Below are 57,671 nucleotides of genomic sequence, written 5' to 3'. Positions count from 1 at the left end.
GGGGCTGCAGGGAAAAACCGACCTTTGTACTTTGGCCGAACCGCCAATCGATCGGCGCGGACGATCCGGTGTTGGCAATGATGATATGGTTGACCAGATCGGCCGGGACCTTCGGGATGGAGTGTTGTTCGAAATAGGACGGGGCGCCGCATATGACCCGCCGGACACTGCCGACCTTGATGGCGGTGTAACCGGAATCCGGCAGGTTGCCGATGCGCAGGGCGACGTCGATCCCTTCTTCCAACAGATTGACCACACGGTCGAGCAGAAGGACACGGCCGGTGACTGCGGGATGCTGCGTCAGGAACGAGGTCAGCAACGGCATGATATAGATCTGGCCGAAAAGGACCGGCGCGGTCACCGTCAAAAGGCCGGAGGGCGTGGCATGCAAGCCGCCGGCCGACGCCTCCGCCTCGCTGATATCCGCCAGAATACGCCGGCAGTCCTCGATATAGCGGCTGCCGGGCGCGGTCGGCTTCACCGAGCGCGTAGAGCGCAGAAAAAGGCGGGCGCCGGTCAGTTCTTCAAGGGACGCGATCGCCCGGGTCACGGCCGGCGGGCTCATGTTCAGTTCGCGGGCGGCGCGGGCGAAATTTCCGCTGTCAGCGACTTTCACCAGAACCCGCATGGCTTGGAGACGGTCCATCGGCACTCCTTTGGATTATTCCATCAGATGAAATTATGTCTTGTCTCTTATCATGGTTCAGTTCGGCAATGGAAAGAAAGATAGTCGCCACGGATAACACGCAACCTTTGGAGACCTCTGCCATGAAGCTCTATTACCACCCTCTTTCCGGCCACGCGCACCGCGCCGGGCTTTTCCTGTCGCTGCTGGGTGTCGAAGCAGAATTGGTCGAGGTGAACCTTGCAGCCGGTGCACACAAGGCACCGGATTTCCTCAAGCTCAATCCGTTCGGCCAAGTGCCGGTGCTGGATGACGATGGCACGATTATCAACGACTCCAATGCCATCCTTGTTTATCTGGCCAAGAAGCAGGGCGCGACAAACTGGCTTCCGGAAGATGCGAAGGGGGCTGCTGCCGTGCAGCGCTGGCTTTCCGTCGCCGCAGGCGAGATCGCTTACGGTCCCTGTGCCGCCCGGCTGGTCACGGTTTTCGGTGCAGCGTTCAACACAAGCGAAGTCATCGCCCGGGCTCACGTCATTCTGGGACGCATCGAAAAAGAACTCGATGGGCGCCAATGGATCGCAGCCGATCATCCGACCATCGCCGACGTCGCGCTCTACAGCTATATCGCTCGTGCACCGGAAGGGAATGTCGACCGTTCAGCCTATTCCAACGTGACCGGCTGGCTGCGCCGCATGGAAGCCCTGCCCGGCTTCGTCGCCTTCCAGAAAACCGAGATTGGCATTCCCGACGCCGCCTGAACCATCCGGAGAGTGGCCGTCAGGCTGCTCTCCACTCCCGTGAAAGGACCCATGTCATGTCAACCGCCGGTACTGCAGCAGCAAACACGTCCCCTTGGCATGCCGGGGAAATCGCGCTTCAGCGCAAGGTCGGCGTTGCCGAGCGGATGGACGAGATTGGCCGACGCGTACTCCGCGATCACTTGATCGACCAGCATCGCGCCTTCTATCCGCAACTTCCGTTCATCGTGCTCGGCTCGGTGGATGCCGAGGGCAACGCATGGGCGACACTGCGTGCCGCAAAGCCCGGCTTTCTCGCCAGCCCCGATCCTTACACGCTGAGCGTCGCCCTGGAACGCGAGGCGGCCGATCCTGCCGATGCCGGCATGGAGGATGGCCAGCCGATCGGTATGCTCGGCATCGAACTGCACACGCGCCGACGCAACCGCCTGAACGGAACGATCATGCGGAAGGACCTCGGCTCTTTCAACGTTCGCGTGGGCCAGTCCTATGGCAACTGTCCGCAATATATCCAGTTGCGCGACTTCGACTTTGTTCGCAATCCGTCTATCCAGACGGATATGGCGCCGGTCCATGCTGATTATCTCGATGACCGCGCGCGGCAGATGATCGCTGCCGCCGACACGGCCTTCGTTGCGTCATACGTCGATCGCGAGAACGGCGAACGGCAGGTCGATGCGTCCCATCGCGGTGGCAAGCCCGGTTTCATCCGTGTGGACGAGAGCGGCGTTCTGACCATTCCCGATTTCGCCGGCAATCTCTTCTTCAACACGCTGGGCAACATTCTCGCCAACGGCAAGGCCGGGCTGGTCTTTGCCGATTTTGAAACGGGCGAACTGCTGCAGCTTTCGGGCGACGCGGAAGTCGTGCTGGATTCGCCGGAGATTGCCACCTTCCAGGGTGCCGAACGGCTCTGGCGCTTTACGCCACGGCACATCGTGCGCCGTCCAGAAGCGCTTGCGCTGCGCTGGGTGTCGCGTCGCGATGGACAATCGCCCAATTCGCTGATGACCGGCAGCTGGGATGATGCGGCAGCCCGGCTGAAGGCGCAGGAAACGGCCGCCGCCTGGAGGCCTTTTCGCATTTCGCGGATCGTCCAGGAAAGTGCCTCTATCCGCTCGTTCCATCTGGAACCGGCCGACGGTCTCGGCCTGCTTCCGCACGCTGCCGGTCAACACCTGCCGATCCGGGTGATGCCGGAGGGCAGCGACACTCCGGTGATGCGTACCTATACGCTTTCGACTGCCCCCTCGGATGGAGTCTACCGCATCAGCGTCAAGCGGGAGGGACTTGTGTCCCGGCACCTGCATGACACCCTGAAGAAGGGCGATCTGATCGAAGCACGCAAGCCGGCCGGGCTTTTCACCATCGATCCGACCGAGGCCCGGCCGGCCGTCCTGCTTGCCGCCGGGATCGGCGTCACGCCGATCCTCGCAATGCTGCGCCATATCGTCTACGAAGGCCTGAGAAAGCGGCGGATGCGCCCGACCTGGCTGATCCTGTCGGCGCGCACGAAGGACGATCGTGCCTTCGATCGGGAAATTGCCGATCTGGTCTCCGCCGCCGGCGGCATGGTTCGGCTGGTCCGTGTGCTCAGCGATACGATCGGTGCGGAGGCTGGTGAGGACTATGATGTCCAGGGCCGGATCGAGACCGCGCTGCTGAGCAAGGTCCTTCCCTTCAACGACTACGATTTCTACCTCTGCGGCCTGCCTGCCTTCATGCAGTCGCTCTATGACGGCCTGCGTGACCTCAATATTTCCGACAAGCGCATCCATGCCGAAGCCTTCGGTCCGGCCTCCATAACCCGCAGGCCGGATGAAGCCACGGCCGTTGCACCTTTGGCCAGCCCTTCGGTAAGTCCCGTTGCGGTCCAGTTCGTGCAATCGGCCAAGGAAGCCCGATGGAACCCGGGTTCCGGCAGCCTGCTGGAACTGGCGGAAGCGCGCGGGCTCGCACCCGAGTTCAGTTGCCGCCAGGGGACGTGCGGAATCTGCCGTACCAAGGTGGTTTCGGGTTCGGTGACCTATTCCAAGCGGCCGGAAGCGCCCGTTGCCGAAGGCGAAGCGTTGATTTGCTGCGCCGTCCCGGCGGAGGGCGGCGGCAATCTTCAACTGGATATCTGACGCGCTCCTGGTCTACGCCAGGTCCGCACTGTCCGTTTCGAAGTGATCGAGGATAAGCTTGATGTTGCGTCTGTGCGATTTGAAATAGACGTCGAAGAGGTCTCCCAGCAGGGGGATTGCGCCTATCGCAGAGTCCAGACCGAGATTATAGAGCATCTGGATCAGCTTCTGCCGTGGCACGCCCAGCCGGCGGGCCTCGTTGACGATGACGAGGCCGATCAGGGCGCCGCTGGCATCTCCGACGACCGGCACCAGACCGAGAAGCGAGTCTGCGCCGAGCCGGATGTTCGTTCCGGGCACCCGTAGCGCCGTATCCAGAAGCCGGGACGCCGTCTGCAGCCGACGCAGCCTTCTGAGCCGCTCTTCTCGTCCAAGCGGCCCGGATTCCATCTTCATTCCGGATGCGCGCGCGTCGCTGATCATTCAGTGTTCCCTTTCGATCCGGTTGTTGCACCTCGAACAACTGCTCTTCGATGTAAGAAGTTCCTGATGGTTCAACGAGAGGCGCCCGGCAAAAATTCGTATGGCTTCGTTGATCTCTGCGATGAAACGCGGCAAGACCGTTTCCATCGATGCGCCGGGGACATGATTTGGAAACCACGCTCTATCAGCCGATCAAGGCCTTTCTCGAAGCGGCCGGATATGCCGTCAAGGGCGAGATTGCCGGCTGCGACCTTGTCGGCCTAAGTCCGGACGAGCCTCCGGTCGTGGTGATCTGCGAGCTGAAACTCAGCTTCAATCTTGAACTCATCCTGCAGGCGGTTGACCGGGCAACCGCGAGCGACGAGGTCTGGATCGCCGCCCGGGTATCCGCAAAGGGCAAGGGACGCGAAAGCGACCGCCGTTACCGCGATCTCTGCCGGCGGCTCGGTTTCGGCATGTTGTCGGTTTCCGACAATGGTATGGTCGATGTCCTCGTCAGCCCGGTCGCGCTGATGCCACGCAAGAATGCCCGCAAGCGGTCGCGCCTTGTCAACGAGCACAAGCGCCGCAAGGGCGACCCGACCGCAGGCGGAAGCACGCGCTCGCCGATCATGACCGCCTATCGACAGCAGGCACTGGCCTGTGCTGCAGCCCTCCAGGCCGGACCACTGCGGCCCCGCGATCTGAAGGCCATAACCCCAAAGGCGGCGACGATCCTGCGCGGCAATGTCTATGGCTGGTTCGAGAATCTGGAGCGCGGCATCTATGGTCTGACGGCAACCGGGTTCGAGGCGCTTGTGCGATGGCCGGTCGCGACGCCGGAAAATGACAAGCTGGCAGTCACGGAAATGGTCATCGAACCCGTTAGCATTGTCAGTGAAAAGCCTAAATCTCGGCGCTCGAAATCCGGCGTAGCAGGCGGATGATGGCCTGATCGAGGACTGCATCGACTGGGAGCGCCTGGGACGACAGCTTGACGATGACCGTCCGGGTTGCCGGATCGATCCAGATCCATTGTCCGTGGATGCCGATCGCGGCCAGTTCCCCATGCCCGGTCTCGTACCAGTAATTGCGGTAGCTGCCGTTTTCGAACAGAGCCGACTGGTCGCCTGTCTTCCAGGCATTGCGATTGCCGCCAGTCCAGAGATCGGCGATCCAGGATTGCGGGATGAGGCCTGCCCCTTCCCTGCGCACCAATTCTCCGGTGAGAGCCAGATCTTGCGCCGTCACCGACATGCCACCGGCAGCGCGGGCATTGCCGATTCGATCGACGGTGATCATGGCGTCGGATTTCGCGCCCATCGGCTTCCACAGATGTTCGCTGAAGAGGCTTGCGAGCCTGCCGCCGCCCGCTTGTTCCAACACCATTCCGGCGAGATCAGTGTTCGGCGAGCGATAGGCATGTTTTTCGCCATGCGCGCCCGTTCCTTTCCCTATACCGCAGACGAAGGTTTTCAGATCGGGTGCAGGATTATCCGGTTTCGGCGGGTTCCAACCGGTTGCCCGGCGGTAACGATCGAATGCGCCTGACGTGTCGAGATAGTCCTCGATGAAATCGACGCTGATCTCCATGTCGAACAATTGCTGCACGGTTGCATCCGCGTAAGCAGACCCGGCTACCTCCGGAACGTAATTGCCGACCAGTTTGTCGAATGAAAGCAACCTCTTGCCGGAGAGAGTGCCGGCCAGCAAAGCCGTCAAGGATTTCGAGATGGAGAAGATGATATGCTGGCGGGCCGGATCGGAATGTTCGGCCGTCCATTCGGCGACGATCGCTCCGTCGCGCATCACGACCAGTTCGTCGGTTTCGCTCGCGGTCAGAAAGTCTTCGAGCGGCATCGTGTTGCCATCGATGCCATCAACCTTCAGAGCGGCTAGAGAACCGAGCGACAGAGCCGGCTGTTCAGTCTGCGGGTTTGCGCGGATGACAGCCGACGGGACAATCTCGCTGACATTTTGAAATGCCCAGCGCGAGTAAGGGGCAAGACGCCAGTTGGCAAGCGTCACGTCGGCACGGGTGAAATTCGTCATGTTCATTCTCCTCCGTCCGCCGTCGCCAGCACGCCGTAAAGCTCAGGCCGGCGGTCGCGGAACATGCCCCAGGCAGCGCGATTGTCGGCGAGAAGCTGCCGGTCGAACGTGGCGAGAAGAACCGCTTCGCCCTCGCGCGGCGCGTCTGCCAGCAGCAATCCATCCGGGCCGGCAATGAAGGACGAGCCGTAATAGGATTGTGACTGACCGCCGATCTCCTCCGAGCCGATGCGGTTGGCGGCGGCGACTGGCATCATGTTGGCGGCAGCATGGCCGCGCATGGTCATGCGCCAGTGTTCCATCGTATCGAGGTCCGGCCGCTTGGGTTCTGAACCGATGGCCGTCGGGTAGAGGATTATTTCAGCACCCATCAATGCCATGGCGCGCGCCGCTTCTGGAAACCATTGATCCCAGCAGATGCCGACACCGATTGTTCCGAAACGCGTCCGCCAGACCTTGAAGCCGGTATCGCCGGGGCGGAAATAGAATTTCTCGCTGTAACCCGGCCCATCCGGAATGTGCGACTTGCGATAGGTTCCGAGGATGGCACCGGTGTCGTCGATCATCGCCATGCTGTTGTAGAATGCCTGGTTCTTCTTCTCGAAGAAGGAGACCGGCAGTACGATGCCAAGTTCGCGCGCGAGCGCCTGCATCGGGGCGATGACGGGGTGATCGGCAAGCGCATGGGCGCGCGAAAAATGGACCGGGTCCTGCGTCTGGCAGAAATACAGGCCCTCGAACAGTTCCTGCACAAGCACGATATTGGCGCCTTGGGCTGCCGCCTGACGGATCAGCCGTGAAGCGGTCGCGAGATTTTGGGCAAGATCATCCGTGCAGGCGAACTGGACGACGCCGAGTGTTACGGTCGAGGGTTCGGTCACGATCAGGCGCCCTCGAAGCCGGTAAGCACGCTGACGGCATTTACCCCGATTTCGGCGACGGCATAACCGCCTTCCATGACGAAGAGCGTCGGCAGGTTCAACTGCGCGATGCGCTCGCCGATCTTTGGGAAGTCTTCGGTCTTCAGCTTGAACTTGCTGATCGGATCCTTCTCGAACGTATCGACGCCGAGCGAGACGACGACGACATCGGGATTGTAGGCGACCAACTTGCCGCAGGCATCCTCCAGCGACTGGCACCAGCGCTCCCAGTCGGTGCCGAAGCTCATGGGATAATTGAGGTTGTAGCCGGTACCCTCGCCTGCCCCGCGCTCGTTGGCGTGACCCAGGAAGTATGGATATTCCTGCATTGGGTCGGCATGCAGGTTAATGACCTGCACGTCGGCGCGGGAATAGAAGATTTCCTGAGTGCCGTTGCCGTGGTGATAATCGACATCGAGGATCGACACCCGCTTGGCGCCATTATCGCGCAGCCACTGGGCAGCGACGGCAGCATTGTTGATATAGCAGTAACCGCCCATGAAGCCGGCGCCGGCATGATGACCCGGCGGACGGCAGAGCGCGAAGGCGGCATGCTCGCCGCCCTGCACGAGGGCGGCAGCGGTCAGCGCCACATCATGCGAGGATTTGATCGCATCCCAGGAGCCTTCGACAATGCCGCAGCCGGCGTCGAAGGAATAGTAGCCGAGCAAGCCGTCGATGAATTCCGGCGGCACGTCACCGCGCAGGCCGCGTGTCGGCCAAGTGAAAGGTAGAGCCGTCCCCGTTCGCCCCTCGGCCGTCCAGCGCGACCAGATGGTCGGAAGGAAATCGAGGTAGTCCTGCCGGTGGACGCGTGCGGCCGTGCTCAGATCATATTCGTCCGGTGCGAGGATCGGTCCGAGGCCCACCGTCTTGATCCGCCCGGAGACATATTCCGCACGGGAGGTGAGTTCATAGCCTGGGACGATGGCACCGGCGACGAGTTCAAGCTGGTTGGCGTGGCCCATATGGCGGGGCGAAAAGACTGTTTTCATGGCGATCATATCCATCGGAAATGAAATCGCACCCCGCCGGCGAGCGGGGTGCGAAAGGAAGCGGCTTATTTCTGCAGTTCGGTCCAGATCTTAGTGTAGAGTTCCTGGACGTCAGGCGGGCAGGTCTGCGAGGGTACGCCCTTCGAGGCAAATTCGGCCGGGATCTTGATTTCCGGCGCATCCTTCATGTCTGCCGGCATGAAGGCTTCCGAGCCTGCAATGCCGTTCGCATAACGATGGAAAGCCGAATTCGCGCCGGCGTTTTCCGGATCCATCATGAAGTTCTGGAACAGCTTGGCGTTCTCGACATTCTTGGCGTCCTTGAGAACGGCGAGATTGTCGCTCCAGTTGACGAAGCCTTCCTTCGGATAGCCATACTTGATCGCCGGATTGGCAAGCCGCTGGCGGAAGGCCGAGCCGTTCCAGTCACTGGAAGCCGCGAAGTCGCCCGAGCCCATCTTCTCGATCGTGCCGTATTCCATCGCCACCCAGTTTGGCTTGGCGTTGACCAGCGTATCGCGAACCTTCTTGAGGATCGTCAGGTCGCCCGTGCATTTCGTTCCGCCGTTGTAAAGCACGGCGGCGTCGATGACGTCGGTCATTTCCGGAACGACATTGACTTTGCCCTTCAGTTCGTCCGGTGTATCGAAGATGATGCCCCAGGTGTTGATGTCGCCCTTGTAGACGTCAGTGTTCACGACCGTTCCGACCGTGCCCATCGCCCACGGTACCGTGTATTTCCGGCCCGGATCGAAATCGGGATTGGCCCATTCCGGCGCGACATTCTTGAAGTTTTCCATCTTGTCCGGGTCGGTCTGCAGAAGCAGGCCTTCGGAAATCCAGATCGGGATATAGTTCTGCGACGGTACGACCATGTCGAAGCCGGAGCCGCCCTGGCGGGCCTTGGCAAGCGCGGTGTCGTTCGAGTCATAGTCGGTGATCGTCACCTTGACCTTGTACTTCTCCTCGAACTTCTTGATCATGTCGGGGCTGGTGTAGTTGCCCCAGTTGTAGATGTTGAGTTCGCCTTCGGCGCGGGCCAGTCCGGTCGATGCGAGAAGTGCTGCCGTCACGGCCAAAGCCGCTGTCATGCGTTTCATTGTGCTGTTCCCTTCTTGTTAGACGCGTTTTCTATTGACGATGAAGAAGACGGTGACGACGCCTATCGACAGCAGCAAAAAAAGTGTCGAGATCGCGTTCATTTCTGGCGTGATGGCGCGGCGGAGCTGGCCGAGCATGTAAGTCGGCAAGGTATCCTGACCCGCCGACTTCACGAATTCGGTGATGACGACATCATCAAGCGAAATCACGAAAGCCAGCATGAAGCCGGCGAGGATGCCGGGCCAGAGCAATGGCAGCGTGACGTAACGGAATGCCTTCCAGGGCGTCGCGTAGAGGTCGGCGGCGGCCTTTTCCAGCGTCAGGTCCATGTTTTCCAGACGCGCCCGGATCGGCAGATAGGCAAAAGGAATGCAGAAAGCCGTATGCGCCGCGATCAGGTAACCGAGGCCGGAATAGCCGGTCCAGGTCTTGATGCGGGCAAAGAAGATCAACAGCGCAACGGCGGTGACGATTTCCGGGATCATCAGCGGCTGGTTAATGAAAGCATATTTCAGCGTCAGCCCGCGATAGGGCTCAGTGCGGGTAGTCGCCAGCGCCGCCATGGTCGCGGCGACCGTTGAGATGATTGCCGCTGTCATCGCGATCTGCAGCGAACGCAGCGAGGCATCGATGACATGCTGGTTCTCGAAAGCCTTCTGAAACCAGCGCAGCGAAACGCCCTCGAACGAGGCAAGCGACTGCCCGGCATTGAAGGAGTAGAAGACCAGAACGCCGATCGGCAGGTAGAGCGCGAAGAAACAGATCATCGCGATTGCCGTGAAGCCGCGCTGACGCCGGATGGAGAATGTCCTAGCCATGACGGCTCCCTTGCGATCCGGCATTGCGGACATAAACGAGCAAGGCGGCCATGACGATCAGCATCAGGGTAATCGACAGCGCCGAGCCAAGCGGCCAGTTTCGCCCCTGTCCGAACTGCAGTTCGATCAAATTTCCCAGCATCATGTTCTTGCCGCCGCCCAGAATACTCGGCGTCACATAGGCGCCGAGCGCCGGAATGAAGACGAGAATGGAACCTGCAATGATGCCGGGCTTGACCAGCGGAATGATGATCTTGCGCAGCACCTTGAACGGGGTGGCGTAGAGATCGTAACCGGCTTCGATCAGCCGGAAATCCAGCTTTTCCATGCTGGCGTAGAGCGGCAAAACCATCAGCGGCAGGTAGACATAGACCATGCCGGTCAGGATCGCCCCGTCGGTGAACAGCATCTGGATCGGCCGCGCGATCAGGCCGGCATCCATCAGCAGGCCGTTGATCAGCCCCTCGTTGCGGATCACTTCGAGGATGGCAAAGGTACGGATCAGGAGGTTGGTCCAGAACGGAATGGTGATCAGGAACAACCAGAGTTCACGCGTCCGCTCCGGCCGCGTCGCGATGAAGTAGGCGGTCGGGAAACCGACGATCAAAGTCAGCAGTGTCGTGACCAGTGACAGCGTCACGGATCTCAGGAAGATTGAGATATGCGCGTCGGCCAGCGACAGCGTATCGTCGAAAATATCCCGTTCCAGTGCGACGCTGACCCATCCGTCGAGGGACGGCAGCCATTGGACGTCGCCATAGGGGCCGGGTGTCAGGAAGGAATAGATCAGTACGATCAGCAGCGGCCCGGTAGCGGCGAGAAGGATGATCAGAAGTGCGGGAAGTGAAAGTAGCCAACGTTTCCGGATATCCCGGTTCTTTTCCGCCTCGATCAAGCCCGCCGCATCTCTCATGTCAGTTCCTCAGGACCCGGGCGGCGTTGGCTTCGATGGCGATGCCGACCCTGTCACCCTCCGCGAACCGCGCACCTTGCAGCGGCTTGTTCTGCTCGCGCAGTGTGAACACCGTTTCGTTGTCCGAGAGGCGCACGTGGTAATGGGTGTCTGTGCCGAAATAGACGACGTTTTCCAACGTGCCGCTCATCTGGCAGACGCCGGGCTGGTCGGGAGGGCAGAGGCTCGCATGCTCTGGCCGCAGAACCACTGTCACCTCGCCATCGGCGTTGAAATCCTTCGGCATAGTGGCGGAGATGACGCCTGCCATTGCCGTTTCCACCGAAGCGATGCCGTTGTCGACCGAGGCGATCCGCCCTTTTAGGAAGTTGGTCTCGCCGATGAAATCGGCGACGAAGCGATCGGCCGGCGCATCGTAAATTTCGCGCGGATTGCCGACCTGCAGGATCTTGCCCGACGACATGACGGCGATGCGATCAGACATCGTCAGCGCCTCTTCCTGGTCATGGGTGACGAAGATGAAGGTAATACCGGTCTCGGCCTGCAGTCGCTTCAGTTCGATCTGCATGTCTTTGCGCAGCTTGTAGTCCAGCGCAGACAGTGGTTCGTCGAGCAGCAGCACCTTCGGCTGCGGCGCCAACGCCCGGGCGAGCGCCACGCGCTGTTGTTGGCCGCCGGAAATCTGGCTGGTGCGACGGCCGGCGAGCGCCTCCATCCGCACCAGTTTCAGCATGGCGGCGACGCGATCCCTGACCTCCTGTTTCGGGCGGCCGAGCATGTTCAGTCCGAAGCCGATATTTTCGGCGACTGTCATGTGCGGAAACAGGGCGTAGCTCTGGAAGACCGTATTGACCGGCCGCTTAAACGGCGGCATGGCGGCGATGTTTTCTCCGCTCAGCATGATGTCGCCGGAGGTTGGAAATTCGAATCCGGCGATCAGCCGGAGAAGCGTGGTCTTGCCGCATCCGGATGGCCCGAGCAGCGTGAAGAATTCATTCTGGCGGATGGAAACGGACGTATTATCGACGGCGGCGAAGGCAAATTCGCCGAAACCGAATACTTTGGAAACATTACGTATTTCGACCGCGCTCAATTCCGCCATATGCGGCATACCCGACCCTGATGAAGCTGCTGTTCCCGCCTTTTTGGCTTTGCGCTAGGTGATCACAGCACCTGAGTGTTTACAATACGATTCTGTTTTTTAGGCAAAAATATTTATCAGGAGGAAAAACTTATCCGTCCTCCGCAGATCGTGGTCACCGCCCTGAGCGTGCTCAGAGCGTCGGCGGGAATGGATTCGATATCCCCGCTTAGGATGACGATATCTGCGAGATAGCCGGTCCTGATCCGCCCCTTCCGGTCTTCCTTGAACTCGGCAAACGCGCCTTCGACGCAATAGGCGTAGAGTGCCTCGCCCACGGAGAAGGATTGATCGGGATCACTCTCTGCCCAGCGCTTGCGTGTGACTGCGGCCTCGATGCCGACAAGCGGATCGATCGGCGAGACCGGCCAGTCGGAGGCAAAGCAGATGTGCGCGCCTGCGTTCTTCAGCGTGCGCCAGGCGTAACTCACCGGCCAGCGGTCGCGGCCGATGCGCGAGACGGTCGGCTCCAGTGGCACACCGGCGCAGCCCGGCGGATGCGGCGGCTGCATCGAGGCGATGACGCCGAGCTCGGCAAAACGCGCGATATCGTTGGGATGGACGACTTCGATATGCTCGATCCGGTGGCGACTATCGCGGACGCCATTGACCTCCCGCGCCGCCTGATAGCCGTCGAGCACAGCGCGGACGGCGCCGTCGCCAATGGCGTGGACGGCGATCTGCAGGCCGCGCCGGTCCGCCTCGAGAGCCACAGTTCGAAAGCTTTCCGGCGTGAACAGCCCCTCGCCGCAGTCTCCCGGTTTGTCTGCGTAAGGCTCGACCATGACGGCCGTCCAACTGTCGAGGACGCCGTCGTAGAATACCTTGACGACGCCGGAGGACAGCCAGTCGCTATCGTAGCGGCGGGCAAGATCGGAGGCCTTTTCTAGCATGTCGATCGACATGAAGTTCTTGAAATGGAAGGGGATGACCACACGGCACGGCAGGCATCCATCCTCCTTCTCGATCGCTGCCAGCAATTGCAACTGATAGAGGTTGCCATCCATGTTCTGGATGGTCGTGATGCCGTGGGAGGCGCAATAGGCAAGACCGCGCCGCATCACTGCGATATCCTGCGCCCATTCGGCCTCGGTCGGGTATGGATCGGGCTCGCCACCGGTGGCCAGTCCCAGCCGGTAGCGATCGAAGCCGCCGGCAGCTTGCAACGGCGTGAAGGCTTCCATCTCCCGAAGTTCGCCAGTCGCCAGACCGTCGTCACCCATGACCACTTCATTACCGGGGCCGAGTTCGGCACCCTGCAGCATGCCGACCAGTTCCAGGGCGGCAGTATTGGCCCAGGCGGTGTGGTGATCCGGCGCGAAGAGAACCAGCGGTTGATGCGGAAGGATCGCATCGAGATGATGGCGGGTCAGGCGGCCGTCATCGCCAAGGATTGTGTAATCTGCCCCCTGCGCGAACAGCACTCTGTCGCCAGGGCGGTCAGCAGCGTAGGCCGTCACGGCATCGGTGAGCGCCGCAAGCCCGCTGACCCCGGCGAGTTGAAGATGAACCAGTTCGGCAGCTCCGGAAAACAGATGCATATGGTTTTCGGAAAAGCCGGGAAGCACAGTGCCGCCGGCCGCATCGATCACCCGCGTGTCTTGCCCGGAGAATTGCTGGAGTTCCGCGCTGTCGCCCACCGCGATAATTCGGCCGCCGGCGAGCGCCACGGCTTCCGCAGTCGGATTGGTCTCGTCCAGCGTGAGGACACGGGCGTTGGTGATGATGATATCGGCCGTCTGCGTCATGCGATTATCCATTTATTGCCGGATTGGTGGCGTTCGAGAGGTCAACGTTCAGGCATTTTCGTATTCGAAGCGAAGGCTTGGCTACCAGCCATCGGATAGCACCCGCTCCAGCATGTCGGCGAAGAAATCGGCACTCTCCTGCGACAGGCAGAGCGGCGGCTTGATCTTCAGGACATTCAGGTAGTCGCCGGTTGGCTGCATGATGACCCCGAGTTCAAGCAGACGATCGCAAATGGCGGCGGTTTCCTCGGTCGCCGGTGCGAGCGTCTCGCGGTTGCGTACAAATTCCAGGCCAAGATACAGGCCCATGCCATGCACGGCGCCGACGATCGGAAACCGCTGTCCAAGCGCTTCCAGCCGTCGCTTGAGGTGATCGCCGACGGTGCGGGCATTTTCCTGAAGCCGCTCGTCACGCATGATGTCGAGCACGGTCATGCCGACCACTGAGCTGACGGGACTGCCGCCGGCGGAAGAGAAGAAATAGCCTTCCTTCTCCAGTGCATCGGCGATCGCCCTTGTGGTTATGACAGCGCCGAGCGGATGGCCGTTGCCCATGCCCTTCGCGATTGAGATGATATCGGGAACCACGCCCTGCTGCTCGAAGCCCCAGAAATGGTGGCCGAGACGGCCGTAACCGACCTGCACTTCATCGGCGATGCAGACGCCGCCCCGGGCGCGCACCATCGCGTAGATTTCCTGGAGATAGCCGAGGGGCAACGGGATGCCGCCGGCATTGCCATAGACGCATTCGCAGATGAAGCCGGCGAGCCCCTGCCCCTCCAGCTTTTCCAGAGTCGGCTGGACGGCGGCGACATAATCCGCGGTCGAGCCGTCGCCGCGGAACGGACCGCGATAGGTGTTGGGCGCCATGACCGGATGCACCCAGTCCGGCCGCGTCGTCAAGGCTTGTGGGTTGTCGGCAATCGATGTCGATACAGCATCACTGGCAACCGTCCAGCCATGATAACCCTCAAGCAGGCTGAGAATGTTGCGTGCGCCGGTCGCCGCCCATGCGAGGCGGAGTGCAAGATCATTGGCCTCCGAGCCGCTGTTGACCAGAAACACCGTATCGAGCCCTTGCGGTGCAAGGTTTGCCAGCCGCTCGGAAAAGGCCGCGACCGAGGCATAGTGAAAGCGGGAATTGGTGTTCAGCCGCTGCCATTGCCGGTGGACGGCATCGGCAAGGCGTGGGTGGCCATGGCCGAGGATCGTGACGTTGTTGACCATATCGAGATAGCTGCGCCCCTCGACATCTACCATGTGCTCGCGCCAGCCGCGCTCGATCTGCGGCGGGGTCTGATAGTAATTCTTCTGCGGTCGGGCGAAATGCCTCTGGCGGCGGGCGAGAAGGTCTGAGCTTTCGAAGCGTGGCGCGTCGCAATCGAAGCCAAGGATCGTGGCGGGCGATGGGCACAAATGCGTCCAGGCTTCGGCATGATCCGGGCGAACGAACAGAGGTGGCGTAATATCTGCGTCACGGCAGAGCTGGACGCGTAAAATGCCATCTCCATTGGCCGCGCCGATAACGTTGCCAATGACGGCTCCACTCTCGACGGCGATGTCTTCCGTTGAAATTTCGACGCCGGTCAGATGCAGGGCGATGCCCTCCCCGAGAAGGACAAGGCCGGCCTTCGTTCGTTTCACCGTTCCAGCGAAAGGCGCTGCGACGATCATGTCTGCCTGCAGGCGAAGTTCGATATGAAGTGCGAATGTTTCCGCCGGTGTAGGTGATCGCAGGATGGTGCGGGTTAACCGGTGCTCGCCGTAGCGCGTTAGCGCAATGGTCTCGCCAGCGGTTGCCTGTCGCAAGATTTGATCTTCCCCTTCCGGTGACGGTAAGGGCTCGCCATCGAACACAGCGCTCTGGCTATCGAGATTGACGAGAACCACGCGGGATGGATCGAGATTCGGCAAAAGAAAACCGCCAATCGGAACGGTCTGGTGCGAAAGCTCCCGGCCCGTCGCCTGAAGGATGGCGGTTTCCATGAGGGCAAAAGGCACGGATGTGGCTACATCGAAAATGAGCCACTCATGGTCGATATTGTCACGCACATAGCTATTGTCCGGGTCGAGCGCGATTTGCTGTTCGCTGCTTGCCACCAGCACTGCCGCTCGCGCCACGATGAGTGGCCAAAGCGCCTGCAACTCCGCTGTTTCCATCGGGAAAACGGCATCGAAGGCGCAGATCGCAGGCAGGATGACGAACGGATCGCCATCGGCGTGATGCAACAATGAAGCGCACGTGACGGCAAGATCCGCCACCAGCCATCCATGCAGGATATCGCCGAAATCGATGACACCATCGGGGATCAGCCGCCCGCTTTCGTCCGGTCGTGCGACGACGTTATCGTCGGTGATATCGTGGTGAATTGCCTGTAGTCTGAGTGAGGGCTTCAGCGGTTCGATGCGTTTGAGCGCAGCCCCGATTGCCTGCGCGATCCTATCGTTTCTGCCTTCATCCTTCACCGCCGACAACAGGTGCAGGACGACGGGGGCCGCATGCCGGAGGTCCCATTGTATGGCACGGGCCAGTCCAGGATGAGTGAAATCGGAAAGCGCGCGGGCAAGCTGTCCGCCGATCGTACCGAGGGCGGTCACCGTTGGGGTCGACAGATGCCTTTGCCGCGTCAGGAGTTCTCCGTCAATGTAGTCAAGCAGGCGGATCTGGTAATCCTGTCCACGAACCGTAACGGGAACGATATTCTTGCCGGAGGTCGCTGGGATGACCCTGGGCACAAGCGGTGTTCCCACTTTGCTGGCAATATGGTGCAACGCGGCGTTCTGGGCTTCGAGTTCGGCCATTGCATAGGCCGCTTGGCAGATTTTCAGCACGAACCGACCGTCCGGTGTCTCGATGCGGTAATTGCGGTCCTGCTGGCTGCCAAGCTCGACGATCGGGCCGGAAAGACCGTAATGCGCCGAGAAAAGGGCGCGGGCTTCCTCCGCGCTCACATCCGGACGCGACAGTTCGGTACGCTGCAAAAATCCATTGTCCAATCGTTCATCTCCCGGAATCATGCCGGGCGAGATTGGCACACCGCGCCGTGAGAGCGAACCGCAAATCGGCGAAAGCCGCCTTCGATTTTTCCGTGCCCTCCGAGTGTGAGGTCGTGGAAATGAACCCGGCTATTGAATGTTACAGAGGATGCATAGTATGAGCCTGCCATGTGCCTGAGGCCTCTGACCTGCGGATTTGATTGCGAAACGTGTGGTTCAGGGGATCGCGGCGATCCCGCAAAGGCGCTCGGCCGGAGTTCATGGTCATGGATACGGCAGACGTAAAGAACAGAGCCCGACGCAGCAGCGGACGTCCCACACTTGCAGACGTGGCGAGCCGCGCCGGTGTAGGCACGATTACCGTTTCCCGTGCCCTGCGCGATCCCGAGCGGGTTTCGGTTGATCTCCGGACGCGTATTTTTGCTGCCATCGATGCGCTGGGCTATGTGCTCAATCCAAATGCGAGTGCGCTTGCCTCGGCGCGGGCGGATGTCATCGGCGTTCTGGTGCCATCGCTGACAAACAATGTTTTTGCTGAAGTTCTTCGGGGCATTCACGACGGCTTGCGCGATAGCCGTCTGCAGATCCAGTTCGGCAACACGCATTACTCCGAGGAGGAAGAGGAACGGCTGGTCCGCATGTTTCTCAGCCAACATCCGTCCGGCCTGATCGTATCCGGCATAGACCAGACGCCGGCCACGCGAGCCTTGCTCGAAAAGGCCGGTTGTCCGGTGGTGCAGATCATGGAGGTGGGGCCGGACCCCGTCGATATGATGGTCGGCTTCTCCCATTTCGAAGGTGGAAGGACGGTGACGCAGCATCTGCTCGATGCTGGCTGCCGTCGGATCGGCTTTCTCGGTGCGCGCATGGACCCCCGTTCGCATCGGCGCCTGTCCGGATACCGGTCGGTGATGGAGGCTGCCGACTGTTTCGATCTGTCGCTTGTGACGACAACGACGCTGCCCTCCAGCGTCTCGATGGGTGGTGAGCTTTTCAAGACTGCTTTTGCCAAAACCCCGGATCTTGATGCCCTGGTCTGCAACAATGACGACCTGGCGATGGGCGTCCTGTTCGCCTGCCATCGCGCGGGTCTGGACGTGCCCGGACGTATCAGCCTGGCCGGGTTCAACGACTTGGAAATGATGTCCGTCGCCTTTCCATCGATCACGAGCATACGCACGCCGCGATTTGAAATCGGTCACCAGGCAATCGCCATGGTGCAGGCGGCAATGTCCGGCGAGAGGCCCTCGGAGCCGGTCGTCGATCTCGGGTTCGAACTGAAAGTCCGGGAAAGTACCAGTCGAGCGAATACACAAAATATCTAACAAAGCAGGTCTTCATATGACTGCTTTACAATCTGAATTGGTAGCGCTACCATCTTGGGCATGACGCTCGGGGAGGAGCCCGTCAGGCGTCATCTGACTCGCGCATCGACATGCTTGCCGAACCGGCAACCGGCTGCAGCCATTCGCCTGCAAAAGGATCGTCGACGTTCCCCATGCTTTCGCTGCCAGTCCAGCAATGGCAACATGTGGGAGGAATTCGATGTTCAAGACATTTGTCGGCGGCATTCTTGCTGCCGCTGCGCTTACGCTGTCCAGTGCGACCGCGATGGCCGAGCCGGAAACGGTCAGTGGTCCCGCTGCACAACCGGACTGCTTCGCCCCCTGGGCGGCCGATACCAAGTTCTTCAAGTTTCCGAAAAAGGATGGCCCGTACCGGATCGCGCTTGCCAACGGCTATATCGCCAATACCTGGCGTATCCAGATGATCCAGACCGCCAAGGCCTATGCCGCGCAGCCGGACGTGGCCGCCAAGCTCAAGGAGTTCAAGGTCGTTTCGACAGGGGAAGACGTTCCGGCCCAGATTTCCGCGATCAACAACTTCATCGATTCCGGCTATGATGCGATTGTCGTCAACGCGCAAAATCCGACGGCCTTTGGACCTGTCATCAAACGCGCCAAGGAAGCCGGCGTCATCCTCGTCGCTTTCGACAATATTCTCGACACGCAGGATGCGATCAACGTCAACGTCGACCAGAAGGGCCTCGGCGTGCTCTGGGCGAACTGGCTGGCAAAACATCTGCCGGATGGCGGAAAGATCCTCGAAGTGCGTGGCGTCGCCGGCACCTCGGTCGATACGGATCGCCACAACGGCATCCACGAAACCTTCGCGGCGACCGGCAAGAAATGGGATGTCGTGGAAGTGCTCGGCAAGTGGGATGATCCGACAGCGCAGAAGGCGACCGCCGACGCGATTGCCGTTCACAAGAAGTTCGACGGGATCACCGCGCAGGGCGGCGACACTGGTGTCGTTCAGGCCATGATCGATGCCGGTCATGCCTTCGTGCCCTTTGGGGGCGAAACCGAGAATGGCTTCCGCAAGTTCTGCTCCAAGCATGCCGGCGAAGGCCTGAAATGCTCGTCGGCCGGTACCGGTCCGGCACAGGTTGCCGTCGCCATCAAGACCGCGATTGCAGCGCTCGAGGGTGAAGTCGTTCCGCAGTCGGTCAAGTTGCCGCTGGCGATCGTGGAGGATCCGAACTTCAAGGAAGGTCAGGATTTCTATCCCGACCAGTCCGACAACTTCTTCGTTGGCAATTCCTTCCCCACCTGCGGCATCAATTTCACCGCGCAGGAAATCATGGGGCAGACACAGGCGGACAAATAAATCGGGCCAGAGTCCGCAACGCCTGAAAGCGTGCCGCGCGACGTAAGCGCGGCACGCGAAAACCCGACCCGAGGACTTGCATGACCATATCAGACGCATCAGCGGCACCGCCGCTTTTCCGGATGGACGGCGTATCGAAGCGATATGGCGGCGTCCGTGCTCTCGAAAATGCTGAGCTAACCGTTGAGGCTGGCCGTATCCACGCCATCCTCGGGGAGAACGGCGCCGGCAAATCGACTCTGATCAAGATCATGGCCGGCGTGGTCGCGCCGGATGAAGGCCGCATGCTGCTTGAAGGGAACCCGGTCAGTTTTCGCTCGCCGGCTGAGGCGTCGGCTGCCGGGGTCACCTGCGTGTTCCAGGAACTGTCACTGATCCCCGATCTCAGCGTCGCCGACAATATCAGCATCTCCAATCCGCCGCGTCGCTTCGGACTGATCGACCGGCGCGCTCAGCGCCTGATTGCCGAGGAAGCGCTGGCACGCGCTGGCGCCGACGATGTCCATCCGCGCGCGCTGATCAAGGACCTGCCGCTTTCACGGCGGCAACTGGTCGAGATCGCCAAGGCGCTGGCCTGGAAGCCGCGTATCCTGATCCTTGACGAGGGGACCTCCGCGCTGACAGCGGCCGATGTCGCCAAGGTGTTTTCCGTTCTGAAACGGTTGCGCGCCGAGGGCCTTGCTCTGCTCTACATTTCCCACCGAATGCACGAGATTGCCGAACTGGCAGACCAGTGCACCGTGTTCCGCAACGGCCGCAATATCCTGAGCTTTGCCGCCGGTACGCGAACCGACAGCGAGATTGTCGAGATGATGATCGGCCGCGAATATTCGAGCGCCTTTCCACCGAAACCGGAGCGGGCGACGGATAAGGCGCCGCCGGCTCTCGAATGCCGCAAGCTTGGCTGGATGGACAGCCTGCGGGATATTTCCTTCGCCGTCGGTAAGGGCGAGGTGGTTGGCCTTGGCGGTCTCGACGGACAGGGGCAGCGCGAATTGCTGCTGGCTCTGTTCGGCGTGTTGCGCGGGACGACCGGGTCGGTGCTGGTCGATGGCAAGCCCGTCGCGCTGGAAAGCCCGAAAGCCGCCAGCGACGCGGAGGTCGGCATGGCGCTGATCCCTGAGGATCGAAAGACCGAGGGCCTGATGTTGCCGATGACCGTGCGGGAAAATCTCTCTTTTGCAGTGCTCGACCGCATCTCCAGCGGCGGGATCATCGATCGCGACAAGGAAGCGCGGTTGATCGACGACATGGTCAAACTGCTCGCCATAAAAAGCGACGGCATCGATGTTCCCGTCGGGGCCTTGTCCGGCGGAAACCAGCAGAAGGTGGTCATTGCCAAATGGCTGATGCGCCAGCCGCGGATCATCCTGCTCAACGATCCCACACGCGGCATCGATGTCGGCACCAAGCATGAAATCTATCAACTGCTGCGCCGCCTCGCCGATGCCGGCGCCGCCATCCTGTTCTATTCGACGGATTATGACGAACTGATCGGCTGCTGCGATCGTGTGCTCGTTGTTTACGACGGCGGCATTGTCCGCGAACTGGCGGACGATGACATCACCCAGCATGCGCTGATCGCCAGCGCGCTCAATGTCGAGGGCAAGACGATGGAGACGGCGGCATGAGCGAATGGCGCTACGGACTGAACGAGCAACGCGGCACGCTGATGGCGGTCGGCATTTTCCTGGTCATGTTCGTCATCTATGTCTCCAATCATCCGGCCGGACTGACGGCGAATGTCGTGCAGACGGCGTCCAACAAGGGTGTCCTGCTTGCGTTCGTCGCCATGGCGCAGACTTTGGTGGTCATCACGGCCGGGATCGACCTCTCCGTCGGCATGATCTTCATCCTCACCAATGCCCTTGCCTCCTGGCTGGTGCTGGGCACGCCGCTTGAAACCGCCTTCGGCGTCTTCGCGGTGCTTGCAACGGGTCTTGCCTGCGGTGCCTTGAACGGACTGATCGTCATCTATGGCCGCTTGCAGCCGATTGTCGCGACTATTGCGACCGGCGCGGTGTTCTTCGGAATCGCGCTGCTGCTTCGCCCCTTCCCCGGCGGTTCGGTGAATGAGGATCTCGCCGACATGATGACCGGGCGGATATTCGGGGTGATCCCGTCGAGCCTGGTCGCTCTGGTGGCCATCGTTCTTCTCATCTGGGTTCCGTTCAGCCGGTCCGTGCTGGGGCGAGCGGCCTATGCGTCGGGATCGTCGGAGGTCGCCGCCTACATGTCCGGCGTACCCATTCGTCGTGCCAAGTTCATGGCCTATACGCTCTCGGGTCTTCTTGCTTCGATCGGCGGGCTGTTCCTGACCTTCTTCACTTATACCGGCGAGGCAGCACTCGCAAGCGGCAATGCTTACACGCTGTTCTCAATTGCGTCCGTCGTGCTCGGTGGTGTCTCCCTGTTCGGCGGCAAGGGCAGCGCCATCGGGGCGATCTTCGGGGCGCTGGCGTTTCGCACGATCGGCGATCTGCTTTTCGTTTTCGACTTCGATCCTCTCTGGCAACCTCTGTTCCAGGGTGTGGTATTGTTGGTCGCCGTCAGTCTGGGAGCGTTCGGATTGTTCCGCGTCCGCAATCGCCTGGAGTGGTTCGGATGAGCGACACGACACGGGAGCAGCCGATGACCCCACCGAAACTGCTGCGGCGCCTGGACCCGGCCATATCGACGGCATTCGCCTGTATCATCCTGCTGCTGGTGATCGGCAGCTTCTATTCGACGAGTTTCCTGTCGCCAGAATATCTGCTGCAACAGTTGAAGGTCGCTTCGTTCCTCGGTGTCATCGCTACAGGCATGATGATCGTCATCCTGCTCGGCCAGATTGACCTTTCAGTTCCCTGGTCGGTCGCCGTTGGCGGGATGATGGCCTGCGCCGCCGCAGCTTACGGTCCCGCCGGCGAAATCCTCGCCATTCCCTTCGGCATTCTCTGCGGCATGGTGATCGGGCTCGCCAATGGCATCGGTGTCGCCTATCTGCGCATCCCCTCGATGATCATCACGCTGGCGACCAATGCCGTCGCGCAAGGACTGATGGTGGTTTATACCGGCGGCTTCTCGCCGCAGGATTCCGCCACGTCGGCAATGCGCTATCTCGCGACCGGCTTTCTCTTACCCGGCGTGCCCAATGCCGTGCTGATCTGGGCCATTGTCGGGGCTGCCGCAGTCTTCGTCCTCACCCGCACCACGTTCGGCCGTTCGGTCTACGGGATCGGAAACCGGGAGCGTGCCGCCTATCTCTCTGGCATCAACACCCGCCGAATCGTCCTGATCGCCTTTGTTGTTTCGGGGGCACTCAGCGCGTTTGGCGGCGTGCTTCTTGCCGGTTACGCCTCGAAGGCAGCTCAGTCCATGGGGGATACTTATCTCCTGCCGTCGATTGCCGCTGTTGTTTTGGGTGGCACGTCCATTCTCGGCGGCAGAGGCTCCTATCTCGGGACGGTCGCCGGGGTGATCCTGATCACCCTCCTGCAATCGATCCTGTCTGTGATGCAGATGCCGGAAGCCGGGCGGCAGATCATCTATGGTGTGGTGATCATCGCCATGCTGCTTCTCTATGGCCGCAGTCCCGCCAATCGTTAAGAAAGCGGTTCCGCGTCAGCCGCCCCGGATTGATGTTCGCCAGACCAGATCGGCATGCAGACGCACCGACCGGCTTTCGAGTGCCGCACCATCCTCCACCAGCCAGGAAACCGCTTCACGGGCAATCGTATCTACCGGTTGGGCAAAGGTCGTCAACTGGTAGGACGACCAGGACGCCTGTTCGATATCGTCGAAGCCGGCCACGCAAATCTGGTCCGGAATGGACATAGAGAACTGGTGGCGCGCGGCGTCCATGAAGCCACAGGCCAAGAGGTCTGTGGCACAGAAGACCGCATCCGGACGTTCCTTGAGAGTCAGCAGTTGCTGGGCGACGATGCGGCCGGCCTCGTAGCCGGTGTGACCGTACCGCCCTACGACAACGTCCATGCCGAGGGTTGCAGCGGCAGCGATGAATCCGCGCTCCCGGGCCATCAGGCTTGGTGTTCCGGCCTCCGAATTGGCAAAAGCCAGCCGCTTGCAGCCTGCGCGCACAAAGGCGGTTGCAATACGCGCAGCCGCTTCCTCGTCGTCAAGATTGATGCGCAGCGGCCCTTCCCTGTCATCGTCTCGGTTGATCAGCACCAGCCGCTGGCCGTTCTTCAGACAGAGGTCGGTAATCGATTTGTCCGGCAATCCGGAGAGTATGATGGACGCATCCGCGCGGTAACGGATCGCCTGCCGCAGGGCGAGATCAACGCTGCCATCCGAGCGATCGGTGTTGATCAGCATCGCCACCTTGCCGGAATTTTGTAACTGCTGCGTCAAGGCGCGGATCAATGACGATCGGTAGGGCGTGCCGATCTCAGAAACAATCAGGCAAACGATGCCGCTCTCGTTGCGCATCAGGCCGCGCGCCAGGTGATTGACGTGATAGCCAAGCGCCTCGGCGGCATCGAGAACCTTCTGGCGCGTCTTCGGCGAAACGCTCGCTCCGGAGGTAAATGTGCGCGACACGGCAGAGCGGGAAACCCCTGCTTTTTCCGCGACTTCCTGTGCGCTGACAAACAATTTCTGGGACACGGTCGCCTCCACCCTCGGGATCCAACTTGCACAATTTTGCAATTGTGTGCAAGTGCGAGATCAACTGGATTGTGACAGTTTTGTGAAGATTTGGTTTGACAGCCAGTTTCTCCTCGTGCAGCATTTGCACACGCTTGCAAAAGCGAGCAGCGTGGAGGCGTTGCTTCAAACAGGAGGAAGTTTCATGGGTTCAGCATATATTGCCGCAGCGGCGCTTGCCGCCGGTGTCACGCTCAGCGCTTTCGGCGCTCAAGCGGCGGGTGATCTCAACCTGATCTGCTCGGCCGACGTTGTCATCTGCGAGCAGATGAAGGGCGATTTCGAGAAGGCCAATGATATCAAGGTCAACATGGTGCGCCTGTCGTCCGGCGAAACCTATGCCAAGATCCGCGCCGAAGCGCGCAACCCGAAGACCGACATCTGGTGGGCCGGTACGGGCGATCCGCATCTCCAGGCCGCAGCCGAAAACCTGACGCAGGAATACAAGTCGCCGCTTCTCGACCAGTTGCAGGATTGGGCGAAGAAGCAGGCCGAAAGCTCGGGCTACAAGACGGTCGGTGTCTATGCCGGCGCGCTCGGCTGGGGCTACAACACCGACATCTTCAAGGCAAAGGGCTTCAAGGAGCCCAAGTGCTGGGCCGATCTGCTCGATCCGGCCTTCAAGGGCGAAATCCAGATCGCCAATCCGAATTCCTCCGGAACGGCCTATACGGCGCTCGCCTCGCTCGTCCAGATCATGGGTGAAGACCAGGCGTTCGATTATCTGAAGAAGCTGAATGCCAATGTCTCGCAATACACCAAGTCCGGCTCGGCGCCGGTGAAGGCGGCGGCGCGCGGCGAAACCGCGATCGGCATTGTCTTCATGCATGATGCCGTCGCGCAGACGGCGGAAGGCTTCCCGGTCAAGTCGGTGGCGCCTTGCGAAGGCACGGGCTATGAAATCGGCTCGATGTCGATCGTCAAGGGTGCGAAGAACCTCGACAATGCCAAGATCTGGTACGATTGGGCGCTGAAGCCGGACGTCCAGTCACGCATGAAGGATGCCAAGTCCTTCCAGCTTCCGTCCAACGAGACGGCGGAAATCCCGAAGGAAGCCCCGCGGTTCGAGGATATCAAGCTGATCGACTACGATTTCAAGACCTATGGCGATCCGGCCAAGCGCAAGGAATTGCTTGAGCGCTGGGATCGTGAAGTCGGCGCAAGCGCCAACTAAGCGCGGTTATTGCGAGAGCGGGGCTGGTCCTGTTCTCGCCACCATCTCCCCGGCCCGGAAACCGCTCCCAAGTCCCTCCACAGGCGGGAGGCGGTTTCCGGCCACCCACTCCAAATCGACGTCATGAAAAGACGCGGGGATCGTCATGGACAATCGCAACCGCAGACTGGATATTGCCATCGGGCTCGGCATTGCCGCGTTCCTCATCCTTCCCTGGTACAGGATCGAGGGTGGCTTTCTCGGATTCGGCTGGCTTTCCGGCTTTCCGAGCGAGGCTGCCGTTGCCCCGGGCATTGTCCAGATCTTCGGGTTTGGCCGGTTCTGGCTCGCGATTGCGGCCGTGCTTCTGGCCGTTGCCATCGCTGCGCGGTTTGTAAGCGACCCAATGCGGCGGGGAACGCTGCTTGCATGGGCAGGCGCTGCCGGCGTCCTGTTCCTGACATTGCAAGGGCTGGCGATCGGCTTTTCCGGATGGACCTGGACTATCAGCGAAACCTTGTTCGGTGCACTTGCGGACGGTCAGCCATCGATGGGGGCTGGAGCAATCCTGCTGTCAATTGTCTTCGTGCTTATCTTTTCCTTCGGCCTTGCCGAGCGCGGCGTGATGAAAGGCGATGCTTTCGTTGTCGCATCGATCGCCACTCTCGTCTTCCTTGTCGCGATCTTTGTCTTCTATCCCGTCGGCTCCATGCTGGTCGGTGCATTCCAGGATTTCGACGGTTCGTTCAATCCCGACGGCTTTACGCGCAACATTCAGGATAGCTCGATCTGGAGCCTCGGCTGTGTGGTGGGCGGCGAGCGTTGCGGCGTTGCGTGGCGCACGCTCTGGCTGGCGATCATGACAGCGTGCGGATCGACCGTCATGGGGCTTGCCTTCGCACTGGTCGCCACCCGTACCCGCTTTCCGTTCAAGAAGGGCCTGCGGCTTCTGACGGTGCTGCCTATCATCACCCCGCCCTTCGTCATCGGTCTCGCGCTCACGCTTCTGTTCGGTCGAGCGGGCGTCATTACCCAAGGCCTTTCCAGCTTGTTCGGCGTTGAGCCCGGCCGCTGGCTCTATGGGCTCACCGGCATCTGGATCGCGCAGGTTCTGTCGTTTACGCCGATTTCTTTTCTCGTGCTCATAGGCGTTGTCGAAGGCGTCAGCCCGTCCATGGAAGAGGCGTCGCAAACGTTGCGCGCCGATCGCTGGCGTACGTTCTGGCTGGTATCCCTGCCGCTGATGAAGCCGGGCATTGCCAATGCCTTTCTGATCGGCTTCATCGAGAGCATGGCGGATTTCGGCAATCCGCTGGTGCTGGGCGGCAGCCACGGGGTTTTGTCGACGGAAATCTTCTTCGCCGTCGTCGGCTCGCAGAACGATCCGTCCCGCGCCGCCGTGCTTGCCATCATCCTGCTCTGCTTCACGCTGACCGCTTTCCTCGCCCAACGTTATTGGCTTGCGGGCAAGAACTTCGCCACCGTCACCGGCAAGGGCGACAGTGGCTCGCACATCGCCCTGCCGAAGCTGCTATCCATTGGCGTGCATGCCTTGGTCATCCCGTGGATGCTCTTCACCATCGTGATCTACGGGATGATCCTCTTCGGCGGTTTCGTGAAGACCTGGGGCCTCGACAACTCGCTGACGCTGGATCATTACGAACGCGCTTTCTCTGTCGAACTGCGTGACGGCGTCCTTGCATGGACCGGTGTCGCCTGGAATTCCTTCTGGACGACGATGGAAATCGCGCTGATCTCGGCACCACTGACTGCCGCCGTCGGGCTGCTGACCGCCTATCTCATCGTTCGTCAGAAATTCGCCGGCCGCAATGTCTTCGAATTCGCGCTGATGATGAGCTTTGCGATCCCCGGCACGGTCATCGGCATCAGCTACATCATGGCCTTCAACCTGCCGCCGCTTGAAATGACCGGCACCGCGCTGATCCTGATTGCCTGCTTCGTCTTCCGCAACATGCCGGTCGGTGTGCGCGGTGGAGTGGCGGCAATGAGCCAGCTCGACAAGAGCCTGGATGAGGCTTCGCTGACACTGCGTGCCACCAGCTTCCGGACAATCCGCAAGGTCATCCTGCCGCTCTTGCGTCCAGCGATCACGGCGGCGCTGGTCTATTCCTTCGTGCGTGCCATCACCTCGATCAGCGCCGTCATTTTCCTTGTCAGCGCCGAGTACAACATGGCGACATCCTACATTGTCGGTCTCGTCGAGAACGGCGAATACGGCGTGGCGATCGCCTATTCCTCCATGCTGATCGTCGTGATGGTCGTGATCATCGCCGGCTTCCAGCTTCTTGTCGGCGAACGAAGGCTGCGGCGCGAAAATCGCGTTGCCGGCGTCACCGCCCCCTCCCTTCCCCTCGCCCAGGAGAAAACCGCATGATCAACACACGCGCCGGTTCCGTCGTCTTCCAGAATATCAAGAAGCAGTTCGGCAGCTTCACCGCCATTCACGATCTGTCGCTGACCATCGAACCAGGCCAGTTGGTTACCCTGCTCGGCCCTTCCGGCTGCGGCAAGACGACGACCTTGCGCATGCTGGCCGGCCTCGAGCATCCGACATCGGGAAAAATCCTGATCGGCGGCAAGGACGTCACCATGCTGCCGGCCAACGAGCGCGATGTCTCAATGGTGTTCCAGTCCTACGCGCTGTTTCCGCACATGACCTCGCTCGACAATGTCGCCTATGGGCTGGAATCGTCGGGCTTGAAGAAGAAGGAGGCGCGCGAACGGGCCGAGGAAGGGTTGAAGCTTGTCGGTCTCGCCGGCATGGGGCAGAGACTTCCAGCAGAGCTTTCCGGTGGTCAGCAGCAGCGTGTCGCCGTTGCCCGCGCATTGGTACTGGAGCCACAGGTGCTTCTGCTCGACGAGCCGCTCTCCAATCTCGACGCGCGCCTGCGCCGGCAGGTGCGCACAGAAATTCGGGAGTTGCAGCAGCGGCTCGGCTTTACCGCCGTTTACGTCACCCACGATCAGGACGAGGCGCTGGCTGTCTCCGACAGGATCGTCATCATGAAGGACGGCGCGATTGCCCAAGCGGGCTCCCCGCGCGATCTCTATGAGGCGCCGGCGTCCGCCTTCATCGCCGATTTCATTGGCGAGGCCAACGTCGTGCCCTGCGATGTCATCAGCGTTGAGGGAGCCGATGCCATTATCCGCGTCGGCGCGCTCGAGCATCGCGTTCCAAGCCGCAATGCCAGGCCTGGTCAGGCGACGCTTGCGGTGCGGCCGAACTCGATCACACTGGAGCCGGCCGTGAATGCGCCCTTCCCGGGCAAGATCATGCACTCCGCCTATCTTGGCGACCATGTCGAATACGAGGTAGAGACCAGCACGGGCCGGTTGTTTGTCGTCGATCCCGCTGTCGAACGCACGCTGGCGCCCGCAACGCCGGTCGCCGTCGGTTTCAAGGGACGCGGCATCGCCATCATCAATGGCTGAACCCGACAGGATCAGAAAAGGACCATATCCATGACATCGCAGATTTCCGGGCTCGACACGCGTTTCGCGTTGGCTGAGGCTATGGCCAGGGAAGCGGGCGCCGTTGCGCTCGACTATTTCAACAAGCGCGAAACGCTGGTGATCGAAACCAAGCGTGATCCGCAGGACGTCGTCTCGATTGCCGACCGAGAGGTGGAAACCCTGATCCGCGCCCGTGTCGCCGAAGCCAATCCGAATGACGGCTTCCTAGGGGAGGAATATGGTCTGGTAGCGGGAAGCTCCGGTTATACTTGGGTCGTCGACCCTATCGATGGCACCAGCCCCTTCGTCAACGGCATGCCCAACTGGTGTGTCTCCATTGCCGTTCTCCATGATGGCGAGCCGGTGATCGGCGTCATCCATGCGCCCTGCCATGACGAGCTTTATTCCAGCGCATCCGGCAAGGGTGCCACACTGAACGGCAAGGTGCTAACCCTCGATCCTTCACGCACCATCCGCAACGCCGTCACGGGCATCGGCGCCAACAATTACGTAACACCGGCTTTCGTGGCTCGGATGGTCGAGAGCTTGCTGGAGGCAGGCGGCAATTTCATCCGAAACGGTTCCGGCGCGCTGATGCTCGCCTATGTCGCGGCCGGCCGTCTCGTCGGCTATTACGAGCCATACATGCATGCATGGGATTGCCTTGCGGGCTACTGCCTCGTGAAGGAGGCCGGCGGCTGGTATCATCCATTCCCGGTGGACGGTGAGCAACTCACGAAGGGCGCGCCGGTGCTAGCCGCAGCTCCCGGTGCACGTGATGACCTTATGAAGATCGCCGGGCTGTAAGGCCCAGTCGGATCAGCGGACGGTACCGCCGAGCCGCCGATGAACGATCGCCTGATGCAGTCGCGCGCCGAACAGCAGGCCATAGTCGTTGAAATCATAGTTCGGATTGTGCAGCGGCGCCGACTGTGCGCCGTTGCCGACGAACATGAAACATCCCGGCACATGATCGAGGAAACGGGCGAAATCCTCTGACGCTGTGATGGGTTCACGCGCCAGGCGGATGTTATCCGTTGGAAAGACCGTTGCAGCGGCTGCGAAAGCCTCTTCAGTCAACGCTGGATCGTTGATCAGCGGCACGAATTCGCGGGTATAGTTGACCTCGGCTGTGACATTATAGGAGAGCGCCATTCCTTGCGCGATGACCCGCATCTGCTTCTCGATCTCGGCACTGATCTCCGGCCGGAAACTGCGGGCATCACCAAGGATGCGGGCACTGCCCGGCAGTGCGTTACGCGTCCCGTCGGTGATGAGTTCGGTGACAGAGACCACGCCGATCTCCGTCGGATTGAGCCGACGCGAGACGATCGTCTGCAAGTTGGTCACCAATGCGCAGGCGGCAACGAGAACTTCATTGCCGGAGTGCGGGCGGGCGGCATGACCACCGACGCCAGTCAGCACGATTTCGAAATTATCCTCCGCCGACATGATTGGCCCGCTCATGCACTCGAAATGGCCAACTGGCAGGCCGGGCATGTTGTGGAGACCGTAGATTTCTTCGAACGGAAAACGCTCAAAAAGCCCATCTTCGATCATCGCCAATGCGCCCCTACCCCATTCTTCCGCCGGCTGGAAGATGGAAGCGCACCGTGCCGTCGAAACCACCGTTTTCAGCAAGAAGCGTTGCGGCGCCGAGCAAGATGGCGGTGTGGCCGTCGTGGCCGCAGGCATGCATCGTGCCCGGGGTCAGTGAAGCGATGGGCATGTATTCCCTGCTCGGAGATGCGCAGTGCATCCATGTCGGCTCGCAGCGCGATGCTGCGATTGCCGATGCCGCGCTTCAATGTGCCGACGACACCCGTGCCGCCGATGCCCTCGGCAACATCCAGTCCAAGGTTTCGGAGCGTCGCCGCGATGAAGGCCGAGGTTCTTTTCTCCTCGAAACCAAATTCCGGATGAGCGTGCAGGTCGCGCCGCCAGCCGGTCATTGTTCGATGCAGAGCTTCAAGATCGGTCATGCCAGTTCTTCCTGTTTGCCGATGCGGCTTACGCAACGACCCGCTTGCCAGCACGGACTTCCGCGAAAGGAATGCCGACAAGTTCGAGATATCGCTCCGGGTCGGTTGCACCTTCGGTGTTGATGACGAGGATGCGGGAGGTCTTGTCGAGTTTCAACGCCGCCTTTGCTGTCGGATCGGAAAGTGCGCGGATGATACCGGCAAGCCCGGCACCGCCGCTTTCGCCGGCGACGATGGTGGGATCATCGCCGAGCGGGCGGGCGAGCCTGTTCATCACATCGATAGCATCCTGCTCCTCGACCGTCATGAAAGCATCGGCGACACGCGACAGGATCCGCCAGGCGACCAGCGACGGTTCGTAGCATTCGAGCATCGCCATGACTGTCGGTTCGCCATGCGGAATCCTGACCGGATGCCCGGCGCGGGCCGTTTCGTAAAGGCAGGCAGCGCGGGCGGGATCGACCACCACGAAAGTCGGACGTTTTCGGCCGAGAACGAGGGACAAATGTCCGGCGGCGGCGGCTGCTATGCCGCCGACGCCCGATTGGACGAAGACATGGGTTGGAGGTTGCGGCATCTGCCGCAATGCCTCCTGAACCAGTGCCGTATATCCCTGCATGACCAGGCCGGGGATGCGCTCGTATCCCGGCCATGATGTATCCGAAACGATGGTCCAGCCCTTCTGCGTTGCGACACTGGCGGCTTCTGTGACGGAGGTATCATAGGTGCCGTCGACCCGGATCATTTCGGCACCGAACCGGGCGATGGCGGCAACTCGACCGTCGCTGACGCCGGAATGGACGAAGATCGCGGCTTTGCCGCCGACCAGTTGCGCACCCTGCGCGACGGATCGTCCGTGATTGCCATCGGTCGCACAGGCGAATGTCATGGTGGCGGCGATGGCGCGGACATCCGCCGTCTGCAATTCGGAAACATCGACCGGACGGCCGAGCACCCGTGTGGCTTCCTCCAGCACCAACCGGATCACCGCATAGGAGCCACCGAGCGCCTTGAAGCTGACGAGGCCCAGCCGATGGCCTTCGTCTTTCACAGCGATCGCGCCGACGCCGAGATAATCGGAAAGCGCCGGAAGGGAATGCAGCGGCGTCGCGGCATGGTCCGTCCGGTATCCGAGAAAGCGTTCGACTTCACGGGCGGCAGAAAGCCCGAGTGTTTCGGCATCGACAGCACCGAGTGGTTGATTGTGGTCCGGTTGTGTGTTGAGCAAAAACATGTGATTTCCTCTGTTCGGCAGAGTTATATTGCAAACAGCACGAACCAGGCGCTGCAATTTGGCCCGCGTTTTGCAAGTTTGTTTCGCCGGAGGGGATAAACATGACTGGCCGCATTGCTCTTGATCCGTTTGATATCGCCATCCTGCGCATCCTGCAGGAAGACAACACGACGCCGCAGCGGCGGATCGGCGAGGCCGTCAACCTGTCCGCGCCGGCCGTGCAGCGGCGCATCAAGAGGATGGAGAAAACCGGCGCCATTCGCGGGAATTTCGCTTTGCTAGACCCTGCCAAGGTCGGCCAGCCAATCACGATTTTTGTCGAGGTAGAGGTCGAAAGCGAACAATCGGAGAAGATCGACGCGCTCAAGCGGCGATTTTCATCGGCACTTGAAGTGCAGCAATGCTACTACGTCACCGGCGAGGCCGATTTCATCCTGATCCTTCTGGTCACGGACATGGCGCACTATGAACGGCTGACCCGCAGCCTGTTTTTCGATAGCGGCAATGTCCGCAAGTTCAGGACCTTTATTGCCATGGACAATGTCAAATCGACACTGACGGTGCCGCTTTGATCAGCCGCCGTTCACCAGATTGAGGATCAACTGGTGGACATTGCCACCATTGCTCAGTTCGACGCTGTCGAAATCCCGGCTTTTCTGCCTTTGCTCCTGTGACAGGACACCGAGGCGCGACGTCAGTTCGGTTCTGATCTTCTTGCAATCGGGATCATTTGGCACGGACAGGCCGACCGACATGGCCTCGATCGCTTTGACCATATCCTTGATATGATCGCCATGAATGCGCTCGTGCGCCTGAACGCCGGCGATGAATGTTTGCCACTTGGCGGCGGTGGAGGGCGGCAGTTTTCCCGCGGGCTTCGGAAGCGTATAGGTGATGATGAGCTTTGGTTTGTTCGTCACGATCGTGCAGCCTCCGCCCTGCGGCTCGTATTTGCGCGTCCAGGTCAGCTTGAAATTGGTATGGGCGATGGCCCGAACAAGCCCCGTGCCCGGTCCGCGCTCGCCGATCGAGGCATAAAGCTCGGCCCCGGTTTTTCCCTGGATCGAATAGGTCTGCACCTTTTCCACCGCTTGCCATTCGGCATGGGCTGAAAGAGGAAGCGTGAGGAGGCTGCAAAACAGGATGGACACTCGGGCGGCAGTTTTCACGCAAACCTCATTTTGACGGTACGGGCGCTCTATCAGTCGAAGGCGGTCTACCATGGTTTCGTTTGCGCGCGATATCCCCCGAAAGGGAAAGGCTACGATACCGTAAGCCCCTTGTCGTCGTCGCATCGATCTGCAAGAAGCTGTTGATCTGTCTGGGAGAATTGAGTGAGCGACGCATTCGGTTTCATGTTCGGCTTTTACGGCCTGTTGCTTGGTCTCGCCGTCGCCGAGGTCGCATCCGGGTTTTCCCGTGCCTATGACGAACGTGACAAGCGCAAGATCGGGATCGTCGCGCCGCTGTTCGGCATCCTGCTGCTCGTCGATCTCATCAGTTTCTGGATGAATGCATGGGCCTACCGGGACCTGCCCGACGTCAGCTATCTGATCGCGCTGGCCGTGGCGCTTGTCGCGCTTCTCTATTATTTCGCGGCCACCCAGATTTTTCCGAAAGCAACCGAACGCGCGACGCTCGATATCCATATTATGGAGCACCGGCGTGTCGTGGTCTTCTGCGTACTCACAAGTAACCTGATCACGCAGATTCCGCCGGCGACCATGGCGTTCACGACGCCTTGGCCAACGTCGCAGATCATTCTCTGGTCCTGCCTCAATCTTGGATATTATATCCTCTTGAGCACGGCGGCTCTCGCCAAGAGCAAGAAGGTCGTCAGTATCGTCGTCGCCTTCGCCATCCTCTATGTTACCTGTGCCACGCTCATCTTCGCCTGATCCTGGCGGAATTACTCTTGGCTCAGGCCAGCAATCTCAAACGTGCAGTTCCCCCAGAAACAGGCCCCAATCTTTCCGTGTGAGCAGATGCGGTCACGACGGGTTGCATATCCGTCAACGAACCGCGGTGGTGAAACTTCCAACGTTCAAAGCAGCATTTCACGCCGTCCGCATCGCGGTCGGTGATGGAATGCTGTTGTCCGAAACACAGGCTATGGGTGAGCAAAGTGGCTACCAAATACGGAACACAGGCATCGGAAACGCTGACCGGCACCAACGATCAGGATTACATTTACGGTCTCGGCGGCAATGACAAGATCTACGGTCTTTTCGCCCGCGATGTGCTGTCGGGTGACGAAGGCAACGATACGCTGAGCGGCAGCTTCCAGGATGATACGCTCTCGGGTGGGCTCGGCGCGGACACGCTGTCCGGCGGCCAGGGCAACGACATTCTGATGGGCGGCGCGGGCGCCGATACCATGCGCGGCGGCTCCGGCGATGACACTTTCATCGATTCGGCTCTCGGGGACTTCAAGGGTGATGTCATCGACGGCGGTCTCGGAACCGACACGGTTGATTTCAACCTGCAGGCCAATAAGGCGGGCGTCACCTTCACGGTGCAGGATCCGACCAAGACGGTCAATCTGTTTGGCTTCACGGTCACCGATATCGAGCAATACGCCATTTCGGCGACCAATTTTGCTGACGTTTTGAACGGTGGCCGCTGGAGCGACCGCTTCAGCGGCCAAGCCGGCGCCGACAAGCTCTATGGCAACGGCGGCAACGACTTTCTCGACGGCGGTGACGGCAAGGACTTTCTGTCTGGTGGCCAAGGTGACGACTATCTCCGCGGTGGCGAAGGTGATGACCGTTTGTCCGGTAGCTATGGGGACGACAATCTCTCCGGCGGTACCGGCAACGACACGATCACCGGCGGCAATGGCGATGACGCGCTGTACGGCGACGAAGGCAACGATACGCTCGATGCCGGCAGCGGCGACGATTATTTGTGGGCGGGCGATGGCAATGATACGCTGCTCGGCGGCGCTGGCAACGATTACATCATTACCGGCAGCGGAACCAACAAGGTGGAGGCCGGTTCGGGGGACGACCAGATCCTGATGACGTTGGGTGATGGCAAGGACACCGTCGATGGTGGCAGCGGCAACGACCTGATCGAGATTCGCAATATCACCGGCAGCTTTACTGCCAAGGCGTCGAACGTGGTGAACACGCTTTCCGATGGCTCGACCATCGTCAATATCGAGAATTACGACCTTTACGGTACAAACGCCAGGAACACGATCGTCACCCTCGGCGGAAAGGATCACATCGTCACCTATGATGGCGACGATGCGGTGAAGGCCGGAGCCGGCGATGACTATATCGATGGCGGCGCGGGTAACGACAAGTTGTATGGTGAAGCGGGCAATGACACGATCTTTGCGGGATCGGGCAAGGACTCGATCTATGGCGGTGCGGGGACCGACACCGTCTATATCGACAAGTACAGCTATCAGACGGTCAACTACACGTTCGATGTCGTCAACGGCAAGGGAACGCTGTCGGATGGCTCCTTTGCGGCAGATACCGAGATCTTCAACATCTTCACCTCGGCCTATGGTAACGACATCCTCAAGGCTGGTAATGCCCACAGTGTCTGGTTCAAGTCCTATGACGGCAACGACCAGCTTTATGGCGGCAATGGTGACGACCTGCTCGACAGCGGCCTCGGCGATGACAAGGTCGTTGGCGGCAAGGGAGACGATCTGATCTACGATCTCGGCGGCAACAACACCATCTCCGCCGGCGATGGCGATGATACGGTCCACCTGTCGATCTTCGAAGCTCACACCGGTGGCGATACGACGACACTCGACCTCGGCGCCGGCAACGATACCGTCGAGTTCAATGCCGGCATTGGCTATACCTATGGCAAGTTGGTCGCCGATGGCGGCAGCGGCACCGATCTCGCCGAGATCGATCGCAATGAAACGACGAAGGCGTTGACCTTCACGCTGAGCGCGAACGCCACGCTCGTTAATGGCGATGTGACGCTGAAGAATTTCGAGCGGATCGATATCACCGGCGGCAGCGGCGCCGACAAGTTCACCGGTGGCAATCTCTCCGATACGCTGGATGGCAATGACGGTAATGATACGCTGACGGGTCTCGGCGGCGACGACTGGATCTATGGCGGTAATGGCCGCGATATCCTGAAGGGCGGCGATGGCTCGGACGAGATCTGGGGTGCCGGAAGCAATGGCGATACGGACGCCGATACGATCGATGCCGGCGCGGGCAACGACTTTGTCCATATCAACGGCGGCGACACCGCCATCGGCGGCAGCGGCACGGACCGGGTTTACGTCGATGTCTCGGCGCTGACGACGGGTGTGAAATTCACCTTCTCCACCGGCACGGTAAAGGTCAATTCGACCACCACCTTCTCCGGCATGGAATCACTCGACTTCGTCGGTACCAAGGGCAACGACACTGTGACCGGCAGTTCCGGCGATGATATCCTGCGCGGCAATGCCGGCAACGACACGCTCAACGGCGGCAACGGCAAGGACATCCTCTATGACGATGCCGGCAACGACACGCTGAATGGTGGTTCCGGTGACGACTGGTTTACTCGCAACGAGTTCACCGGCAAGGACGTCTTCGACGGCGGCTCCGGCACCGATACGCTCGATTTCAACTATTATGGCTATGACAACTCGGTGAAACTCGATCTGCTCGACCAGACCTTGAACGACGGCCTTGCCCTTGGTCTCACCGTCAAGAATGTCGAGCGCATCTGGGGCACCAGCCAGGACGACGATATCCGCGGTTCGAATGCTGGGGAATGGATCTGGGGTGGGACGAAGGACGACCTGCTGCTGGGGCGTGGTGGCGATGACACGCTGAATGGCGGCTCCGGCGGTGATTTTCTGACCGGCGGCACCGGCAAGGACACGTTCCAGTTCAACTACGTCACCGATGGTGGCGACCGGATCACCGATTTCAAGCGTGGCGAGGACAAGATCGGCCTCGACGATATCGGCTTCGGCCTGACACAAGGCACCACAATCAAGCTCGTTCTCGCTGATGAGGCGGATTTCACCACGACAGGCCCGACATTCCTTTTCGAGAAGGACGCGCATCGTCTCTGGTTCGATGCCGATGGCAAGGGTGGTGACAAGGAAGCCGTGCTGATAGCCACCTTCGACAATCTGTCGACGCTCAGCACCAACGATTTCATCCTGAGTTGATCTTTGGTGAATATGCGGCTCGCCTCCGTCAGATTGCGGGGGCGGACCGATTATTTTGACTCAGCTTGCCAATGTCAGGCCGCCAAGACGGCTGATATCCTTCTCGATCTCGCCGATCAGCGTATCCAGAGCCGGGTTACGTGACCGCCTGGCGCGCCGCACGACATAAGCAAGGGCGGGTGGTGCCGGCAGGCGCGTGTTGACGATTTGCATATCGCCGCGCAGGTGCCGGTCGCTCAGCAGTGCTACGCCCATCGCCGCATTCGTGGCCGCGACGATGCCGGCGGCGCTCGAGCATTCAAAGACGGTTTCGAGGACCACGTCGTCATCTTGGCCGATATCGAGCGCCCATTGCCGGTAGAAGCATTCATCGTCGAATGACAGGAAGGGGATCGGGCCGCTCTGCGGCAGCGGCAGGTCCGGATGTTTGACCCAATGGAGGTTTTCCCGGAATAGCACGGCGTCTGTGGGGCGCACTTCATGCGCGAAGACCTGGATGATCGCGGCATTGAGTTCGCCGCGGTCCAGCATGGTGCGCAGGACGAGGCTCATCCGCACCCGGGTACGGACGGAAACGTTGGGATGCAGGCGTTTGAACCGGCCGAGGATGCGGGCGAGATCGCTGCACGCAGTATCTTCCGTCAGCCCGAGATCCAGACGGCCGGCGAGCGGCGTCTTTGAGAGGCTCAGAAGCGCTTCGTCGTGCAGGCCGAGAATGCGCCCGGCGTAATCGAGCAGATCCTCGCCAGCCGAGGTGAACATCGGCGCACCGGTGCGGCGGCCGAGCAGCTCGCAATCGAGGTTTTCCTCCAGCCGCCTGATCTTGTGGCTGACGGCGGATTGGGAAAGGCCAAGCGCGCTCGCGGCGCGCGTCACCCCACCCTGCTGGCGGATTGCGCAGAGCGTTCGCAGGGCATCGATCTCCAGGCGCCGATTTTTCAGTTCTTCCATGCTTAGCCAGTCCTCTTGCGTTGACGACACTTGATACCACGCAATACAGAATGCATGACAAAGTTTCTGCAAATGTCATGGTTTCATCGAAATTTGTCATGTGCGTCGTGTCGGTAATGCCGATATCCGGTGGTCAACGTTCTCGTCATCTTCCAGGCCTCCCATGACTGACCTGCCGCTTACCTCATCCCTTTCTCGCAACAGGTTTCTGTGGCCACTGCTCGCGACGCTGCTGATCATCGGCTGGAGTTCCGGCTTCGTCGGCATCCGCTATGCGAGCGAAGAGGCGAGTGTCGTGCTGGTTCTGTTCTGGCGCACGCTGCTCTCCGGCCTGATCCTCCTGCCGTTTGCTCTTGCCATCGGCCCGAAGATCAGCTTGCGGATGATCGGCGACCAGATGCTGTTCGGCGTGATGGCTGTGTTTCTCTATCTCGGCGGTTTCGCGCTGGCGATCGAGCAGCGCGTGCCGACCGGGCTGGTTGCGCTGATCTCCGACCTCCTGCCGCTGGCCATTGCCGGCCTGTCACAGCCGATGCTTGGCGAGCGCCTGACACGCCGGCAGTGGTTGGGAACGGCGATTGCCGTCGCCGGTGTGCTGGTTGTCTCTTTCGACAGCCTGAGCTTCGGCACGGCGCCGCTCTGGGCCTATGGGCTGACGGTTGGGTCGATGCTCGTCTTCGCGGTTGCGTCGGTTCTTCACAAAAGGCGGCAGGTGCGGCATATGCCGGTTCACCAGAGCCTGTGCATCCAGACACTCACGGGCTCGGTATTGTTCGGCCTCTGCGCGCTTTGGCAGGGCAATATTGTGCCGCCGATGACGACGGCTTTCGCCGTGGGCATGGTCTGGCTGGTGTTTTTCGCCACCTTTCTCGCCTATGCCGTCTACTACACCAGCCTTCGGCTGTTTCCGGTCGCCAAGGTCAGCGCGGCGATCTATCTCAGCCCACCGGTGACGATGCTCTGGGCCGGGGCGCTGTTTTCCGAGCCGCTGACGGCGGCGATGTTTGTCGGTCTGGTGGTCACCCTTGTCGGGGTCTGGATGACCTCGCGCAGTTGAAAGCCGGGATCAGTGCCGCGGAAGGCGTTGAACCGTTGCCCGGGGGATGTCAGGTTAGATTGGCGCCGCAGTCCGGCGGCTGATATCGGGGAACGAAAGCAGGCACATGGAAAACACCGAGTCCAAATCCCGCCATCTCGAAATGACGGTTCTGATGACACCCGATATGGCGAATTTCAGCGGCAAGGTTCATGGCGGCGCGCTGCTCAATCTGCTCGACCGTGTCGCCTTCTCCTGCGCGTCCCGCTATTCCAAGCAATATGCCGTGACACTGTCCGTCGATCAGGTCGTGTTCAAGGAGCCGATCAATGTCGGGGAGCTCGTCACCTTCCGGGCGGCCATCAACCATACCGGCCGCACTTCGATGGAGGTGGGTATCCGGGTGGAGGCGGAAAACATCCGGTCCGGCACGAGGCGCCACACCAATTCATGCTATTTCACCATGGTCGCCGTCGATGATACCGGCCGCCCGGTCGCCGTTCCTCAACTCGAATGTCACGATCCCGTCGAAGTTCGCCGTAATGAAGCGGCCGAGTTGCGGCGCGCGTTGCGGCGGGAATTTGCCCGGCGCATGGAGCATGTCAGCACCACCGGCCGCGACCCATTGGCCGCCTCTGACGAATAGATCATTGCGCCCCGTCCAGACGTTTTGACCAATCCTCGACCCGATTGCTTTCCAACCGCCGCGTGGCATGTGTGCGCCAGCCTTCGGCGAGGCGGTCGAGGGCTGCAATGCCGGCCAGTTCCGTCCGGTTGAGCGTATCGACGTAGAATGCGCGCCAGATGCGCTTCAGTGTCCAGCCCGGCGAGCGTCGCTCCACCAGCGTCAGGTCATCCTCGGGGGTAACCACACCCGGCGTCAGGACGCGATAATACCACCCTGTCCTACCCGTCGCCTGCACCTGTCGCGCCATGTCCGATCGGTCGAAGCGTGCATTGAGCTTCCAGCACGGCTGTCGGCCCTGGCTGACTTCGACGACGGCGGTGCCGAGCGCGAAGACGTCGCCGATGGCAACAGTGTCCTCGGTCAGGCCAAGGGCGGAAATATTCTCTCCGAAGGCGCCGGGAGAGGCGAATTGCGGAAGCGCGCCGAAATCGCGTCGCCACTCTGGGTAATGATCGAGCGGATAGTGGTGCACAGCCTTTCCGGGTCCGCCGTGGCGTACCGTATCGCCCTGCCGGTCGCCGGAAAATCCGGTTTCCGACAGGGTGAGTGGACCGTCGACCGCGGATTTGACGATGCCGCTCGGGACATGCTTTGGCCCCAGTGGTGCGACATCGCCGATACGCAGGCTGAGCAAGGGAATGCGGGTCATGACGTCCTCATGCTGCCGCGTCCGGGATGGCACAGCGACCATCGGCACAGCCGTCATCGCCGGCTGGCTGGTCTGCGCGTTCCGGAAGCGGAGCGGCAAGCGCCATGGCCACCCTTGCGCCAAGCGCAATGTCGTCCTCGACGCCGAAGATCTGGTGCAGGATCGTTCCATCCCGGCCAATCAGCACGGACGAGGGCGTCCCGCGCAGCCCGTAGCGCCGCATGGTCACCGGAATGTTCGAGCCGTCTTCCGCGAGATCGACACCAACCGGGGATCGCAGCCGATATTCATGGAGGAAAGCCTGCAGTGTGACCGGCGTCATGGCCGCGTGATGTTCGAACACCGTGTGGAGCCCGATGATTTGCAGGTCGCTTTGGGCGAAGACACGCTCAAGGCGCTGGACCTGCGGGATGGCTTGCGAAACACAGCCCGGGCAGAGAAGCTGGAAGCTGTGGAGAAAGACCGGGCGGCCACGAAGGCCGGCCAGCGTCAGCGGGGTTGGCGTATTGAACCACTGGCTGACAGCCAGTTCCGGGGCGACTGGGAGAGATGAAGTAGACATGTCTGATCCTTTCAAGGGGGCGAGCAGCTTTGAAAGCCGCCCGCCCGTGCGCGGTCAGGCCGCGCGCGTCAGCTTCACGTCGGGAAAATCAACCGGGACATTCAGCGCGACATTGATGTAATTGGTGAAGAGATTGAGAGCGATGTGGGCGATGATCTCGACGATTTCACCGTCATCGAACCCGGCTGCCCGCAAGGCTTCCACGTCGTCAGCGGTCACACCTGCGCGTGTCTCCACCACCTTGATGGCGAACTGCAGCGCGGCTTCGATGCGCGGGTCCGCCGAGCGGCCGGCCTGCGCCTCGGCCATTTCTTCGGCGGTGGCGCCTGCCTTGCGGCCAAGGCCCGTATGGGCGGCGAGGCAATAGTGGCAGGCATTGCGGTCAGCAATCGCAACGGCGATCTGCTCGCCGAGCTTGGCACCGAGCCGGCCGCCGCCGAGCGCACCGAACGAACCCCACATGCTGGTGAGAGCCGCCGGGGAATTGGCCACGGCCTTGAACATGTTCGGCACGACGCCGAACGCTGCCTTGATCTCCGCAAGCTGTGCGCCGGTCGTACCGGTTGCGTTTTGCGGGTCGATGAGAGTAATCCTTGTCATGTTCTTTCCTTTCATTTGCCTGGAGGGGAGGAATTTGCCGGTCCGGGGATGGCAGTCTCCGGACCGGCGCTTGGTTTACTTGGCCGGCATGACCTTGCCGGGCAGGCTCAGATCGCCAGAGGCGACCTTGAAGACATTACTGACGCACAGCAGCGGTGCATGCAGGTTTCCGTTGACCTTGAGGCCGGCGGTCACGCCGTCATAGGAGACACCGGCAAGGCCGCCGATCAGCGACAGCGGGATTTCCACATCCACCGTGTCGCCCTTGAAAGTGGTCGGGTATTCAGGGCTGTCGATCAGCAACGGAACGCCCGGCCAGGTTTCCGGCACTTTCGGCTTGGCGCCTTCCGGGATATCGACGACCTTCAGGCCAGCGCCGCAGGCTGCGTCCTTGGCGAGCACCACCCAATGCGGATGCCAGACATGGCGGTTCTTGCCGCCCTTGGCCGCATCGTCGAAATCTGGGTGGAAAGTGACGGCGAGCGCGACGATGCCCTGCGCCTTGTCGAAACCGATGTCGCCGCTGTCGAGGCTCGTCGGCCAGACATAGGCATAAACGCTGGCCCCTTCGAACTTGCCGGTCGCATCCGGCTTGTCCTTGCCGGCCTCGCCGCGCACGCGCGTGGTGAAGACGGCACTGTCGCCCTTCGTCGCGATCGTCGTTTCGATGATGTCAAAGGAGGCATTGACCGCGTCCTTCGGTTCCGCCTTGACGGAGTGGGCTGAGGCTGTCGACAGCCAAAGCGATGCCGTTCCGGCGATGAACGCGCCGGTCAACAGTGTCCTGAACATGATATTGTGTTCCTTTCCTGCCTGGAGGGTTTGGGATTATCCCGGTTGAAATGCGTTCCAGGTGGCAGCCCGGAATGCGGGATCGGCTTCAAGATGATCGCGGCAATCGATGCGGAGTTCCCGCTGGCCGAAGGCCTCGTCCACGAATTTGCAATGATGCGGCCGCGCCGGATCCGGATGGACATTCGGCGCGAAATACTGACAGCTGACACAAATGCGCTGAACCGGGATTGCTCCCGCTTCCTGCAGCTGGCGGATCATCGTGACGAGGCTGACAAGCAGGGTCTCCTGCGTGTCCGCATCCAGCGATCCGACTGCCTGTTCCGCGAGGCCGTTCTCGTCGCCGGCTTCCTTCAAGACTGAAAGCCCCTCGTCTGTCAGCGCAACGCGGACGGCACGCTTGTCGTTTGGGCCTTGGCGCTTTTCGATCAGTTGCTTGCGCTCCAGCGCATTGATCGAGTCCGTCGCGGTCGGCTGCGACACACCGAGATGGGCGGCAATCTCCTTGACGCCAAGCCCGTCTTCATCGCGCCCTTCCAGCAGCGTGAGAATGGCAAGCTGCGTCGGATTGAGCCCGGTCGCCTTGGCCTTGTTCCATTCGTCAATGCGCATGGCCATGCCGACGCGCGACAGGCCTTCGCGTATTCGGTAGTTGATCGAGAGTGGGTTTTTCGGCGTTTCCATGCGTCTTATATATAGGAGTCCTATATAATTACAAGATGGAAATTCGAATTTTATCGGGCCGCGCTGTTTCCGGCCGGATGATGGCTGTGGGCAAAACGCAAATCGGGGGCGCAAGGCCCCCGAAATAATTGATAACGCTGATTGAAGTTTACTCGTCGTCGCCGACTGGCAGTTCCACGCTCTCACGCCCACCGGACAGGATCGCGCGCTTGCCGACATGGTTGGCGGCACCGACCAGCCCTTCCCGCTCCATCCGCTCCACCAGCGAGGCGGCCTTGTTGTAGCCGATCGACAGCCGGCGCTGGATATAGGAGGTCGAGCATTTCTTGTCGCGCAGGACGACCTTGACCGCCTTGTCGTAGAGGTCGTTGCCGTCTTCCTCGGCCATCGAACCCTTGTCGAACACGGCGCCATCTTCCTCGACCGCTTCTTCTGCTTCTTCTGCATCTTCGGTGACCGTGCCGAGATATTCCGGTCGTCCCTGTGTCTTCAGATGGGCAACGACCTTCTCGACTTCCTCGTCGGAAACGAAGGGACCATGTACACGGGCGATGCGGCCGCCGCCGACCATATGCAGCATGTCTCCCTGCCCCAGCAGGTGTTCCGCGCCCTGTTCGCCCAGGATCGTGCGGCTGTCGATCTTCGAGGTCACCTGGAAGGAGATACGGGTCGGGAAGTTGGCCTTGATCGTGCCAGTGATGACATCGACCGAGGGGCGCTGTGTCGCCATGATCAGATGGATACCGGCGGCGCGGGCCATCTGCGCCAACCGCTGGATGGCACCTTCGATCTCCTTGCCGGCAACCATCATCAGGTCGGCCATCTCGTCGACGATGATGACGATATACGGCATCGGAGCGAGGTCCATTTCCTCCTGCTCGTAGACAGGTTCCCCCGTCGAGCGGTCGAAACCGGTCTGCACGCTGCAAAGGATGGTCTCGCCCTTGGCGCGGGCGGTTGCCGCGCGTGCATTGAAGCCGTCGATATTGCGTACGCCAAGCCGCGACATCTTGCGATAGCGGTCTTCCATCTCGCGCACGGCCCATTTCAGCGCCATCACGGCCTTCTTCGGGTCAGTCACGACCGGTGTCAGGAGATGCGGGATACCGTCGTAGACAGAGAGCTCGAGCATCTTCGGATCGACCATGATCAGGCGGCATTCTTCCGGCTTCAGCCGATAGAGCAGCGAGAGGATCATCGTGTTGATGGCCACGGACTTTCCCGAACCGGTGGTGCCGGCGACCAGCAGATGCGGCATCTTTGCGAGTTCGGCGACAACAGGTTCGCCACCGATCGTCTTGCCGAGGCACAGCGCCAGCTTGAAGCGGGTTTCGCCGTAGTTTTCCGACTCGATCAGTTCGCGGAAATAGACAGTTTCGCGCACCGGATTCGGCAGTTCGATACCAATCACATTACGGCCGGGAACCACTGCGACACGTGCCGAAAGTGCCGACATAGAACGGGCGATATCGTCGGAAAGACCGATGACGCGCGATGACTTCACGCCCGGCGCTGGCTCGAATTCATAGAGCGTCACGACCGGACCCGGACGAACATCGATGATCTCGCCGCGAACGCCGAAATCCTCCAGCACGCTTTCGAGAAGGCCGGCGCTCTGCTCCAGTGCCTCCTGGGTGATAATTGTCGTTTCTTGGAAGCCTGGCTCCTGAAGCAAATCGACTGGCGGGAAGACATATTCACCGTCCGAAATTGCGAGATGCGCCTCGGTGATCATTGCCGGCGTTTCGATACGAGCGACCGGTAGCGGGGTTTGAATCTGAACCGGCGTTGCCACAACGGCCGGAACCGGCAAGGTGGGCGTCGGCAAGACTGTCGCGGGTAAAATCGGGGCTGCCAATGCGGGGACGACGGGCGGTTTTGGTTGGAGCGCCGGTCTTGCCGTTGCAGGAGCTGACGCAGATGACTTTACCTCTCTTGCGGCCCGTATCGGCGCTTTCAACACAGGCGCGGTCGGCAGCGAAAGCTTCGGCGCCGGTATCGTGCCGGCCGATGCGCCAGCCGGCCTGATGCCGATCTCGCGGTAAAGGGCTGTCACGGAATTGGCCGCGATTTCGACCTCGGGCGCTTTCCAGGAAACTGTTGGAGCCAGCACGTCCAGATCGGCGTCCATGTCCATCGCGTCCCAGAAAACCTGGTCGGAAACATGGAACGAAAATACAGGCTGTGGCTCGACAGCCATCGGTGCGGCCGAATTGACAGGCTCTTCGATGGCCGTCTGTTCCGTGGGGAAGCAGGCAAGATCGACGTCGGCTGAGGCGGGCGGCTGATAGCCCGGAATGGTCTTCTCCATACGCGCCGCCGCGACAGCACTCATCTCGCGCATCAGACGCAGCGACAGGGCCTGGATGCCATAGGCCGGCATTGCATCGTCGATTGCGGGAGCCTCAGGCGTTGGAGCGGCTTCGACGACTTCTGGCTGTTCCTCGACAGAGGTAACCAAAGCCGCTGGCTCCTCCTTTTGCCCGGACCCCGGACGCTTGGAATAAACGCTTTCCGGCGTGCGGGTGAAGCGGACGTTCGGACCCAGAACGAAGGCACTTTGCCAGACCGGGGCATCATCCCTTCCTTCGATTTCGCTCGCGGCCATCGCGTCGGTGTCGGCACCGGTATGAGAGGAAACTTCGATATGGTTTGCATGCGGCGCGCCATAGATGCGGCGCTGTAATTCTGTCCTTGCCTGCTGGTTTTCCGGATCGGCGGGGTGTTCTCCCGAGTTATCGAAGCCGTTTGAAAAGTTCGTTCGGGAAAGACGCATATTCACCTGCTCACTCAAAATTCACGGGCAATGGGCACACCCTTCTTCAATAGAAAATAAAGGTTAATCGCCCCTTTCCAGTGACCTGTTTTTGCAGAAATTCCCTGACCCCCGCAGGGAGATGCGCATGCACGAACTTGGCAAAATTTACTATTTTATGCCGGTTTTCGCCGGTTTTCGGCGTTTTCCCGGCCTGCATTCGTGATGGAACAGTTTGATCTGCGGTGGCGCTCAGGCCGTTACCAAATTAAGCTTTTTACAGGGTCGATACCCTCGTGCGCGCTTGCGGCGCGTGAGATAAAGGAAGAGGTCCACCGCTTCTTTTTCCTGGGAGAAGTGGTGCGATTTGCTCTGTCCGCGCTTGCCGATCCTTCCCCAGAAGCGGGTGAGGCAGACTTCCCCGAACAGGGTCGCGGAGATTTCCATGGCGTAATAGCGTGCCATGTTTTTTGAGGCGTCAGCGCGTTCGATATAGAGATGGTAGGGTTGCTTGATCATGCCGCAAGAATCGGAAATTCAGCGGCGGACGTCCAACGAGACTTATGAATCGATCCGACGTCATTGATTCATGTTGGTGATGGAACGACTGCCATCTGCACCCTGCAGGGGGATGCGAATCGCATGCATATTTCGGTTGAATGGATCGAATCGCGCTGCTTGGGTCTTTTCAAAGGTGGGGAAGCGGAAAAACGTCTCCAAATGAGTCAAAATCCTGTGGGATTCATCGCGTGCGATGGAGGGTGTGAAGCGATGCGAATATACATTTTAACTATATGATTTTCATCAGCAAAATGAATAATCCGAGAAGCCGTCGCTGAGAATAATGCCTCTCTTTACGAATGGTTGTGTGACGGTATCGTTTGACGAAAATTGGGAATCGGTCAATTGTCACTCGACGGAAAATCACTGACGATCACGGAAAAACCGTCGTGAGGGAAAATGAGAGCGAACCAGCGACCTATCGAACCTGCGGAGTCTTCGGCAACGAAGATCAGCCGGCAGTCGCAACTGCTGTCCGCTCAACTCCAGTCGATCCGCGAACGCCTTTACGAACCGGAGATTGCGAAGTCCCTCAAGACATTTACCTCGCGCGACGTTGCCGCAATGCTTGGTATCGCGGAATCGACGCTGCGGCAAATGTCGCTGGACGGAGAAAGCGCGATACCCGAGCGGCTCGAAAATGGCCGCCGAATCTACACGCTTTCGCAGATTAACCAGATCAGGGAACATCTGGCGCTAAAGCGTCCCGCTGACGCGCTGGACTTTCTTCCGCGTCGCCGTGAAGGTGAAAAGCTTCAGGTCATTGCCGTCGCCAACTTCAAGGGTGGCTCCGCCAAGACAACGACAACGCTTCATCTGGCCCATTACTTGGCGATCCAGGGACTGCGCGTCCTTGCTATCGACCTCGATCCTCAAGCGTCACTGTCCGCGATGTTCGGCTATCAGCCGGAATTCGACGTCGATGAGAACGAAACCGTCTATGCCGCCATCCGCTATGATGATCGCCGCAGGCCGGTTCGCGAAGTGATCCGAAAAACCTATTTCGAAGGGATCGATCTTATCCCGGCGAACCTGGAACTGATGGAATACGAGCACGAGACGCCGCAGGCGATCGCCGACGGATATGGCCGTGGCGACAAGATTTTCTTCCGGCGACTGGCGGCCGTCATCGGCGAAGTCGAGGCGGACTATGACGTCGTACTGATCGATGCGCCGCCCCAGCTTGGTTATCTCACCCTTGGCGCTCTTTGCGCCGCCACCGGTCTGCTGATCACCATTCACCCTGCGATGATCGATGTGGCGAGCATGAATCAGTTTCTGGCGATGATGAGTGATCTCATGGGCGTGATCGAAGAACGCGGCGGTACGCTCAGTCACGATTTCATCCGCTACGTCATCACGCGCCACAATCCGAATGACGGCCCGCAGGTGAATGTGGTGACGCTGTTGCGGTCGCTGTTCAAGGAAGATGTGCTTGCTCCGGCGGTCGTCGAGACCACCGCGATCGCCAGCGCGGGTCTTGAGAAGAAAAGTCTTTACGAACTCACGAGGGGAAGCGTCGGGCGTGACACTTTGAGCCGCGCACTTGAGTCCGTTGACTCTGTCAACCGCGAAATCTTCCATCACATCAAGGACGTGTGGGGTCGATAATGGTCAATCCGAGAGAACGAAACCAGCGCATGAAAACCCTGTTTGCCAACGTCGATCCCGAGGCGTTGAACCGGCAGACAGCCACCACTTCTTCTGAAGCGGAGAAAAGACGCGTCGGCTCCGGCGCCGTCAAATCGATGGATCGCGCTTTCGTGTCGATCGAAGATGAAAATCAACGGCTTCATCAGCAGCTTTTGTCCTCTGAATCGATTGTCGAACTCGATCCGGACAAGATCATTCCATCCTTTGTGAATGATCGTCTCGATATCGAAGGCGACAAAGGTTTTCAGGCTTTCGTCGATGGTCTCAGGGAGACCGGGCAGAAGTTACCCATCCTTGTCCGGCCGCTGGCCGGCAAGCCGGATCACTACCAGGCTGCCTACGGTCATCGTCGCTTGCGCGCCTGCCAAATTCTCAATCGACCGGTCAAGGCAATCATCCGTGACTTGAGCGACGAGGAACTGGTTGTCTCGCAGGGCATCGAAAACTCCGAGCGCCTCAACCTGTCCTTCATCGAGCAAGCGCTGTTTGCGCTGACGCTGAAAGAGCGTGGATATTCCAGGGAGACGATATCGGACGCTCTTGGGCGGAAGGAAGGTCAGCGTCTCGCCTATATTTCCATTCTGACGAATACGGCCTCGCTGATCCCGGATGCCCTGATCCGACGGATCGGGCCGGCCTCTTCCGTTGGTCGACCCAATTGGGAGAAGCTGGGCGCCCTGATCCAGGATCGGAAGCTGAGCGCACGACAGTCGGAGATACTCGAAGATCTGTTGTCCGCCGATCTCTGGTCGAAAAGCTCGAGTGATCAGCGTTTCAATCTGGTTTTGGAATCCTTTGACCAATCGGCACGGCGGAAACCGGACGTGGTTGAAGTTTCCGTCGCGGGCGGCGTGATCATTGCTGCGAAGCGGACTGAAAACGCCACACGGATTTCCATTCCGGACAATCGCCTTCCCGGTCTATCAGGCTGGCTGCTGCAACGGCTGCCTGAACTCGTGGAGGAGTTTCAACAAAAACAGGGAAAGGGTTCTGGGATGACATAGTCACCAGAAATGGAAAAGGGTCCATCGACTGCAATCGGTAGACCCTTGAACCACGAGCCAACGGGCCAAATTGAACCGTCAACATCAGCTGTAACGATCTGATTCTAAGACGGACGAGTGTGTTAATCAAGCCTCTGTTACAGGCAGAGAGCGTTTTTTTGCGCCCCGAACCCGCTGGCTACCGCGAAATCGAATGATTGGAACTGCGCATCCTTGGATCCGCAGCGGGATAGCTATGACCCAAGAAGCTTCGGTGGCGTCGTTCAGACGCGTTACCCCTGGAATTGTCGCGAGCGCGCGACTGGCGATGGCAAACGACGTGCCTGATATCGGCAAATCGGAAATCGCCTTGCTGTTGAAGAAAGCAGCCCCCGTTCTGGGCATTGACGGGACGACCTATCACGTCATGGATATTCTGCTCGGACTGTCTCGCGCGGAAGACTGGAAGGGCAGTGGACGGCCCGTCGTTGCGATTTCGAACGCCAAGCTCGCAGAGTACACAATGCGCTCGGAGCGGACGGTGATCCGCTGTATCCGCAGGTTGGTTGAGGCGGGTATTGCAGCGTATCGAGACAGCTCGACAGGGCGTCGGTTTGTCTATCGCAATGACAGCGGTGAGGTGGTTGCTGGATTTGGGATTGACTTCACACCGGCGCGGGTGCGCGCTGACGAACTGAAGATTGCCGTCGATCAGTATCAGAAGCGCCTGAGTGAAGAACTTGCCGCCAGACGGGATATCGCAAGACTTTCGCGGGCGATCGAGGACATGTGCGCAGCATTCCCGGACGAGACTCTGGAGACGAGAAGTGAACTAGCGGCGATCCTGGATCAGGGCTCGGCGCCGGCTCAGCGGGCGCAGGCCATTGGAGACCTACACAGAAAGACTGCGTCCTCACTGGAAGATATGCATCATGCGTTTAATTTGACATGCGAGGGTGACAATCATGTCATGCCTTATATTAATACAACCCAAGAACCTTTAACTGAAAGTAAGAAAACATGGACCCGCTCTAACGAGCGGGACATAAAACAACCCGACCGCTACGAGGTCAAAGACGCTCCTGAAAAAAAGCGTGTCGAACCCGGATCAGCAAGACAAGCTCAAACTGTGGTTGGTGATCGCACGGTTGCGTCTATCCAGGGGGATGTTCTGGGTTCGGTGTCGGTTGGACTAATTCAGGCAGCATGCCCCGAAACTCAAGCAATGATCGCCACACAATTCGACACCTGGTCTGCACTCGGGCGCTCTGGGGAGACCTTGCGGCGGATGATAGGGCTATCAGAAGCCGGTTGGGCTGACGGCCAAAGGCGTGTTGGCCTCTATGCGGCTGCGGCAATCCTGGCGACTGTCCTCGAAAAATCGATCCGAGACCCCGAGCAAATTTCAAAACCTGGAGGGTACTTCCGCGCAATGGTCGACCGCGCGGTTGAAGGGCAGCTGAATCTCGAGCGTAGCCTCTTCGGTCTCGCCGATGGTCGGTACGGCATCTCATGAAGAGTAACAGCTGTTACTTTTGCCATCGAGTAGCTGCGCGCTGTTCGGACATTCTGGGTATGATGCAAAATGGGGGCGCGCACTTCGCCAGTCGCGGGTTTAACCAGGGGACGGTGGAGTGTGCGGTTTCGGAAGGGAAATCAGCATGTGAATTGAAGACGTTTTGGTTTGGCGCTTATTTCGCAGGTCTCTCTTGAGCGGCGAAACAAAAAGTAACAGCTGTTACTTTGCGGATAGCCGGAGCATGCCGATGTGTGTTTCGAACGGAACGCTGGACGATCGACGCAAGGATGGCTAAGCAGTCTCTTCATATATTCAAGTGATTTCAACTACACGCGTTTGAAACGGATCCGTGCGACTCTACGTATCCTCGCAGGACAACAGGTCATATTGCTTTTGGGCAGCTTAAAAAAAGATAGGGGCGCACGCCCGAAAACATTGCTGCAGCAACTCGCGGCAGCACCGGAATCATTATTCTCCGGTTCGTTCCGGCAGCAGGTGGCCGCCCTTTGCTATCGCATGTTGCCGGAGACCGGTGAGATCGAAATACTGGTAGTCACGTCGCGGGAGAGTGGTCGATGGGTCATTCCGAAAGGGTGGCCGATGAAGAACAAGGAACTTTACGAAGCTGCCGCAATCGAAGCCCTGCAGGAGGCCGGAGTTCGGGGTGCGGTTCGGAAGAAGGCGGTCGGAAGCTACACCTATCTGAAGACCCTCGATAACGGCGAGGTCGTGCCTTGCATTGTTGATGTTTTTCAGATCGAAGCAAAAGAGATCGTCCAGAAATTCAAGGAAAAGGGCGATCGCCGTATCGATTGGGTCAGTCCCGATGAGGCAGCGCGGCGTGTTCGCGAGGTTGAACTCAAATCTCTGATCATCGAGTTTATTCCGCGCTAGGGAATTGGGGTAGCAGCGCATGTGAATTTCGGCGGTGAGTGTGGAATTGAAGGCGCCTGACCGGTGCTGCCGCCCGAAAAATTTTCGAGGAAACTGGCGGCCCACCCTCGCCTCGCTCTCACTGAGACAAACTTGGTTCGAGTCTGTGGTTCCATGAGTGGAGATCGGCCAATCCACATATCAGTTGGAACTGACATACGATTTTACAGGGTAAGTTTCGGGGTCGAAATCCCGAGCCTTTGGTGCTAGATTCGTCACACTCAGCGACATATCGCTTCAGCGACCAATGCCCCGGATAATGGCATCCCGAGTGAAGAACACAAACTTCACTATAGAGTTCGTATGGATCTTCATTTAGCATAAAATCAATGCGTTACGATCTGTCTAAAATCACCATCAATAGCTTGCTGAGACCTATTTCCGAGGCCGGAAATGCGCTTGTCCGGCTTGATGAGCGCATCGCGCGTTCATTGATCGGCGCGGGATTCATTGAGCGGATGCACTTTACCGACGCCTGTGCATCACTATGGGTCGACGGCGAATTTGTCCATCTGGAAGACCTTGCCTTGCACGACGCAGGTCACGATGTTCGCGCGCCAACGCATGAACTGACCATCGCGCGAGATGTGCTGCGGACTCGTCGGCGCATCGTGACCCAGCCGGTCAATTGGGCGCTCAGCGGAGAGGGCTTGCGCAGCTTGCGTGGTGGCACCGTCAGGGCAATCGATGATGCTGGCTGCCGCCGTAACATTGCCGAGGGGAACATGGGATCACTCGCAAATCGAGAGCAGGAAAACGAAACAGATTTGGACGATGCCTTTGGCGTTGAGATGGCAGCGATTGACGCAGTGCTTGCTCGGTCGGATGCTGCGATAGCAGCCGCTAAAGCGCAAAACCGTGGAACGGGTGCTGATGACCGGGATCCTCTGGTGTACGAACCAGATTGGGATGAGGACGAGCGGCTCGAAGAGTGGCGTAACGTACTGCGTCATACGCAGGAATTTCCGCCGGTGCTCCAGGCCGCCGTTGCTCTGGATGCGTGGAATGAACTGGCGGTGCTGCAGCATGCGCCATGGCTCGGTCGATTGCTGGCGGCATCCGTCCTGCGGCAGTTCGGTGTTGCGACCGGCCCCCACCTACCCACCGTCAATCTCGGTCTCAAATCCATTTCGGTCGATCGGCGACGTCATCGTGATCGCGAAAATCGACTTGTCGCCATTGCGCATGGTTTTATCGCTGCTGCCGAGGCGGGACTGAAGGAACATGACCGGCTGGCACTGGCAAGAACCATGATGGAACGTAAGCTTCAAGGCAGACGGGCATCTTCCAAACTGCCGGAACTGATCGACCTCGTCATGGCTCGCCCTCTCGTCTCGGCCGGGATGGTTGCCGATGTTCTCGATGTGACACCGCAGGCCGCACGGCGCATCGTCGGTGAACTGGGTCTCAGGGAGATGACGGGACGGGGGCGGTTCAGGGCGTGGGGTATTCTGTAGCGGCCGAACCTTGCCTGATGGTTAGAGCCATCGGAGATTTGCCACCCGCGCGATAGCCTGAGTGCGGTTTCTGGCTCCGAGTTTCCTGCGGGCGTTGTCGACGTGAAATCGTACCGTCGTTTCCGTAATACCAAGCAGGTCGGCGATCTCCCTATCTTGTCTGCCATCGGCCAGAAACGCCAGGCAATCCCTTTCGCGGTCGCTGAGATGCGGGATATCGTCCTTGAGGCTGCCGGAAAAGTCCATCAACCGCTCCGTGAGGATCAAGCCGGCCATTTGCACGGCCCGCTCCATGTCGGCTCCTATATTGCGGTCGCCAAAACCGAGATGAAGGGAGGCGATAACCCCCTTGCTTCCGTAGGATGTTGCACAATGGGCATCAGCAATATCCGCCTCGCCGAGGGCTTCCCAATAGGCTCGGTACGCGGGAGCGTCATGCGGAGCAAAATCTGAAAAGCGGTAGCGTGTGCGATTTTCACGGATGGCGGAGACGAGTGGATTGCACTCGAAACAGATATAATTGAAGGCGCTGCTTCCGGGCCAGCGTTCCGGCGACATGCGGATGATCACGCCACCCGCCGCCCAGTGCGCCTCCGGAGTGAGCCGTGCCATCGGCCGTCGATAGAGACGGGTCTGGAGGTAGGTTGCGCCCATCCGGCTGGCGGCTCGAAAGAAACGGATGCTCGCGTCCTGCGGGGTGGCCGCCATCAATGCATCATCGGCAAGTTGCAACGCCTGACTAACCGCATTTCCACCCATGATGCTCAGTGTCCGATCGTGTGCCGCGAGCTGAGTTTACAGGAAAAAGAATATGCTAAAATAATACCATGAAAAGCCGAAAATCAAAGCGACCTATGAGTTTCGAGAGTTGCGCGGGAAGGCCCCCTTCGCCATGCTTTCAAAGCTTGAGCGGGCTGCGCGACGGTGCGCCGGAATGATTTCAAAAAATCTCTTTGCGACAGTGCCTTCGAGGGCCGATTTCATCTGGGAGTGACGCTATGGCCGGCAAATGGAATGGTCTCCAGTATATTGGCGACAACACCAACGACATTGTCGTGGGCGGCAGCGGTGACGAGACGATTTTCGGCAACGAAGGTGACGATAATCTCAAGGGCGGCAAGGGCAACGACTATATCGACGGGGGCGTCGGCAGCGACGACATCGATGGCGGTGATGGCAACGACGTCCTCACCGACGTCCAGAGCATTCCCTGGGGTTTCGTCGGGCTGATCGGCCACGACACGCTGCGTGGTGGCAATGGCGACGACGAGTTGCGCTTCCAGTCCCCTGACACCGGTGACATCGCCGATGGCGGCGCGGGTATCGACCTGCTGCGGATCGACTACTCCGCGATCCTCAACAACAACATCTTCTTCACGCTCGGCCCAGTTACCAATGTCAAGGTCGACGAGGCGCTGACAGTCGCGATCAGCAATATCGAGCGTGTGATCTTCCGCGCCGGCGGTGGCAATGACTTTCTGACCGGCGGCGCTCTGGACGACTCTCTCGTGGGTGCCGGCGGCAATGACACGTTGCGCGGCATGGGTGGCAATGATTCCCTCGATGGCGGCACCGGTATCCAGGATATTGATGGCGGTACGGGCATCGACACGGCTTCGTTCGATATTTCCGGCGCCACCAATGATATCACGCTGACCAATGGCGCCAGCGTCAGCCTCGGCAGTTTCGGCAAGATCAAGAACGTCGAGATTTATTATGACGTGAAACTCGGCAGCGGCAATAACACCGTCTTGCTCACGCAAACCGCCGGGATCACCCTGACGACCGGGATTGGCGGTGACAAGATCACCACAGTCGGGTCGGCGGATATCAAATCTGGTGGGGGTGGTGATGTTATCCATGCTGGAGCACAAGGCGATGAGGTCAATCCGGGTGATGGCAATGACACGGTCTATCTCGGCGACGGTGACGTCGAGCTGAGTTATTACGACTGGTACAGCGGCGTTAACAATCGCCTCTCGACGGGTGCCGATACTGTCTATGGCGAGGGCGGCAATGATGAAATCTACACGGCGGCGGGTGCCGACAAAATCGACGGCGGCAGTGGCGACGATACGATTTATGCCGGCGCCGGTAGCGATAACGTCAAGGGCGGCGCGGGAGACGACGAAATCAACGGCGAAGCGGGCGCCGATACTCTCTACGGCGGCGATGGCAACGATACGATCGCAAGCGATCATGACGCCTATACCGATACGAACCCCACTGATGCCGATATCCTCTATGGCGGCAATGGCAACGATTATCTCGTCGCCGGCATCGGCGCGGACAAGATGTACGGCGAGGCCGGTGACGACACGCTGAGCGTCGGTGTCCAGTCGAACGGAACGATCGACCAGACTATCGACCAACTGGACGGTGGGACGGGCATCGACGTCCTGGAAGTCTTTCCGTTTAGTTTCTATGACCATGGAACCGTCGAGGTGGCACTGGCGGCGGTTACAAATATCAAGATCAACGGCGCGACTGTTGCCCAAGCCCGGAACATCGAGCGCCTGAATATCTCCGCCTATGGCGATGGCAACCAGAAGATTACCGGCGGTGCGCTGGCTGACAGGATATTTACTGGCCAGGGCAACGATACGATCCGGACGGGTGAGGGGGACGACACCGTCAGCGCCGATAACGGTATCGATCTTGTCGATACCGGTAATGGTGACGATAACGTCTCGATGGTGGTTGCCGGTACCGACAAGGTGACGCTCGGGGCCGGCACTGACCGTTTGACGATGACGACCTACTCCCCCAATACGTTCTATCCTGCACCGGTCGGGGCCGGCACCTATGATGGCGGCAGCGGCATCGATACGCTTGTCCTCAATTTCTCCTATACGAATCTGACCGACATCAAGTTCGATGGCAGCAAGCTGACCGCGGCCGGCAAACTGCTGGGCACGTTCACTGGCTTCGAGCAGGTCAATGTCTCGCTGACCGGAACGAACCCGCTGAATGTCAGTGGCGGAGCAGGCAATGACACGATTACGGGGGCCGGCGGTAACGATATCCTCTCGGGCAAGGCCGGTGACGATACGCTCAACGGCGAAAGCGGCGACGATACGCTGGATGGTGGCGATGGAAACGATATCCTCAATGCCGGTACGGGCAAGGACAAGGTCTCCGGCGGCACGGGCGACGACACGATCAACGCAACAGCTGATGTGGCATCTGATGCAATCGATGGCGGGGCGGGAACCGACAAGGTTGCGCTGACATTCCTGCCATCGATCTTCGGCCAGAAGGTGACCATGACCGGATCGCTGGCCGCCGGTGCGACGATCAAGAGCGACACAGCTGTTGTCGCGACCCTGAAGAACGTCGAGGCGCTGACGCTCTTTTCCGGTGACGCCGACGATACGCTGATCGGCGGCACGGGCGACGATTATCTCGATGCCGGTATGGGTAAGAACAGCGTCAAGACCGGCGGTGGTGACGACGATATCGTTGTCGGGCTTGACGCCAAGACCGATACCATCGACGGCGGATCGGGCTCGGACCAGTTCCGAGGCTATGCAACAGGCAATCTCGCTGTCGTCGTCACCGGCAATTTCCTCACAGCGACCACAATCAAGGTCGGCGGCGTCGTGGCGGCGAATGTCACCGGCATCGAGGCGGTGCGGCTGAGCGGTGCCTCGGGCAATGACGTGCTCCGGAACATCAGGCAATGACGAACTCTATGGAAATATGGGCTCCGATACGCTGAAAGGGCTGGCGGGCGACGACATTCTGGGCTTCTCAATCGACGCGGGCAAGGATTCTGTCGATGGCGGCGCCGGCAACGACACAGCGAGTTTTTATGTCGACTATACCGCCACCACGGGGATCAACATGACCCTCAACGGTGCTGTCACGGAGGTCCGGCAAGGTACGTCTCTCCGGGCCACAATCGTCAATGTCGAGGTGTTCACGATCTCAGGCACCGACTTTGTCGACAAGATCATCGGCGGCAATGGAGATGACCGGCTTTACGGGTATGCCGGTAACGACAAGATCAGCGGCTATGGCGGAAACGACAGGCTTTATGGTGGGGTCGGAACGGATACGCTCGATGGCGGCGCCGGCCGTGATATGGCAATTTTCTCTGATCTTGGTGCGGTGTCCATGGCCGTGACGCTGGTTAATGGTGCGGCTACGGTCTCCGTAGGCGGTGTAGCCAGCGACAAACTAATCGGAATCGAAGACATCTGGGGCGCCGGCGGCGGCGATACCATCACTGGCGATACAAATGCCAACACCATTCTCGGCGGTATGGGCAATGACACGCTGGACGGTGGCGCCGGCATCGATACGATCGATTATTCCGATCACTATGCCGGCGTCGTTCTGACGCTCGGCGGCGCCACCATTACGACGGCGACGATTGCTGCTGAGATCGACCAGATCGTCAATTTCGAAAATGCAAGGGGTGGCTATGGTGCCGATGGTCTGACCGGTAACAGTAGTGCCAACACGCTCTGGGGTCTCGGCGGCGTCGATACCTTGAAAGGTGCAGCCGGCAATGATGTGCTTGAGGGCGGGGCTGGCGGCGATCTGCTGGATGGCGGGTCTGGAACAGACACGGCGTCCTATGCCGGAGCAACAGCCGGGGTTACAGCCAGCCTGGTAACCCCCGTGACCAACACTAACGACGCGTTGGGCGATACCTATCTTTCGATCAAAAACCTGATCGGATCGGATTTCGATGATCGGTTGAATGGGAATTCAGCCGCTAACGTCCTGGATGGCGGCAAGGGCTTGGACAAACTGAGCGGCGGTGCGGGCGATGATACCTACGTGCTTGGCGCCGAGAGCGACAGCGTGACGGACGGTTCCGGCATCGACACCATCACCTCGACGATCACGCGCTCACTCGCGGGGTACACGACAATCGAAAAACTCACCCTGCTCGGCTCGGCGGCGATCAACGGGACCGGTAA

The 57,671-nt window shown here is 59.9% G+C and carries 46 protein-coding genes and 2 pseudogenes (2 of these 48 cut by a window edge); 24 read left to right on the top strand and 24 right to left on the bottom strand.

The genetic code is table 11. The features are described 5' to 3' along the window. Window positions 1-646 carry the 5' portion of a LysR family transcriptional regulator gene (locus ASG68_RS25430; protein ID WP_062584158.1) on the bottom strand. Its footprint begins 260 nt before the window's first position, so the window shows 646 of its 906 coding nt (coding positions 1-646); it begins with the start codon at window positions 644-646; its stop codon lies beyond the left edge, outside the window. A 122-nt stretch (window positions 647-768) separates the two neighbouring features. Between ASG68_RS25430 and ASG68_RS25425 the strand changes: the two genes are divergently transcribed. Continuing rightward, window positions 769-1,386, top strand: coding sequence for a glutathione S-transferase family protein (locus ASG68_RS25425; RefSeq protein WP_062584156.1), 618 nt, complete (start codon window positions 769-771; stop codon window positions 1,384-1,386). A gap of 56 nt (window positions 1,387-1,442) precedes the next feature. After that, window positions 1,443-3,512, top strand: coding sequence for a pyridoxamine 5'-phosphate oxidase family protein (locus ASG68_RS25420; RefSeq protein WP_062584154.1), 2,070 nt, complete (start codon window positions 1,443-1,445; stop codon window positions 3,510-3,512). A gap of 12 nt (window positions 3,513-3,524) precedes the next feature. Here ASG68_RS25420 and ASG68_RS25415 read toward each other — a convergent pair whose 3' ends face one another. Then, window positions 3,525-3,935 (bottom strand): DUF4112 domain-containing protein, encoded by a 411-nt coding sequence (locus ASG68_RS25415; RefSeq protein ID WP_062584151.1) that lies wholly within the window; start codon window positions 3,933-3,935, stop codon window positions 3,525-3,527. 167 nt (window positions 3,936-4,102) lie between these two features. On the opposite strand from ASG68_RS25415, the gene ASG68_RS25410 reads away from it, so the two are divergent. Continuing rightward, window positions 4,103-4,861, top strand: a complete 759-nt coding sequence (locus ASG68_RS25410; protein ID WP_082478620.1) for a DUF2161 domain-containing phosphodiesterase — start codon at window positions 4,103-4,105, stop codon at window positions 4,859-4,861. Here the strand turns inward: ASG68_RS25410 and ASG68_RS25405 are convergent. The 9 genes from ASG68_RS25405 to ASG68_RS25365 all read right to left on the bottom strand — a co-directional run bounded on the left by ASG68_RS25405 (window position 4,821) and on the right by ASG68_RS25365 (window position 16,620). Continuing rightward, window positions 4,821-5,966 carry a serine hydrolase domain-containing protein gene (locus ASG68_RS25405; protein WP_244484328.1) on the bottom strand — a complete coding sequence of 382 codons (1,146 nt, stop codon included), beginning with the start codon at window positions 5,964-5,966 and terminating at the stop codon, window positions 4,821-4,823. The genes ASG68_RS25410 and ASG68_RS25405 overlap by 41 nt on opposite strands. 2 nt (window positions 5,967-5,968) lie before the next feature. After that, window positions 5,969-6,847, bottom strand: a complete 879-nt coding sequence (gene aguB / locus ASG68_RS25400; RefSeq protein WP_062604017.1) for an N-carbamoylputrescine amidase — start codon at window positions 6,845-6,847, stop codon at window positions 5,969-5,971. 2 nt (window positions 6,848-6,849) lie between these two features. Then, complete coding sequence (locus ASG68_RS25395; protein WP_062584521.1) at window positions 6,850-7,881, bottom strand: histone deacetylase family protein; 1,032 nt, start codon at window positions 7,879-7,881, stop codon at window positions 6,850-6,852. Window positions 7,882-7,946: 65 nt separating this feature from the next. Then, entirely contained in the window at window positions 7,947-8,981 is a 1,035-nt protein-coding gene (locus tag ASG68_RS25390) for an extracellular solute-binding protein (RefSeq protein WP_062584144.1), read from the bottom strand. Window positions 8,982-8,999: 18 nt separating this feature from the next. After that, the gene (locus ASG68_RS25385; protein WP_062584142.1) at window positions 9,000-9,800 is read right to left on the bottom strand and encodes an ABC transporter permease; all 801 of its coding nucleotides are present in this window, start codon (window positions 9,798-9,800) and stop codon (window positions 9,000-9,002) included. Next, window positions 9,793-10,713: an ABC transporter permease gene (locus ASG68_RS25380; RefSeq protein ID WP_062584140.1), complete on the bottom strand. Its 921-nt coding sequence runs from the start codon at window positions 10,711-10,713 to the stop codon at window positions 9,793-9,795. Before ASG68_RS25380 ends, ASG68_RS25385 begins: the two co-directional genes overlap by 8 nt. A gap of 1 nt (window position 10,714) precedes the next feature. Further along, entirely contained in the window at window positions 10,715-11,824 is a 1,110-nt protein-coding gene (locus tag ASG68_RS25375; protein ID WP_062584138.1) for an ABC transporter ATP-binding protein, read from the bottom strand. A 107-nt stretch (window positions 11,825-11,931) separates the two neighbouring features. Further along, on the bottom strand, window positions 11,932-13,602 hold the full coding sequence (locus ASG68_RS25370) for an amidohydrolase (protein WP_062584136.1): 1,671 nt from the start codon (window positions 13,600-13,602) through the stop codon (window positions 11,932-11,934). Between the two features lie 81 nt (window positions 13,603-13,683). Then, window positions 13,684-16,620, bottom strand: coding sequence for an aminotransferase (locus ASG68_RS25365; protein ID WP_062584134.1), 2,937 nt, complete (start codon window positions 16,618-16,620; stop codon window positions 13,684-13,686). 245 nt (window positions 16,621-16,865) lie between these two features. On the opposite strand from ASG68_RS25365, the gene ASG68_RS25360 reads away from it, so the two are divergent. From ASG68_RS25360 to ASG68_RS25340, 5 genes are all read left to right on the top strand, one after another. Next, on the top strand, window positions 16,866-17,924 hold the full coding sequence (locus tag ASG68_RS25360; protein WP_062584519.1) for a LacI family DNA-binding transcriptional regulator: 1,059 nt from the start codon (window positions 16,866-16,868) through the stop codon (window positions 17,922-17,924). A gap of 220 nt (window positions 17,925-18,144) precedes the next feature. Continuing rightward, the gene (locus ASG68_RS25355) at window positions 18,145-19,269 is read left to right on the top strand and encodes a sugar ABC transporter substrate-binding protein (RefSeq protein ID WP_062584132.1); all 1,125 of its coding nucleotides are present in this window, start codon (window positions 18,145-18,147) and stop codon (window positions 19,267-19,269) included. A gap of 80 nt (window positions 19,270-19,349) precedes the next feature. After that, entirely contained in the window at window positions 19,350-20,900 is a 1,551-nt protein-coding gene (locus ASG68_RS25350; RefSeq protein ID WP_062584130.1) for a sugar ABC transporter ATP-binding protein, read from the top strand. Then, entirely contained in the window at window positions 20,897-21,877 is a 981-nt protein-coding gene (locus ASG68_RS25345) for an ABC transporter permease (protein WP_062584128.1), read from the top strand. The genes ASG68_RS25350 and ASG68_RS25345 overlap by 4 nt, the downstream gene beginning before the upstream one ends. Then, entirely contained in the window at window positions 21,874-22,857 is a 984-nt protein-coding gene (locus ASG68_RS25340; protein WP_062584126.1) for an ABC transporter permease, read from the top strand. Before ASG68_RS25345 ends, ASG68_RS25340 begins: the two co-directional genes overlap by 4 nt. 15 nt (window positions 22,858-22,872) lie before the next feature. On the opposite strand, the gene ASG68_RS25335 is transcribed toward ASG68_RS25340, so the two are convergent. Beyond that, complete coding sequence (locus ASG68_RS25335) at window positions 22,873-23,877, bottom strand: substrate-binding domain-containing protein (protein WP_062584517.1); 1,005 nt, start codon at window positions 23,875-23,877, stop codon at window positions 22,873-22,875. A gap of 184 nt (window positions 23,878-24,061) precedes the next feature. Between ASG68_RS25335 and ASG68_RS25330 the strand changes: the two genes are divergently transcribed. From ASG68_RS25330 to ASG68_RS25315, 4 genes are all read left to right on the top strand, one after another. Further along, window positions 24,062-25,090 (top strand): ABC transporter substrate-binding protein, encoded by a 1,029-nt coding sequence (locus tag ASG68_RS25330; protein WP_062584125.1) that lies wholly within the window; start codon window positions 24,062-24,064, stop codon window positions 25,088-25,090. A gap of 145 nt (window positions 25,091-25,235) precedes the next feature. Further along, window positions 25,236-27,464, top strand: coding sequence for an ABC transporter permease (locus tag ASG68_RS25325; RefSeq protein ID WP_062584123.1), 2,229 nt, complete (start codon window positions 25,236-25,238; stop codon window positions 27,462-27,464). Next, complete coding sequence (locus tag ASG68_RS25320) at window positions 27,461-28,522, top strand: ABC transporter ATP-binding protein (RefSeq protein ID WP_062610249.1); 1,062 nt, start codon at window positions 27,461-27,463, stop codon at window positions 28,520-28,522. Before ASG68_RS25325 ends, ASG68_RS25320 begins: the two co-directional genes overlap by 4 nt. Window positions 28,523-28,552: 30 nt before the next feature. Then, complete coding sequence (locus ASG68_RS25315) at window positions 28,553-29,350, top strand: inositol monophosphatase family protein (RefSeq protein WP_062584120.1); 798 nt, start codon at window positions 28,553-28,555, stop codon at window positions 29,348-29,350. Between the two features lie 12 nt (window positions 29,351-29,362). Here the strand turns inward: ASG68_RS25315 and ASG68_RS25310 are convergent. Both ASG68_RS25310 and ASG68_RS25305 read right to left on the bottom strand, forming a co-directional pair. Further along, window positions 29,363-30,525, bottom strand: a pseudogene (locus ASG68_RS25310) (amidohydrolase). A 28-nt stretch (window positions 30,526-30,553) separates the two neighbouring features. Further along, window positions 30,554-31,759 (bottom strand): diaminopropionate ammonia-lyase, encoded by a 1,206-nt coding sequence (locus ASG68_RS25305; protein WP_062584119.1) that lies wholly within the window; start codon window positions 31,757-31,759, stop codon window positions 30,554-30,556. Between the two features lie 101 nt (window positions 31,760-31,860). Between ASG68_RS25305 and ASG68_RS25300 the strand changes: the two genes are divergently transcribed. Continuing rightward, on the top strand, window positions 31,861-32,331 hold the full coding sequence (locus tag ASG68_RS25300; RefSeq protein WP_062584118.1) for an Lrp/AsnC family transcriptional regulator: 471 nt from the start codon (window positions 31,861-31,863) through the stop codon (window positions 32,329-32,331). On the opposite strand, the gene ASG68_RS25295 is transcribed toward ASG68_RS25300, so the two are convergent. Then, on the bottom strand, window positions 32,332-32,982 hold the full coding sequence (locus ASG68_RS25295) for a DUF922 domain-containing Zn-dependent protease (RefSeq protein ID WP_082478606.1): 651 nt from the start codon (window positions 32,980-32,982) through the stop codon (window positions 32,332-32,334). A gap of 111 nt (window positions 32,983-33,093) precedes the next feature. On the opposite strand from ASG68_RS25295, the gene ASG68_RS25290 reads away from it, so the two are divergent. Further along, window positions 33,094-33,657, top strand: a complete 564-nt coding sequence (locus ASG68_RS25290) for a hypothetical protein (protein ID WP_062584116.1) — start codon at window positions 33,094-33,096, stop codon at window positions 33,655-33,657. Between the two features lie 227 nt (window positions 33,658-33,884). Beyond that, on the top strand, window positions 33,885-36,914 hold the full coding sequence (locus ASG68_RS25285; protein ID WP_062584115.1) for a calcium-binding protein: 3,030 nt from the start codon (window positions 33,885-33,887) through the stop codon (window positions 36,912-36,914). A gap of 60 nt (window positions 36,915-36,974) precedes the next feature. Here the strand turns inward: ASG68_RS25285 and ASG68_RS25280 are convergent, their stop codons facing one another. Next, window positions 36,975-37,865: a LysR family transcriptional regulator gene (locus tag ASG68_RS25280; RefSeq protein ID WP_062584114.1), complete on the bottom strand. Its 891-nt coding sequence runs from the start codon at window positions 37,863-37,865 to the stop codon at window positions 36,975-36,977. Between the two features lie 163 nt (window positions 37,866-38,028). Between ASG68_RS25280 and ASG68_RS25275 the strand changes: the two genes are divergently transcribed. Then, the gene (locus ASG68_RS25275) at window positions 38,029-38,922 is read left to right on the top strand and encodes a DMT family transporter (RefSeq protein ID WP_062584113.1); all 894 of its coding nucleotides are present in this window, start codon (window positions 38,029-38,031) and stop codon (window positions 38,920-38,922) included. 106 nt (window positions 38,923-39,028) lie between these two features. Further along, complete coding sequence (locus ASG68_RS25270; RefSeq protein WP_062584112.1) at window positions 39,029-39,547, top strand: acyl-CoA thioesterase; 519 nt, start codon at window positions 39,029-39,031, stop codon at window positions 39,545-39,547. A 1-nt stretch (window position 39,548) separates the two neighbouring features. On the opposite strand, the gene ASG68_RS25265 is transcribed toward ASG68_RS25270, so the two are convergent. The 7 genes and pseudogenes from ASG68_RS25265 to ASG68_RS25235 all read right to left on the bottom strand — a co-directional run bounded on the left by ASG68_RS25265 (window position 39,549) and on the right by ASG68_RS25235 (window position 46,150). Then, window positions 39,549-40,238: an MOSC domain-containing protein gene (locus tag ASG68_RS25265; protein ID WP_062584111.1), complete on the bottom strand. Its 690-nt coding sequence runs from the start codon at window positions 40,236-40,238 to the stop codon at window positions 39,549-39,551. Window positions 40,239-40,245: 7 nt separating this feature from the next. Continuing rightward, complete coding sequence (locus ASG68_RS25260; protein WP_062604026.1) at window positions 40,246-40,800, bottom strand: redoxin family protein; 555 nt, start codon at window positions 40,798-40,800, stop codon at window positions 40,246-40,248. A 54-nt stretch (window positions 40,801-40,854) separates the two neighbouring features. Then, entirely contained in the window at window positions 40,855-41,400 is a 546-nt protein-coding gene (locus ASG68_RS25255) for a carboxymuconolactone decarboxylase family protein (protein WP_062584110.1), read from the bottom strand. Between the two features lie 75 nt (window positions 41,401-41,475). Then, window positions 41,476-42,192, bottom strand: a complete 717-nt coding sequence (locus ASG68_RS25250; protein WP_062584109.1) for a hypothetical protein — start codon at window positions 42,190-42,192, stop codon at window positions 41,476-41,478. A 36-nt stretch (window positions 42,193-42,228) separates the two neighbouring features. After that, window positions 42,229-42,876: a MarR family winged helix-turn-helix transcriptional regulator gene (locus ASG68_RS25245; protein WP_062584108.1), complete on the bottom strand. Its 648-nt coding sequence runs from the start codon at window positions 42,874-42,876 to the stop codon at window positions 42,229-42,231. 148 nt (window positions 42,877-43,024) lie between these two features. Continuing rightward, window positions 43,025-44,638, bottom strand: a pseudogene (locus ASG68_RS25240) (DNA translocase FtsK); the annotation flags it as partial. Window positions 44,639-45,883: 1,245 nt separating this feature from the next. Continuing rightward, window positions 45,884-46,150 (bottom strand): WGR domain-containing protein, encoded by a 267-nt coding sequence (locus ASG68_RS25235; RefSeq protein WP_062584107.1) that lies wholly within the window; start codon window positions 46,148-46,150, stop codon window positions 45,884-45,886. A gap of 441 nt (window positions 46,151-46,591) precedes the next feature. Here ASG68_RS25235 and repA point away from each other — a divergent pair, with 441 nt between their 5' ends. From repA to ASG68_RS25210, 5 genes are all read left to right on the top strand, one after another. Beyond that, complete coding sequence (gene repA, locus ASG68_RS25230) at window positions 46,592-47,803, top strand: plasmid partitioning protein RepA (RefSeq protein ID WP_062584106.1); 1,212 nt, start codon at window positions 46,592-46,594, stop codon at window positions 47,801-47,803. Window positions 47,804-47,832: 29 nt separating this feature from the next. After that, window positions 47,833-48,849, top strand: coding sequence for a plasmid partitioning protein RepB (gene repB / locus ASG68_RS25225; protein ID WP_244484327.1), 1,017 nt, complete (start codon window positions 47,833-47,835; stop codon window positions 48,847-48,849). 235 nt (window positions 48,850-49,084) lie between these two features. Further along, the gene (gene repC, locus ASG68_RS25220; RefSeq protein WP_062610247.1) at window positions 49,085-50,344 is read left to right on the top strand and encodes a plasmid replication protein RepC; all 1,260 of its coding nucleotides are present in this window, start codon (window positions 49,085-49,087) and stop codon (window positions 50,342-50,344) included. A 396-nt stretch (window positions 50,345-50,740) separates the two neighbouring features. Then, entirely contained in the window at window positions 50,741-51,241 is a 501-nt protein-coding gene (locus ASG68_RS25215) for an NUDIX hydrolase (RefSeq protein WP_062584511.1), read from the top strand. Between the two features lie 359 nt (window positions 51,242-51,600). Next, entirely contained in the window at window positions 51,601-52,737 is a 1,137-nt protein-coding gene (locus ASG68_RS25210) for an RHE_PE00001 family protein (RefSeq protein WP_082478610.1), read from the top strand. A gap of 21 nt (window positions 52,738-52,758) precedes the next feature. Here ASG68_RS25210 and ASG68_RS25205 read toward each other — a convergent pair whose 3' ends face one another. Next, window positions 52,759-53,496, bottom strand: coding sequence for a helix-turn-helix transcriptional regulator (locus ASG68_RS25205; RefSeq protein WP_062604028.1), 738 nt, complete (start codon window positions 53,494-53,496; stop codon window positions 52,759-52,761). A 239-nt stretch (window positions 53,497-53,735) separates the two neighbouring features. Between ASG68_RS25205 and ASG68_RS25200 the strand changes: the two genes are divergently transcribed. Together ASG68_RS25200 and ASG68_RS32830 are read left to right on the top strand one after the other, a co-directional pair. After that, window positions 53,736-56,423 carry a beta strand repeat-containing protein gene (locus tag ASG68_RS25200; RefSeq protein ID WP_062584102.1) on the top strand — a complete coding sequence of 896 codons (2,688 nt, stop codon included), beginning with the start codon at window positions 53,736-53,738 and terminating at the stop codon, window positions 56,421-56,423. After that, a protein-coding gene (locus ASG68_RS32830) for a calcium-binding protein (protein ID WP_156373978.1) crosses the window boundary here: on the top strand, window positions 56,395-57,671 show its 5' portion. 430 nt of this gene lie beyond the right edge of the window; only the first 1,277 of its 1,707 coding nucleotides appear in the window; it begins with the start codon at window positions 56,395-56,397; its stop codon lies beyond the right edge, outside the window. Before ASG68_RS25200 ends, ASG68_RS32830 begins: the two co-directional genes overlap by 29 nt.

Source organism: Rhizobium sp. Leaf453 (genome assembly GCF_001425605.1).
Classification (GTDB): domain Bacteria; phylum Pseudomonadota; class Alphaproteobacteria; order Rhizobiales; family Rhizobiaceae; genus Pararhizobium.
This window is presented reverse-complemented; position numbering and strand designations above follow the sequence as displayed.

Excerpts from the sequence above, each read along its gene's own strand:
- ASG68_RS25425 (WP_062584156.1), top strand. The coding sequence starts at position 769 with ATGAAGCTCTATTACCACCCTCTTTCCGGCCACGCGCACCGCGCCGGG.
- ASG68_RS25420 (WP_062584154.1), top strand. The coding sequence starts at position 1,443 with ATGTCAACCGCCGGTACTGCAGCAGCAAACACGTCCCCTTGGCATGCC.
- ASG68_RS25415 (WP_062584151.1), bottom strand. The coding sequence starts at position 3,935 with ATGATCAGCGACGCGCGCGCATCCGGAATGAAGATGGAATCCGGGCCG.
- ASG68_RS25405 (WP_244484328.1), bottom strand. The coding sequence starts at position 5,966 with ATGACGAATTTCACCCGTGCCGACGTGACGCTTGCCAACTGGCGTCTT.
- ASG68_RS25395 (WP_062584521.1), bottom strand. The coding sequence starts at position 7,881 with ATGAAAACAGTCTTTTCGCCCCGCCATATGGGCCACGCCAACCAGCTT.
- ASG68_RS25390 (WP_062584144.1), bottom strand. The coding sequence starts at position 8,981 with ATGAAACGCATGACAGCGGCTTTGGCCGTGACGGCAGCACTTCTCGCA.
- ASG68_RS25385 (WP_062584142.1), bottom strand. The coding sequence starts at position 9,800 with ATGGCTAGGACATTCTCCATCCGGCGTCAGCGCGGCTTCACGGCAATC.
- ASG68_RS25380 (WP_062584140.1), bottom strand. The coding sequence starts at position 10,713 with ATGAGAGATGCGGCGGGCTTGATCGAGGCGGAAAAGAACCGGGATATC.
- ASG68_RS25375 (WP_062584138.1), bottom strand. The coding sequence starts at position 11,824 with ATGCCGCATATGGCGGAATTGAGCGCGGTCGAAATACGTAATGTTTCC.
- ASG68_RS25370 (WP_062584136.1), bottom strand. The coding sequence starts at position 13,602 with ATGACGCAGACGGCCGATATCATCATCACCAACGCCCGTGTCCTCACG.
- ASG68_RS25365 (WP_062584134.1), bottom strand. The coding sequence starts at position 16,620 with ATGATTCCGGGAGATGAACGATTGGACAATGGATTTTTGCAGCGTACC.
- ASG68_RS25360 (WP_062584519.1), top strand. The coding sequence starts at position 16,866 with ATGGATACGGCAGACGTAAAGAACAGAGCCCGACGCAGCAGCGGACGT.
- ASG68_RS25355 (WP_062584132.1), top strand. The coding sequence starts at position 18,145 with ATGTTCAAGACATTTGTCGGCGGCATTCTTGCTGCCGCTGCGCTTACG.
- ASG68_RS25350 (WP_062584130.1), top strand. The coding sequence starts at position 19,350 with ATGACCATATCAGACGCATCAGCGGCACCGCCGCTTTTCCGGATGGAC.
- ASG68_RS25345 (WP_062584128.1), top strand. The coding sequence starts at position 20,897 with ATGAGCGAATGGCGCTACGGACTGAACGAGCAACGCGGCACGCTGATG.
- ASG68_RS25340 (WP_062584126.1), top strand. The coding sequence starts at position 21,874 with ATGAGCGACACGACACGGGAGCAGCCGATGACCCCACCGAAACTGCTG.
- ASG68_RS25330 (WP_062584125.1), top strand. The coding sequence starts at position 24,062 with ATGGGTTCAGCATATATTGCCGCAGCGGCGCTTGCCGCCGGTGTCACG.
- ASG68_RS25325 (WP_062584123.1), top strand. The coding sequence starts at position 25,236 with ATGGACAATCGCAACCGCAGACTGGATATTGCCATCGGGCTCGGCATT.
- ASG68_RS25320 (WP_062610249.1), top strand. The coding sequence starts at position 27,461 with ATGATCAACACACGCGCCGGTTCCGTCGTCTTCCAGAATATCAAGAAG.
- ASG68_RS25315 (WP_062584120.1), top strand. The coding sequence starts at position 28,553 with ATGACATCGCAGATTTCCGGGCTCGACACGCGTTTCGCGTTGGCTGAG.
- ASG68_RS25305 (WP_062584119.1), bottom strand. The coding sequence starts at position 31,759 with ATGTTTTTGCTCAACACACAACCGGACCACAATCAACCACTCGGTGCT.
- ASG68_RS25300 (WP_062584118.1), top strand. The coding sequence starts at position 31,861 with ATGACTGGCCGCATTGCTCTTGATCCGTTTGATATCGCCATCCTGCGC.
- ASG68_RS25295 (WP_082478606.1), bottom strand. The coding sequence starts at position 32,982 with ATGGTAGACCGCCTTCGACTGATAGAGCGCCCGTACCGTCAAAATGAG.
- ASG68_RS25280 (WP_062584114.1), bottom strand. The coding sequence starts at position 37,865 with ATGGAAGAACTGAAAAATCGGCGCCTGGAGATCGATGCCCTGCGAACG.
- ASG68_RS25275 (WP_062584113.1), top strand. The coding sequence starts at position 38,029 with ATGACTGACCTGCCGCTTACCTCATCCCTTTCTCGCAACAGGTTTCTG.
- ASG68_RS25270 (WP_062584112.1), top strand. The coding sequence starts at position 39,029 with ATGGAAAACACCGAGTCCAAATCCCGCCATCTCGAAATGACGGTTCTG.
- ASG68_RS25265 (WP_062584111.1), bottom strand. The coding sequence starts at position 40,238 with ATGACCCGCATTCCCTTGCTCAGCCTGCGTATCGGCGATGTCGCACCA.
- ASG68_RS25260 (WP_062604026.1), bottom strand. The coding sequence starts at position 40,800 with ATGTCTACTTCATCTCTCCCAGTCGCCCCGGAACTGGCTGTCAGCCAG.
- ASG68_RS25255 (WP_062584110.1), bottom strand. The coding sequence starts at position 41,400 with ATGACAAGGATTACTCTCATCGACCCGCAAAACGCAACCGGTACGACC.
- ASG68_RS25250 (WP_062584109.1), bottom strand. The coding sequence starts at position 42,192 with ATGTTCAGGACACTGTTGACCGGCGCGTTCATCGCCGGAACGGCATCG.
- ASG68_RS25245 (WP_062584108.1), bottom strand. The coding sequence starts at position 42,876 with ATGGAAACGCCGAAAAACCCACTCTCGATCAACTACCGAATACGCGAA.
- ASG68_RS25235 (WP_062584107.1), bottom strand. The coding sequence starts at position 46,150 with ATGATCAAGCAACCCTACCATCTCTATATCGAACGCGCTGACGCCTCA.
- repA (WP_062584106.1), top strand. The coding sequence starts at position 46,592 with ATGAGAGCGAACCAGCGACCTATCGAACCTGCGGAGTCTTCGGCAACG.
- repB (WP_244484327.1), top strand. The coding sequence starts at position 47,833 with ATGAAAACCCTGTTTGCCAACGTCGATCCCGAGGCGTTGAACCGGCAG.
- repC (WP_062610247.1), top strand. The coding sequence starts at position 49,085 with ATGACCCAAGAAGCTTCGGTGGCGTCGTTCAGACGCGTTACCCCTGGA.
- ASG68_RS25205 (WP_062604028.1), bottom strand. The coding sequence starts at position 53,496 with ATGGGTGGAAATGCGGTTAGTCAGGCGTTGCAACTTGCCGATGATGCA.
- ASG68_RS25200 (WP_062584102.1), top strand. The coding sequence starts at position 53,736 with ATGGCCGGCAAATGGAATGGTCTCCAGTATATTGGCGACAACACCAAC.